This window comes from Bacillus sp. ISL-47 (assembly GCF_018613175.1).
Classification (GTDB): domain Bacteria; phylum Bacillota; class Bacilli; order Bacillales; family Cytobacillaceae; genus Cytobacillus.
In genome coordinates this window covers 1-50,716 of record NZ_JAGGQS010000046.1, presented here as the reverse complement: position 1 = coordinate 50,716, position 50,716 = coordinate 1, and the positions used below count along the sequence as shown (strand labels likewise).

Here is a 50,716-nt window from a genome sequence, read left to right as displayed (position 1 = left end):
CACCCCCTCCTACTCGATTGATTTTCCCGGCTGCAACTTACTTGTACCCTGCTCACATATTTAAAAATATACAAAAAGATTGCTCTAGACCCACCTGCATTCTAGTTGGTAATATAGTCAAGTGCTATATAGGGGGCAAGAGTATGGAAGAGGAAAAGTATAAGAATTTAAAACTGGGAGAACGGGCTGCCATCATTAGTATTGCTGCTTACATATGCCTTTCTGTCCTAAAGCTAGTAATTGGTTATATGAGTGGCTCTGCTGCATTGAAAGCAGATGGCCTTAACAATACAACCGATATCATAGCATCTGTTGCTGTCCTCATCGGCTTGAGAATATCACAGAGGCCGCCTGATAAAAATCACGGGTATGGCCACTGGAAAAGTGAAACAATAGCATCGATGGTTGCCTCCTTTATCATGGCAGCGGTGGGGCTGCAAGTGCTGATGAATGCTGTCTCCTCCATGTTTGAAGGGGTGCAGGAGTCTCCTGACATCATGGCCGCTTATACCGGCGTATTTTCCGGCCTGGCCATGTACTTTGTTTATCGTTACAACAAAAAATTAGCCCTTAAAATTAACAGCAAAGCTGTAATGGCAGCGGCAAAGGATAATATCTCTGATGCTTGGGTAAGTTTTGGGGCCGCCATTGGGATATTTGGATCACAACTGAATATGCCCTGGCTTGATCCCGTGACGGCCATTATTGTCGGGCTTTTAATATGCAAAACAGCCTGGGATATCTTTAGGCAGGCTTCGCATGATCTTTCAGATGGCTTTGATGAAAATAAAATCAAACACTATCATGAGGTCATTGTAAAAATAGATGGGGTTAAAGGGATCAAAGATATTAAAGGCAGAAGCTACGGAAACAATGAAGTCATAGATGTGGTCATTCTTGTTAATTCCGCGCTGGATATTAAGGAAGCCCATGATATTGCGACACATGTGGAGAGAGTGATGAAGAATGATTATGGGGTGTATGATGTTCATGTTCATGTGGAGCCGAATTAGGGAAAGCAAGAAATAAAATGCCTGTTGCCGGTTTGGACAGGCTTCCCTTGTGATAGACAAAAGGATTTACACTAGTATAAAGGCCCTGGATAACGGGATTTGCGACTGCTCCTGCTGGAACGGGAAAGCATGGAATTTTTGTGTATATTGGAGGAGTTTTAAAAAAAACCTTTTATTTATTTCCTGCTTTATGTATACTGAAGTTGAATTTTAATAGCAATAACTAGGGGTGCCCAATAGTTTGGGCTGAGAAAGAAACACGTTAAGTTTCTTGACTCTTTGGACCTGATCTGGATCATACCAGCGTGGGGAAGTTAGTGAGTGCAAAGTTTTTTTGTACAAAACATCTACGGTTAAGCCGGTCCATATTCATGTGGACCGGCTTTTTTACATATCTGGCACTTCCTTGGCTCTAGATCTCGTCCTTACATTTTTATAAGGGAGAGATTCGAATGACTGCAAGTTCATTAAATCAAGAACATATTTCCATTATGTCGGGCTTTACAGGCAGCAAAAAAATCTATGTGGGAGGATCCAGACCTGATATGAAGGTTCCTATGCGTGAGATTGAACTAAGTCCCACGAGCGGAACTTTTGGAGAAGAAATCAATCATCCGGTTCGCGTATATGATACGAGCGGCCCTTATACGGATCCTAAATATTTGGCAGATCTTAAAAAAGGGCTTCCTGCCCTGCGAAATGGTTGGATTCATGAGCGCGGGGATGTTGAAGAGTATGATGGGCGGAAAATTAAGCCTGAGGATAATGGGTATCAAAAAGAGAACGATCCGCGTGCCAATCATAAAGTTTTTACAGGATTAGCCCGCAAGCCATTGCGTGCGAAAAAAGGAGAAAATGTCACCCAGCTTCACTATGCCAAAAACGGAATCATCACTCCTGAGATGGAGTTTATAGCCATTAGAGAAAACATGGACCCGGAATTTGTCCGTTCTGAAGTAGCCAGGGGCCGGGCAATCATTCCTGCTAATATCAATCACCCAGAAACAGAGCCAATGATTATAGGGAGAAATTTCCACGTTAAAATTAATGCGAACATTGGAAACTCTGCCGTTTCATCCTCTATTGAAGAAGAGGTAGAAAAAATGACCTGGGCTACACGCTGGGGAGCAGATACGATCATGGATCTATCCACAGGTAAAAATATTCATACCACACGTGAATGGATAATCAGAAACTCTGCAGTCCCAGTCGGCACCGTTCCAATCTATCAAGCCCTCGAAAAGGTTAACGGCATCGCCGAGGATCTTACGTGGGAGGTTTATCGTGACACCTTAATTGAACAAGCGGAGCAAGGGGTTGACTACTTTACCATTCATGCAGGTGTTCTTCTTCGGTATGTTCCGTTAACAGCAAAACGGTTAACCGGAATTGTATCGAGGGGCGGATCCATTATGGCCCAGTGGTGTTTGCATCATCATAAAGAAAACTTTTTATATACTCATTTTGAAGAAATCTGCGAAATTATGAAATCCTATGATGTGGCCTTCTCCCTGGGGGATGGATTGCGGCCGGGATCGATTGCAGATGCCAACGACGAGGCTCAATTTGCAGAGCTCGAGACACTTGGGGAACTGACCCAAATTGCCTGGGAACACGATGTGCAGGTTATGGTAGAGGGACCAGGCCATGTTCCCATGCACTTAATTAAAGAGAATATGGATAAACAATTGGAAATCTGCAAGGAAGCGCCATTCTACACACTCGGCCCCCTTACGACTGATATCGCTCCCGGATATGATCATATTACCTCTGCAATCGGGGCTGCCATGATAGGCTGGTTTGGAACCGCAATGCTTTGCTATGTTACCCCTAAAGAACATTTGGGTTTGCCAAATCGGGATGATGTCCGCGAGGGTGTCATTACTTATAAAATAGCTGCACATGCCGCGGATTTGGCAAAGGGCCACCCAGGCGCACAAAAAAGAGATGATGCCCTGTCAAAAGCCCGGTTTGAATTCCGATGGAGGGATCAATTCAATCTATCACTGGATCCTGAACGTGCTTTGGAATACCATGATGAGACGTTGCCGGCTGAAGGGGCAAAAACAGCACACTTTTGTTCCATGTGCGGGCCCAAATTTTGCAGCATGAGAATTTCTCAGGATATTCGCAATTATGCTAAGGAGCAAAGGCTTGGCACGGAGGAAGCGATAAAGAAAGGCTTGGAAGAAAAAGCGGATGAATTCCAGCAAGCCGGGGGTCGTATTTATCAGTAGTCTTATTATAGTTTAATAGAAATTATGTCCGCTGGGGTGCTGCTTCAAGGGTGAGATTAAAGCAAAAGCTTTTAGACCCTTAGAACCTGATCGGGATAATTCAAGCGTAGGGAAGTGGAGTATCGGGAAATTTATAGCCCCATACAGCCGCTTCCTATTTGGAGGCGGTTTTAAGTTTTATAATCTGGCTCTGTTAAAGTCCATTTTTAATATTAGCACGTGTTGATTGGAACGGAAGGCGCGAGACTCCTGCGGGAGTGCGGATCAAAGGGAGACCCCACAGGCGCAAAGCGCCGAGGAGGCTCCCGGACCGCCCGCGGAAAGCGAGTGCCTGTAGTGGAAATCAACACCAAAGGTTAACAGAGCCTAAAATTTAATAAAGGTAGGGAGTTGGCCATGAGGAAACAGCTTCATGTTATATCGGATGGAAAGCTATCTCTAGAGGCTTTTGCTGAAATAGCAAGTGACCTGGAACCCTTTACCGATAGATTCCACTTGCGGGAAAAACATCGAACTTCAAGGGAGCTATTTACAGGAGTAAAGCTGCTTCTTAAAGAGGGAATCCCTATTCATAAAATCGTTATAAATGATCGGGTGGATGTTGCCTGGGCGTTTAAAACGGGTGTGCAGCTTGCTTTTCACAGTCTGCCAGTCCACGTTGTAAGAAGGCATTTTCCTGATATGCCAATCGGCTGTTCCGTACATTCTCTTGAAGAAGCCGAAGAGGCAACAAAACAAGGAGCAGATTATGTTCTGTTTGGCCACATTTTTGAAACAGATTCTAAGAAGGGAGTTCCGCCAAGAGGAATTGGGGCATTGGAGGCTGTTAAAAGGAGAAATGATATCCCAGTATTGGCTATTGGCGGCATTAAACATGAGAACGTTCCTGAAGTTTTGGAGGCGGGAGCAGATGGCATTGCTGTAATGTCGGGGATTTTACAGGCAAAGGATCCTGTTGAGGCAGCAAAGCTATTTTCAAAGAAATTAAACGAGGAGGGGCAGTGAATGAGAAAAGTGTATGACGCTGTAATTGTGGGGGGAGGCATTAACGGAAGCTCCATTGCTTTTCAGCTAGCTAAAAGAGGATATAAAGTGGCAATTTTGGAAAGGGGAAAAATCGCCGGCAAGGCTTCCGGAGCTGCAGCAGGAATTTTAGGTGCACAAACCGAGCTGACAGAAGATGGCCCGCTGTTTCAATTGGCATGTAAAAGCCGAGGCATGTTTCCGAGACTTGTCCCTGAACTGGAAGAGCTATCACATGTACATATTGGCTATGAAAATAAGGGCATGTATAAAGTGGCGGCTGATGAAGATCAAGAGCTGGAATTAAAAAGACTAATAGAAAGCCAGCGAAAAGCGGGTGAGCAGGCTGATTGGCTTTCGATTGATGAACTGATCAAACGGGAGCCATCCGTGTCTGACAAATTGCGGGGTGCCATATATATACCAAATGATGGCCAGGTTCAAGCCTATGAATTGTCACTTGCCTTTGCAAAAGCTTCAACGGTCCTCGGCGCTGAAATCTATGAGTATACAAGTGTATCAGAGTTTATTTTAAAAGATGAAAAAGTCCATGGGGTCATAACCGACCTGGGAGAATTCCTGGCAGAATCCGTTATAGTCGCCACCGGAGCCTGGAGCAGGATGCTTCTTGAAAAAACAGGCTTGTCACTGCCGATTATTCCGGTTAAAGGAGAATGCTTCTCGGTCGCTGCCCAGAGACCGCTTATAAAAGGGACTATTTTTTCACATGGATGCTATATCGTTCCTAAGCAATCAGGGAGATTAGTAGTAGGAGCGACCGTTAAGGTAAATTCATTTGATGAGAAGGTGACTCTTGAAGGGATATCTTCGCTGATGGAAAAGGCGAAAAACCTCGTTCCGGATATAGCAAATGCGGAATGGGAGCGCGCCTGGACAGGAATCCGCCCGCAATCGGCTGATGGCCAGCCTTTTTTAGGAGAACATCCTGCCTACAGGGGATTATATATTGCGGCTGGTCATTTCAGGAATGGGATCCTCCTTGCTCCGGCAACAGGAGAGCTCATGGCAGACATCCTCGAAGGAAAAACGGAGACATCAAACCCATTCGAGCTGTCCCGCCTTGAATCTTTAGTCCATATGTAAAAAAGGGGTGCTTACATGAAAGTTATCATTAATGGGGAGAGTATTCATCTTCCGGATACAGTTAAACGTGTTTCTCTTTTGCTCAACCATTTCGAGCTGGAGCAAAAGGTAGTCATTGTTGAATTAAATCAAACTATTTTAGATAAATCGATGCATGCTGAAACCGTTTTAACGGATGGAGATCGAATTGAAATCGTACACTTTGTAGGAGGCGGATAATATGCTGAAAATTGGACCCTATGAATTTAACTCAAGGCTGCTGCTGGGAACAGGGAAATTTCCAAACTTTGATATTCAAAAGGAAGCGGTAGAAGCTTCTGATACAGAGGTGCTTACGTTTGCTGTACGCCGCATGAACATTTTCGAAGCGAACCAGCCCAACTTTTTGGAAAAGCTGGATTTAAAGAAATATAAATTGCTGCCCAATACTGCGGGAGCAAGTACAGCCGAGGAAGCTGTCCGGATTGCCAGGCTATCCAAGGCTTCAGGGCTTTGCGATATGATCAAGGTTGAGGTAATCGGCTGCACCAAGACACTTCTCCCTGATCCGGTTGAAACACTTAAAGCAGCAGAAATCCTATTAAACGAAGGCTTTATCGTCCTTCCGTATACCTCTGATGATGTAGTCCTTGCAAGGAAGCTGGAAGAACTGGGCTGCCACGCGGTCATGCCATGTGCTTCGCCAATTGGTTCAGGTCAGGGAATTATCAATCCTGTTAATCTACAATTTATTATTGAACAGGCTACAGTACCGATTCTTGTGGACGCCGGGATTGGGAGCCCGGCAGATGCGGCATTGGCCATGGAGCTGGGTGCGGATGGAGTCCTATTAAATACAGCTGTTTCCTCTGCCAAAGATCCGGTCAAAATGGCAAAAGCAATGAAACTGGCCATTGAAGCAGGGCGGTTAGGCTACGAGGCCGGCAGGATGCCAAAAAAACGTTACGCAACAGCAAGCAGCCCGGCGGAAGGAATGGTTTTTAGTTGAATGTGCGATACTCCCGCCAGATCTTATTCCCTCCAATCGGCAAAGAAGGCCAGAAAAAGCTTGGAGAAAAACATGTTTTAATTGTGGGCGCTGGTGCATTAGGTGCTGCAAACGCAGAAACGCTCGCAAGGGCAGGCGTCGGCAAGCTAACAATCGCCGATCGCGATTATGTGGAATGGAGCAATCTGCAGCGCCAGCAGCTTTATTGTGAAGAAGATGCTGAGCAAAAAACACCAAAAGTCATCGCCGCTGCTAACCGATTGAAAGCCATTAATTCAGAGGTGCAAATCATCCCCCGCATTATGGATGTTGGGGTACAGGAATTAGAAGAGCTGGTTGTGGGTGCAGATTTAATCATTGACTCAACAGACAATTTTGATATTCGCTTTTTAATCAATGATATAGCTCAAAAGCACAGGATTCCATGGATCTATGGAGGCTGTGTCGGAAGCTACGGATTGAGCTATACTATTTTGCCGGGGGGTTCACCTTGTCTGCAATGCTTGATGGACAAACTGCCATTAGGGGGAATCACCTGCGATACGGTGGGTGTTATTCAGCCTGCCATTCAAATGGTTGTCTCTCACCAGTCTGCAGAAGCATTAAAAATATTAACGGAAGACTTCGAATCATTACGGGGGACACTTGTCTCTTTTGATATTTGGAAAAATCATTATAGCTCTATTAACGTATCTTCTCTAAAAAATCCTGAGTGTTCATCGTGTGGGAGCAGCAGAGCATACCCCTTTCTATCTTATGAAAATCAGACAAAGGCAGCGCTGTTATGTGGCAGGGATACCGTGCAAATAAGGCCTTCAGCCCTTCAGAATATTGATTTTGCCTATCTGGAAAAAGTCCTGGTGTCTCATGGAATCAAAGTAGAGAGCAATCCTTATTTGCTTTCGTTTTCGATCGGCGAGAAGAGGTTGGTCGTCTTTAAAGATGGAAGAGTGCTGGTTCATGGGGTAAATGACGTTCTCCAGGCTAAAAACCTGTATCATCGCTATTTCGGTTAACGTAAACAGAAAAATGCGCCTCCGAATGATATATCGGGGGGCGCATTTTTATTTGGCCTTAGCGGCTTTTTAACAGAAGTTTATCCAATTCACGTACTTGATCATATGCGTTTACTAGATGTTCAGGTACCAATGTCCGTCCATATTCCCACGAGTTTCTTTCAATTACAGACATCAGCTGCTCTATTTCCTCATCTTCTCCGTACATTAAAGTCTTGATATCATGTTTGTTTTTCTTGAAATCCAGATAATAGCCGATTTCATGATAAAGAAGCAATTTGACAATATTTTCTTCAGTCTCTCTGATTTTGAAATTAATTTTGGCTATGTATCCGTTCACTTGCAGGTAGTTAAATTTTATTGTATTGGTTGAAACGTTATAGTTCATAGGTGCATTAAGTTTATTGTTGAATTCATAGTTTATGTTCAAGCGATGTTCGGCTAAGGTGTTTTTAATAATCTTCTCGATATCCCAAATATAAAGCACTTTGTTTATCACAATCCTTTCCTAATAATTTGTGCCGTTGACTTGATTATACAAGCATGCTGGAAAGGGGAATAGGCTTTTCAGGTGAAATAGGTCTAATTGGTTAGAAACTGGCAGAATCTGAATAAAGATACGGTGTACCGTTAATGTTAAACGGGGGATTTGGATCATGTACAGTATAGTGAGTTAAGGAAATAACAGGTAATTTAAATTCTATTTAGGTTAGAATGGGTGATAAAGGAAGCAGTTTGATAGGAGCTGGGACGATGAATAATAAAATCCAAAAAATCACCCCCAATTTGTGGTTCAATACGGAAGCAGAAGAAGCAGTGAGGTTTTATACGTCTATTTTTAAGAACTCCCATATTAACAGGGTTACTCGCTATGGAAAAGAAAGACATGAAATTGGCGGTATTTCAGAGGGAGCCGTCATGACAGTAGGATTTCAGCTGGAAGGGCAAGAATTTGTTGCGTTAAACGGAGGACCCCAATTCAAATTTACAGAAGCCATATCCTTTATTGTCCATTGTGAGAATCAAGAAGAGATAGACTATTATTGGGAGAGGCTAGTGGAAGGCGGAGACGAAACGGCACAGGTTTGCGGCTGGCTGAAAGATAAATTCGGTGTATCTTGGCAAATTGTACCCGCCCAATTAAGTGAAATGATCAGCGGCCCAGATCCTGAAAAATCGGAAAGGGTGATGAAGGCGTTGCTTCAAATGAAGACAAAATTGGATTACAATCTTTTGAAGAGAGTGTATGAGGGGAAAGGGTAAACCTAGTTTAAAGTAACATTTCATGTAAAGAAGACCTGTCACAGCTGCATGCTGCAGATCGTAGACAGGTCTTTTTTTGTTTTATTTATCTTCCCTTAACAGATATTCATTTCCATCCTGGTCTTTAAATGTAAACATGGTTCCAAATGGCATTCTTATCATGTCCTCAACTTCTACCCCATTTTGCTTCATTTTTTCATAAGCGGCTTCGATATCGGTGGTGCTGAAAAGAATGGATGGATGGGCAACGGCAGCAGGTTTTTGCTGCTCCATTAATGTCTTGGAGTAAAGAACTAAAGTTGTAAACTCGTCATCGCTTGGTCCGACTTCTATCCAGGTGGCATTTGGACCCATTGGCTGTTCAAGCTTTAAAGCAAACCCCATTTTATTGAGCCAGAAATCCTTTGCCTGTTCTTGGTCCTGGACATATATAGTTATTTTTCCAATTTTATTGATCATCGTGAACGCTCCTTAGCTTCATTTGCTTATATAAAAGGAGTTTATCAATTTAAAATGGCAAAAGCAATTTCAGTTATGGTGAACGCTGTTTCATTTTATATCCCAAGTTTAATGATTTTGCCGAAAATTAAATCTGTGAAACTTTGCCATTTCTAATCCGTAAATATAAGAGGGACCGAATGGCGCGGGGGGGGGGAAGATTTGGATAAAAAGAAAGAAACAGTTGTATCTATTTCAATGGTAAAATTGCAAATATATTTAACGATTGCGACCGTTGTGTTGATATTCGGGGTACTCTTTTTACATGCCTTGCTTTATCGTGAAGGGGCGATCAACTTTCACTTTACCGGCTTTCTTTTATTTATAGCCGGTATGATGGTGATGATTATTTTACATGAAGCGATTCATTTAGCAGGTTTTCGATATATAGGCGGTGTGCCATGGAATGAGATGACCTGGGGGGTCAATCTGAAGTTAGGTGTGGCGTATGCTCATGCGAAACAGCCTATTACGGTTCAGCAAATGAAAAGGGTTTTATTATTGCCCTTTATTCCGACTGGTGTATTGCCGCTTGTTCTGGGAATCGTGCTAAACATGCCTGCTTTATCCATTCTGGGGGCATTATTGACAACAGGCTGTTTGGGCGATTTAGTTTTATATCAAAAGCTTTTAAGGTTTTCAAATGATGCCCTGGTCATGGACCATCCGACTAAACCGCAATTTACCGTTTATGAATCATGTTGAGAGCGTAAGCAAAGGGATGAATCAATGTGGCAGACAGTCTGAAGAAACTTGTAGAAGGAGTTGTCCGTTTTGAAAATAACAACATCATTATTGCTAATTATCCTGTTCATGCAGTTCTCAACCCTTATAAATGTGACCGTTTTTAATGGTGAATGGAACGGAATTAATTTAGCGTTGCATACTGTATTTTTTATTCTTGCACTTGGAATGACTGCTCAAGTGAAAAAAACGAACGAGAGCTGATTAGTCAGGAATTCTTATATTTGTTGTCCCAACTTATAAATACATTTGTGAAAAAGAATGAAAATAGAGCTGCAAGAGCAGAGATTAGCAGGTTTCTCATTGAGTCTAAACCATAAAGCTGGAATCCGATAAGCAGGGAATAGTTTGAACATAGTCGCAGGTTATCCATTACAAATGGCTGTCTTCTGAAAGACAGGAAAGAATAAGCAAAAAAGCATCATGAAATAAATATATTTTTTCATGCGATCACTCTCTCGTTAACTATTTTATAGAAAAGAATATGCTGCCAGTCCGATTTTTATTAGAGAAATTAAGAAGGGCGAATCCTCATGTGTTTCAGTCACGAGGATTCGCCCTTCTTTCGTTATCTATTTTTCGAATCCGCCCCTCAATCTCCGTACTAAACGGCTGCGGCAGCTGTTGAATATAATCGACTAACGCCTCAATATCCGTTGGCCCAGTTTCTCTGTTTGTTCCTTTACGGAAGACGGTGAAATTGTCTCCGCCTTCAGCCAGATAGGTGTTTACGGCGACTGAATAGCTCTGGCCGGGATCGAGCTTTGTTCCATCCTCCGCGGTGATATCGATTACTTTTTTACCGCGGGGCTGGCTGTCATCCCATGTGTAAGTGAAACCAGATATCTGCAGGATTCTAGTTGCATTTGGCTGCCATTGCTGATTCAGGACGTCGCGGATTTGCCTGCCCGTTAGATTCATTTTGACGAGCTGATTATTAAAAGGAAGGACAGTGTACAGGCTGCCCCAAGTGACGCTGCCTGCATCAATGTCAGCCCGTATTCCGCCGGGATTGATGAAAGCGAAATCGGTGTTCATGGCAGCACGCTGGGAGTCGGCAATGAGATTGCCAAGAGCGGATTCACCGCTTTGATTCCGTTCGGCCGTCATTCGATTCGCAGCAGTTCCTACATCTCTGTTTACAATCGGTTCCACTCTTTTTTCATACTTCTCGATCATCCGGGTAATGTCACTAGCCGGTTGGATATTCTCTTGATAAACGGTCATGATTTCCGCCTTCTTGCTGACAATATCCTTTGTGTTCCGGTCGATTTCAATATCTACATCTGAAAAGGCCGTTCCATATGAATAGGATTGGATCAGCAGTTTCCCATCTACCATGCTATTTAAATAAGCATGATTATGGCCGCCGTAAAGAATGTCCACTTCATCGTCCACATTTTTAGCTAATTCGATTAACGGGCCGGTGGGCTGTTCCCCGCTTGCTTTTGACTTTCCGGGGATATGGGCCAGCACAACAATTGCTCTGACTCCTTTTTTCTTTAGCTCGCTGACATACTTGTTAATGGCTTCTGCTTCATCTGTAAACGTTAATCCTTTTACCCCGCTTGGTGCCACAAGGTTCGGAGTTTCCTTCATGACGACTCCAATAAACCCAATCGGTATCCCGCTTCTTTTTAAAATTTTATAGGGAGGAAGGAGGGGCTTGCCTGTATGATTGCTGATCACATTAGCGGCTACCCATGGAAATCGGGATCCGGTAAAGCCTGCAGTGGCCGTAGGTTTGACGCCATACAGAAGCCGAATCAGTTCAGCAGCTCCTTCATCAAATTCATGATTTCCGACTGTTCCAATATCAAATCCCATCCGATTGAGGAAATGGATGGTGGGTTCATCCTGTAAAAGAGCCGATACCGGAGGACTTGCTCCGATCATATCACCGACATGAAGCAGTATCGTATTTTCACTTTCAGCTGCAAACTGGCGAAGGTAGGCAGCCAGGTAATCAGCGCGGCCGGCGGGCTGGCCATTGACCTGCCGGGTTACATTCAGCTGGCCATGGAAGTCGTTTATGCCCAGGAGCTTAATTTTGGGATTTAGAGACTCTGAACGTTCGTCAATATGGCCGTGATAATCTTCTGAAAGGCCCTGTTTATCCCAGGCTGCGAGTCCTGATACAGTCTGCCAAGGAAACAGCCATTGTACGCTCACCAGTAAAATAATCATAAATGTATTCATTTTAACCACCTAACTGCGGTCCAGCCGGACAATATCTGCAGCCGGATGGTAGTTATATTTTATTAAATCCCGAATGATCATGGCGCCGATCATGCTGCAGACAGTTCCATTTCCTCCGAATCCAAGAAGCAAGTAAACATTCTTATGTTTCGGATGTTCCCCGATTAAAGGGAGACCGTCAAATGTATTGGCATAAACCGAATTGTATTCATACTCCACTTTCGCTTCCAAATTAGAGAATAGCTCTTTGACAGAGTCCAACAGCTTTTCTGTTTTCCTTTTAAAATCTTTTCTGCTATATCCGCCAACAGGTTCGGTTTCATCAAGACCCCCGGCAATGAGCCGTTTTTCATCACTGAGGCTGATATATAAATAGGGCCGTTTCGTTTCCCAGATCAGGCAATCTTCGTACCATCGCTCACGGTCGCTGAGAGGATCGGTAACAATCGCATGTGTCCGGGAAAGGGTGATTTTTTTCGTGTTCATAAAATCCAGCGTATCATAGCCGGTTGCAAATATAACTTTTTTGGCGGAAATTGAGCCGCCATTTGTTTTAAAAGTATGTTTCTTAACACCAAGTTCGTAATCCTTCATCGCCGTGTTTTCGTAAATCTTCACACCTTTGCCGGCTGCACTCTCTGTCACTGCCTGGCAAAATTTCAGGGGATTTACCCGGGCATCACCAAGGGTATAAATCGCACCAGGTTTGGTGAATGGGAACTTGGACCTGATTTCCTTTTCATCCATGAAGGCAACCGGAAAATCCAGTTTGGATAAGAGCATATACTCAGCCTTCAGCTTTGCCAGGTCGCTCTTGCTGCTTGAAAAATACAAGCTGCTTTTCTTTTCAAAGCCTGATTCGGTGCCGGAAGCAGCTGCAATACGTGCAAGCTCATCTATTGCTTTTTGGCTGAGCTTATAATAAGTGACTGCTTTCTCTTCGCCTATTTGAATGATCAGGTCAGTTAGCAGCTGATCGGACATGTAATGGAGGACACCGGTGTTTGCAGATGAAACCCTGGCACCGATTTTATTTTTATCGATCAGGACGGTATTCACTCCATACTCTCCAAGCAAAAAGGCACACAAAGCTCCGGAAAGACCTCCGCCTATAATTAACACATCGCATTCCAAATCATTGTCCAGCTTTTCGTACTCTTTGGAATTCCTGCTTGTCTCCGGCCAATATAATTTGCCCTGAAAAAGATCCATTTGGAGATCGTCCTTTCTGTGAAAAATAACAGTTTATTTTTCCACGAAAGGTTCCGTATTATGTGTAAAGCCATACATACGAAAAAGACCAAGATGACAAAGGGAAGAAATATTATTAGAATATTAATAGATTTATAAATTTTATGTTCAATCCGAGGTGACTATGAAAACCAAAAAACTTCCGATGTCTCTGCAAACAAAGATTATTGGTTCAAACATATTGAATACCATTTTTATCATTTTAATATTTCTCGTGATTTCTTTAGTGGTTGAATATAAGCATGTTGAAAAGCAAATGGGCAACCAGGCTCTTCAGCTGGCCATCGCTGTATCGGCCATGCCTACGGTTGTATCTTCCTTTGAGCAGGATAAGCCTTCAAAAATTCTGCAGCCGCTGGTTAACAAAATCAGAAGAGAAACGGGAGCTGAATTCATTGTCATCGGAAATGCAGAAGGAGTCCGCTATGCCCATCCGGATGAGAAGAAGCTTGGCCTGCCAATGGTTGGGGGAGATAACAGCCAGGCGCTAAAGGGCGAGTTTTATATATCCAAGGCTAAAGGCTCGCTTGGAAGGTCTATTAGAGGAAAGGGTCCAATTAAAAATGAGGAAGGACAGATTATCGGTGTTGTATCCGTTGGGTATTTAATGGAAGACCTGCAAGAGAAAGCAATTCAGCGTGGAAAAGAGATCGGCTTTATTTCTTTATTCGTTATCCTAATTGGGATGATCGCAAGCTATCTGCTGGCAAGGAATATCCGTAGAACCACTTTGGGGATGGAACCCTATGAGATGACCTCCTTGTATTTGGAAAGGAATGCGATCCTTTATTCCATAAAAGAAGGAATTATCTCTGTAGATAAACACGGTTTTATTAGAATGATCAACCAATCAGCCAAAAACTTATTGGGTGTGAAGGACGATATCTTGAATCAAAAAGTGGAAACGATTCTTCCAAACACAGGCGTCTATAAAGTGCTCCAAACAGGAGAACCTGACCGGGATCATGAGGTAACATTGCGAAATAAAAATGTTATCATCAATCGCACTCCCATCATTGAAAATGATCAAGTCATTGGTGTTGTCTCAACGTTCAGAGATAAGACAGAAATAAATAATATGGTCCAAACTTTAACAGAAGTAAAAAAATATTCAGAGGATCTGAGGGCGCAAACCCATGAATTTTCCAATAAACTTTATGTGTTATCAGGCCTGCTGCAATTGGAGAAGTATGATGAAGCCATTAAAATGATCCAGGCTGAATCCTCTGCGATCCAAAGCCAGAATAAGATCATTTTTGAACAAATTCATGACCCTAAAATTCAAGCCTTGCTTTTGGGTAAATTAGGAAAAGCTTCGGAGAAGAAGATTCAATTTATGATTGATGACAACAGCAGCATGGAAGCATTGCCGGCACATTTGTCTTATGCAGAAGTCATTTCCATTATCGGAAACCTGGTTGACAATGCATTTGAGGCGGTGGAGGGAAAGAAAGACGGTGAAGTGACGTTCTTTGCCATCGACGTAGGGAAAGACTTAGTTGTTGAGATTTATGATAACGGACAAGGCATTCCAGAAGATGAATCCGATAAAGTTTTTGAAAGGGGTTATTCCACCAAGGGAGAGCAGAACCGCGGCTATGGTTTGGCCATTGTCAAACAAGCTGTGGAAAGCCTGAACGGAACGATTGAGGTTCAATCCAAGCCTGGGGCTGGAACGGTTATTTCCATCTATCTGCCTAAAAATATCCCGAATCCAACAAAGAGAGGTGAATAGTCCATGAAAATCGCCATTGCAGAGGATGACTTCCGTGTCGCTTCCATTCATGAGCAATTTTTAGAAAAAATAGATGGTGTGAAGGTAGTGGGCAAGGCCTTAAATGCATCAGAAGCCATCGATCTATTAGAAGAACAAGAGGTAGATGTTTTATTATTGGATAACTATCTGCCGGACAGAAGCGGGGTCTCTTTACTGCCGGAACTGAGAAGTAACTATCCAAAGCTGGATGTCATTCTCATCACAGCTTCCACAGAGAAAAACGTGGTAGAGCCTGCTATTCGCAATGGGGTCCTTGATTATATTGTTAAGCCGGCTGATTTTAACAGATTTAAGGCTGCCCTGGAAAAAGTGATGAACCGGAGAGATGTGCTGGATTCTGGTAAAGAATTTAATCAGTCTGTCATTGATCAGGTCATCTTGGGACGTCCTCCTGCAGCAAATCCCGTCTCTCTTCCAAAAGGAATCGATCCATTAACACTGACAAAGGTTCAGGAAACAATGGAGAGACTACAGTATGGGATTAACGCAGAAGAATTAAGCGAGCATTTAGGTGCTTCGAGAACAACCGCAAGAAGATATTTGGAGTATTTAATATCCGAAGGAAAAGCTAAGGCGGAGCTGGAATATGGCATTGTCGGCAGGCCGGAGCGGAAATATTATTTGATATAAGCGGCACCTTTCTTTATAGAGAGGTGTTTTTTTATTGGTTCTTTATAATAACGGCTTTCAATTTCTTTATTAAAGGCTCTTTTCGTATAGATTGTTGTTTTTGGACTCTAAAGCTTGCCCGTTGATTTCCGCTCCAGTCACTTGCTTTCCGCGGGGAGGAACGGGAGCCTCCTCGGCGTTTCACGCCTGCGGGGTCTCCCGCTCCCTCTCCTCCCGCAGGACATTGAATAAACTTCCTCGAATAAGCACCGCAATCAACTCAGTAATTAAAACTAGCTTGTAAGCAACAAACTTTGCGAAAACAGCCTTATTAAATGATTACATCTTTTAATGGCAATAATAGCAGTTATTAAAGGCTGTTTACGCAAACTTGTACCTTTTTAAACAAGTAGTGAGAAGAGGTTGATTTCCGCTTCAGGATGCTCAGCGAACCGCAGGGCGGGCATTGAGCCTCCACGGCGCGCAGCGCCTGTGGGGTCTCACCTGTCCAACTTCTCCCGCCGGACTTTGAATAAGCTTCCTTGAATAAACACCGCACGAAGGAAATGCGATAGCATTTTCGAGGAGCTCGCATCTTACGCTCCAATCAACCAACCTTATTTATCATTTATTAAAACATGAGAGGAGAGGGATAAATTGAACATTACTTCAATAAAGTTCACCGATCCTCCTGTCTATCATCAATTTCCTCCGATTTATGAAAATTTAGGACTTCCTGAAGTATCTTCCTTTATAGAGCAGCGATTTGAATTTGCTTATACATCAGGGAAAACGGATAGAACGGGACATGGCAGCATTCGCCTGTATAAACAGCAAGGGGATCTCCAAGTAATAATCCCGGAAAAATTGTCTGGAATCGGTCCGGTCAGGCTGGAGAAATTGAAGCGCTTGTTATTGGAAAAGGTAAATGCAGATTTTATTCAAAATTTGGAATCAGAGCCGCCGGAACGGAAAGTCTACTATACTGATTTCCGGCGCAAGGGTAAAGGGCTGGATTGAGTTCAAGTCATTTGGCTCTTATTGAATGTACAGAGAAATCCAACCTTTTGTCTGAATGAATAGGGACAGATGGACTGTCCCCATTCTCTATTACTTCCTATGTTCTCTTTGTGCTTTTAAAGCGATTCTTTCAAGGCCGTTTGCTCTGTCGTCCGCAAATTCAACATCTTTCGGAAGCGCATTGTTCTGATGTTCAGATTTGTTTTTCTTGTTTTTAGCCATTTTTTCACCACCCTTATTTGCTTTCATCTTTAAGGATGCCGCTGAAAGACACCCGCGACTTTAGTTTGCATTCTTTTTTTCATGCTATGCTATTGATTTCCTCCTTTAGGTAACTCCAATTCCCAAATACTCAACCCTGTGAACAAAATGAACAAAATAGCCACAAAGGTTTTTATGCAGGATATTTTGAAAACGATTACATTTTTATTTTTCTGACTTATTATAGCGTTTAAGGATGGAAGAATTAGCGAACAAAGGGGGAAATACAATGAAAAGATTATTGGGTACGGCAGCTGCTTTGATGATGCTTGTGACTGCCGGATGTTCAAGCCAATCATCTGGCGGAAATACAAGTGCTAATGGGGAGTGGACACCCTCACAGCCAATTGAAATTACGGCACCTGCAGGGCCGGGCGGCGGCTGGGATACGACCGCAAGGATGGCATCTCAAGTTTTTGAACAAGAAAAAATCATTGATAAACGCTTGCCTGTTGTCAATAAAGCCGGCGGAGGGGGAGCGATTGGCTGGGCCTATGTCGCCGGTAAGGATGGAAGCCCGCACCATATGTTTGTTGGGTCACCTCCATTAGTATTGGTTCCTTTAAACGGACAATCTGAATATGGCTATGAAGACTTTACACCCATTGCAAATGTCATTGCCGATTATGGTGCATTTGTAGTAAAAGCAGATGCCAAATGGGACAACCTGAATGATTTATTTGAAGATATGAAAAAGGATCCTGCAAGTGTAAGTGTAATCGGTACCTCGTCTCCGGGAAGTATGGATCATATGCAATTTGTCAAAATTGCGAAAGCCGCCGGTGTTGATGTGACAAAGATTAAGTATATTTCAGATCCTGATGCAGGCGGGTTAACGGCTGTTCTGAATGGAAGTGTCGATGTTTATACAACAGGTGTTGCTGAAACGATTGAACAAGTAAGAGCAGGAAAAATTAAAGTCCTTGGAATCACTTCTGAAGAGCGATTGGAAGGGGAGGTTTTATCAGATTTCCCAACTGCTAAAGAACAGGGAATCGATGAGACATTCATTAACTGGAGAGGCTTCTTCGGACCTCCGAACATGGATCCTGCCGCTGTAAAATACTATGAGGAAAAATTTAAAGAGCTAAACGATTCACCAGCTTGGGAGGAAATCCGCAAAAAGTATGGCTGGGGAGAGCTTTATATGGACAGTGAAGAGTACAGTGAGTTTTTAAAGACAGAAGCGGAAGATATGGAGACGCTGCTTGAAGAATTAGGGCTGGCCCGATAATCTTTTGCCCAAATAAAATGAAAGATTGATAGAAAGATAGAACAGCTTTAGATGTTCTATCTTTCATTCTATTAAAAGAGGTGATAGGAATGCTTACAAGAATCAATCAAAAAATGGCACTTATCCTCGCGGTTATTGCTGGAGTTTATTTAATCCTAAGCTACAATCTTCCAAAATACCCGAATGCCATTATTGATGCTGACGTTGTCCCTAAAGGGCTGGGGTTTCTCTTATTATTCTTTGCCATTCTGCTGTTTTTGGATAAGAAGGAAGAAACTGAAGCGGAGAAGCAAAAGAGGAGTTTAAGCAAGAGCAATTTGTTTGTGCTGCTGGCTGTACTGGCATTTATTTTAGTTTATATTTCTTTGCTTGAAGTTCTTGGATTTTTAATAATGACCACACTATTTATTTTCAGCTGTTCGTTATTCCTGGGCTATAAAAAACATCTTGCAAATGGGATTGTGTCGGTTGTTTTTTCCTTAGCTATTTACGGATTATTTAATTATTTGCTTCGAATTAATCTGCCAGCAGGCATTATTCCATTTTAAGAGGAGGGAAAAGCATGGATGCATTTCAAGGGTTAATGACAGGGTTTCAAGTCGCATTTAGTTTGCAGGGAATCCTGTTTGTTTTTATCGGTGTATTTGTAGGGACCTTCATTGGGATGATGCCCGGATTGGGTCCGATTAGTGCCATGGCCATTATGATCCCGATTACCTACAGTATGGATCCAACTGTTGCTTTAGTGATGATGGCTGGCGTTTATTACGGAGCGATATTCGGAGGGTCTAGTTCTTCGATTCTATTGAATGCGCCTGGGGTAGCCGGAACGGTGGCAACTGCTTTCGATGGTTATCCAATGGCGCAGCAGGGCAAAGCCGGCAAAGCGCTGGCGATCGCAGCGATTGCTTCTTTTACGGGCGGTACAGTAAGTGTTATTTTGTTAATGCTATTCACGCCGCTGCTGTCGGCTGTTGCTGTTTCGTTTGGTCCAGCTGAGTATTTTGCCTTAATGTTTATGGGACTGACAGCGATCTCAAGTTTGTCAGAGGGATCCACGATTAAAGCATTTATTTCAGCTACTTTAGGTTTTATTGTCGTGACAATCGGAATTGATAGCCAAACAGGTACAAGCCGCTTCACTTTTGGCAATCCCAACTTGCTCGAAGGAATAGACTTTTTAGTCATAGCACTGGGGTTATTTGCCCTAGCTGAGGTTTGCACACTTGTATTAAAACGTAAAGACGATACGATGAGCAATAATAAAGAGCTGGGAAGCCTGCGGATTTCCAAGCAGGATATGAAGGAAATGAGCGGGCCGATGACAAGGCAATCATTCTTGGGATTTATCATTGGTGTCCTGCCTGGAGCAGGAGCCACGATTGCTTCTTTTATTGCTTATATTACCGAGAAGAAAATGGCGAAAAACCCAGAGGAATTTGGAAAAGGTTCGATTAAAGGATTGGCAGCCCCGGAAACGGCTAATAATGCGGCCACTGGTGGAGCGTTCGTGCCATTGCTAAGTTTGGGAATCCCAGGTTCAGGGACGACTGCTGTTTTATTGGGAGCGTTCTTGGTTTTAGGCGTGCAGCCGGGTCCCTTGCTAATTCAGGACCGTCCAGAAGTGTTTTGGGGGATTATTGCCAGTATGTATGTCGGAAACATCTTTTTGCTGATCCTTAATCTGCCTTTGATTCCTTACATTGCAAAGGTGCTTAGAATTCCTAGGCCGTTATTAATATCGCTGGTTATTATTTTTAGTTTGATAGGAGTATACGCGATCAGCTTTAACACATTCGACCTGTATCTTCTCGTTGCATTCGGGATTATCGGCTTCCTGATGCGAATGTTTTCATTCCCGGCCGCTCCATTTATCCTCGCTTTTATCCTGGGGGGGATGATGGAACAAGCTTTAAGGCAAACTTTAACCATTTCAAATGGCAGCCTATCCATCTTCCTTGATAAGCCGATTGCTTTAACGCTTATTGGCATTAGCTTGCTGACGATTTTGGTTCCGTTGTTTACGAATAAAAGGAAGTTTACAGCGGCAAAGGCGGAAAAGGAGCAAAATATTAGCTAATCTAGTAAACTTCATCTCCTTGTACAGTTTTTTCCGAAAACTTGTTTATTTCAAGGTGAATCGGGAAAGGACGTAACGTAACCAATACTGCAAAAGGGAGATGACAGAATGAAATATACTAAATTAATGCTTTCCATCCCATTGAGTGCAGGATTATTGTTGGCAGGCTGTGGGACAGATGAACAGGAGCCGCCGCCGGAAACAGAAGACGTAGAACTGGAACAGAATGAAATGGAAGAAAATCATACGGAAAATAATGAAATGCAGGATCCTGGCACAACAGAAGATCCCGAAATGCAAGATCCTGGCACAACAGAAGATCCGGAAATGCAGGATCCAAACATGAATGAAGAGACACCATCCGGGGAAGACGGCACGGGTGGTGCGGATCAAGAAACCAATATGGATACCAATGAAGGTTCGGAAGAAGACTAGTATGGCTGTAAAGTAAACCAGTTTAATAGGGAAGGAAGCGTCTGCATATGGCAGGCGCTTTTCTTAAAGTGGAGCTTAATGTAAAGTTTCCTTAATGTAAAGGGAGCTTTACATTAAGCCGGAATTAGATGGGGTGAACACGTTGAAAAACAATTTAGTTGAATTTAGAAAAAAGCATGGCTATTCACAGAATCGTCTGCTGCTATGCTTGGGGTTTCGAGACAGACGATTATTTCAATCAAAAAGGAAAGTATGACCCATCTCTTCCACTTGCTTTTGAACTGGCCAAGACATTTCATACAACATTCGAAAAACGGATTATTTATGAAGGGAAGGAAGAAAAGGGGGAAAAATCAAAGAACAATCAAGGATCCCATTCTTTATTTTGGGGCTTTTCTTTTTGGCTATGAGCAATCTTTTATCCATTTTGCTGATTTGTACGGTGTTTTTATCTTTTGTGGTTTATTCGAGAGTTTATTGAGAGGTTGGAGGGATTCCAATCTTTTTTGCTTTGGTCAGAGAATCCTGCGGGGTATTCAATATTTTTCCAAAAGATGAAACTTTCAAGGTGGTTGGCCGTATAACGAATAAAGATTATTACTGGGGGTTTTCGATTTGGGCAAAGGATTATGGGCGATTGCCGTGCTTGTTCTCCTTTTGGCAGCGGGAGTCGCTTTTTTTCTGTCTATAAAGGGAAATAGCAAGCCTGATCCTGAATCAGTCATCGGGTTCGTGAAAGAACACAAGGGAACAGACATATGAAGAGTTTCGAAATAGATTAACAAAAGAGCTGCGATAGCAATGGGAGGGTTAAAGATGATTGCTGAGTTAAGAAAGAGCATTGGGGCTTTGTCTGAGGATGAGGCGAAATCATGGCTATTCCAGTTCCTGCTGCATATTTCTATGGCTGAAGAAGCCAAGTGCGAGGATGAGAGATTGGCAGAACAGGTAAAGAAAATCCATGAGGGCTTCCTGCAATCGCAGGCAATTCGTGATCGGCAGGAGCTGCAGTCTTTGCAAAAAGTTCATTTTGTTTTCGGGGATTCTGCATCTGGGAGTTTGAAGTGTATGCTGCGGGAAAAGCATCGCGATGTAGCGGAAAAAGTAATCTCTTTTTCCGATCAATTCTCTGTTGGCCCCATTAGGAACCTGCAGGAAACTGTGGGGCTCCTTGAAAGGCAGGAGTGGCTGGCAAATCATATTAATTTGGATGATGAGTATATCGACAGCTTTATGGACGACTATGAAAAAATAGGCCAGGCGATTGAAAAGCTCCCTGAGGCTATTCCCATTTGGATCTGGACAGGAAACAATGCACATGAACAAACAGGTTTGCGGTATCTTCTTTATCAATTAAAGGAGAAAGGGAACGAAATTACGGTAGTAAATACGGCTGATTTATACCAAGAGGTGACTCAAAGGACGAACCAGAAGTATGTTCCATTGCATACGGGGGAACTTTCTCCTGAACGGCTGAAAGCAATCTGCGAATACAGCAGCAGTTTAAGGCCGGTCTCTAAGTCAGAAAGGGCAGCACTTGAGAAAGATTGGGAAGTGCTCTCTGCCTCGAAGGATAAGGTAAGAGTTTGGAAGAATCATAAAATCCACAGTGTTGGCTTGGATTATTTTGATGAGTTCATCATTGGGACTGTCCGGAAGCTGAGCAAGAAGAATACCTTCATTAAATCAGCCCGTGTCATTGGTGAAGTAATCGGCCATCTCGAGCAATATATCGGTGATGGGTTCTTTGAATACAGGCTAAGGCAGCTGAGCCTTAATGGCCTTCTGGAGATAAAAGGAGTGCCGAAAGCCATGCGTTATTATAGTGTGCGGCTTCGATGACTTGAAAATTTACATAGGAATAGAATAGTAGGACTGATAAGGATGAATCAATTAAACGACAGTGGCTCTACCTGGAGTACAGGAAAAAGAGGTATCCTATCGCTCGGAGGATTTGCGCCTCCATCTATATGAGTTTTGACAAACTTGACGTGTGTAGCAGCACGTCGTTTTTTTGTATTGTGATAGGCTTCGAGTCAAGAGAAAGTTCCAAATTGTGTTAATATGAAGATGATGGAGCAGGGAATGACCAATAAAGATAAGGGTGGAGAAAATGGTTCGCATTTTATACATAGAAGACGAAAGCGAGATTGGCAGCTGGCTGAGGAAGGATTTGGAGGAGAGAGGATATGAGGTGACCTGGCTGAAGTCTGGAGAAGGGATGGGAAAATATCTGGGAGACTCAGATATTGCCATCTTGGATGTCATGCTGCCGGGGCTGGACGGTTTTTCAATCGGGAAGCGGATGAAGAAAGAGAGGGATGATTTCCCTGTTTTAATGCTATCAGCGCGGACAGCAGTAGAAGATAAGCTTGAAGGACTTAGCTTTGCGGACGATTACTTGACGAAGCCTTTCCAGCCGGATGAGCTGGCTGCGAGGATTGAGGTGCTGTTAAGGCGATTTCAGAAGAACGACCAGGTGCTTGAGCTTCATCATTTGAATGTACATACGAAAGACATGAGAATGGCCGATCGGGATACAGGGCAGGAAATTCAGCTTACAGGCAAACAGTATCAGCTGTTTCAGTTTTTCATCCGCCACCTGAATCAAATATTAACCAAAGAGCAGCTCTACGAAGGAGTCTGGGGCGAACAGTATATAGAAGGTGATAAAACCTTGATGGTACATATCCGCTATCTTCGTGAAAAGATCGAAAAAAACCCATCCCGGCCTGAAATTATTGAAACAATCCGCGGGATTGGCTACAGGGTGAGAGGATGAAAAAGTTCTCTCAATCATTGCAGGCGAAGTATATGCTGATTATCCTGACCGCGCTCTTTCTGTTTCAAGCGGCGTATTTGATTGTCGCCATGCTTGCCATGGGCCTTGAGGAAAGCATTCTTGGAAAAGAGGATGCGGATGAACAAAATGATCCCAAGCGAATTGAAGAACAATGGCATGCGGACGCAGAAGAGCTGGAAGGTGCCTCAGCGGAGAGTATCCGCCGGCTTTTTGCTCAATGGAAAAAGCAGTATCGGGATGCTTCGATGTTTTGGATCGATGAAAATGGACGGCTCATGGAGCAGCTGGATGTAAAAGGAGAGCTTCCCGCTGACTGGACTCCTGCCTATACAGCCAAGTTCATTAAAGAGCGTTACGGCGGTGAGCCTTTTACCGTCATTAGTTTTATTGGCGGTGACGAACGAAACGGCTTTATCGTTCTTGAAATTCCGCGGAATTTGTTCAATCCGCCCTTTGTTCAAATGACTGAGAAATATGGATGGTTCTTGGGATTAGGTTTGCTTTTGATTATTTCTTTGTTTATAGTCGTTTCTTTTTTATTTTTCCGGGGTATCCGCAAAAGGCTTATGCATTTGCAGGAGGCGATGGAAAGGCGTGACCTTGATAATCTCCCTATCGGAATCGATGTTCAAAAAAGCGATGAAATCGGCCAGCTGGAACAAACCTTTAATGATATGGTGGTGGAGCTAAAGGAAAGCAAGCGGCGTGAACAGGAAGAGGAGCAGTTGCGCAGGGAACTGATCGCCAATCTATCCCATGATTTGCGCACTCCTTTAACAAAAATCAATGCACAAACCTATTCGATAGCAAAAGAGGATCTTTCCCCCGAAGGAAAACAAGCCGTCAAAGCACTGGAGAACTCCATTGTAAATATTGACAGGCTAATTGAAAACCTAATGTCTTATACGCTATTGATGGCAAGCAAGCATAAGCTTGAACTGAAAGAAATGGACGCTGTCCGATTTGTGCGGGAAAGCTTGGCTTCCTGGTATCCTGTTTTTGAAAAAGAAGGGTTCGAAACGGTTATCGATTTACAGCCTTTTGAGGAAAAATGGCTGGCTGACCCGATTTGGCTGGGACGAATCATAGACAATCTCCTGCAAAATATACTCCGCCATGCAAGGGATGGCTCGTATCTTGAAGTGAAAACCGAATCTACTGAGGCGTATGACGCCATTGTATTCATTGACCAAGGGAAGGGCTTGAAAAATAGCTCTGCTGAAAAAGGTGCAGGCATCGGGTTATCGATTGTGGATATGATGGTGAAGGGCATGAAGCTTGATTGGGAGATGGAGTCAGGTGAGGAGGGGACAACTGTCAAGATTCTTGCCTTTAAAGAAAAGCCTCAATGAGCGAGCAGGAAGTTTTGCTATGTATGGGTACTCAGAAATACTAAGCGCATTTAGACGATACATAATAATAAAATCTTGGGGAGTATATTCATGTCTATCATTCTTGGTATGTTACTAGTCTTTGGTTTGCTTGTATTAGCGGTAATGGTGTGGAAAAAAAGTAAAATCCTGTCCCTGGTATTATCAATCCCTGTATTTTTGGTGCTATTCTTTATTGGAGACGTAGTTTTTAACTCCTGGTATCATACGACTCCTGACTCCCTTAAGGTCACTGTCCAAAATGAAAACCAGCACTATACCCTTTCAGGGGTCTGGGAGAAGCCGCTAGATTCCTATAGATTCGTCACGGATTATATAGTCCTATATGCACCGGATGATACAAAGGTCACCAATGTAAACAGAAACAGGTATAAAAACTATCATGAAATGGATAAGGAAGGATTGGAGTTGGCAGTTCGGAAATACCTAGAAGATGAAGTTTCTCCTGAATTGGATCCTCTCATATATGATATCGAGACTGCTAAAGAGTTTGCATTTTCTTTCGATCTTCCAGAAAACCTAGATTACAATGATCTAAAAGTTTATTATGTTCATATTCGAGAAGAACCAATGGATTCATTGGAGTTTTGGTTTAAAGAAATCAAAATAATAAATTAATGCCATTTTTATTGGGAATAACGAGTTATAGGGTTTAATGACTACTAATAATGAAGCGCTCAGGACACTCTGAGCGCTTTTCTGTATCCTATTTATTTATGTGGGTTTTATTTTTGAGCCTTTCCCGCCAATTTTGTATTTAAAAAGAAATGGCTGTTTCCGTTTGGCCGTTTTAAACCGTTTATTTTTAAACAAATATTAACCTTCCCTCTACCCTCGTTTTAACCTTAACTGTCTAATATGGATAGTGAGGTGAGAGGAAATGGAATATATCGTGAGGACGGAAAGTTTAACAAAGCAATTTGGACAAGAAAAGGCCGTGTCGGGCTTGGATATGAAAATCCCAAAAGGGGAGATTTACGGCTTTCTGGGACCGAATGGGGCAGGGAAGACGACAACGATTCGGATGCTTTTAGGGCTGATGAAGCCGACTTCAGGCAGAATCGAAATTTTTGGAAAAGATTTAAAGAAGGAAAGGTTAAATATTTTAGCGAGAGTGGGTTCGCTTGTGGAGACGCCCTCCTACTATCCGCATTTAACGGCAAATGAAAATCTTGAAGCGATGAGAATGATCTTGGGAGTGCCGAAGCAGCGGATTGCTGAAGTACTGGAGATTGTACGGCTTTCGGATGTGGCCGGCAAGAAAGTTAAAGGGTTTTCGCTCGGCATGAAGCAGAGGCTCGGCATTGCTGCATCATTGTTAAATAATCCAGAATTGCTCATTCTGGATGAACCGACCAATGGGCTGGATCCTTCCGGTATTATTGAAATCCGAAATTTAATCAAAAGCCTTCCAGATGAATATGGAATGACCGTTTTGATTTCAAGCCATTTATTGTCCGAGATTGACCAGATGGCGACAACCGTAGGCATCGTGACAAAGGGGAAGATGATTTTCCAGGATTCGATTAAAGCGATGCGGATGTATGCGCAGGATTCAGTCTTGTTAAAAGTCAGCGAGAGTGATCGGGCGTGGCGTTCGCTATTGGCAAAGGGGATTAAGGCTGGGCTGAATGATGGCGTTATATCTTTACAGCAGCATTCTGATGAGAAAGTGGCAGAAACAGTCCGGGGCCTTGTGGAAGATGGCTTTTCTATTTATCGGGTGGAAGAAGAAAAGCGTTCGCTTGAGGATATTTTTCTTCAGATGACGAGGGAGGAGCATGCTGGATGATGAGAAAACTGCTGGCTGCCGAGTTTATAAAGATCAGGCGGAAGGGGATCTGGTTATTAACTGTACTTGGGCCTATAGGCGTCGTTGCCATGCAAATGGTCAATTACGGTGTGCGGAAGGACTATTTGTTTCAGCAGAGTGAGGATCGGTGGGGGTATTATTTAGGGAACATCCATTCGTTTACACCATTGGCAATAGTGCTGGGCATTGTGATTTTAACATCTTTTATGGCGAGCATTGAAAATGAAACAAATGCATGGAAACAGATGATTGCCTTGCCTGTTTCGAAAATGAGTGTGTATTTAGCGAAGTTTACAGTTCTTTCTTTTTTATTGATTGTGTCTTCTGTGCTCCTGATGCTGTTCACGCTGGCTTTTGGGCTGTTCTTGGATTTGGGAAGCGGGTTTCCTTTTGGGGAGCTGTTGGAGTATAGCTTCTATCCATTCTTTGCTGCTTTGCCGATCTTGGCGCTGCAGCTTTGGATTGCCACCGTAAGCGTGAATCAGGGAGTGCCCATTGCCGCTGGGGTTTTAGGCGTGATTTTAACGTATGTTGCTTTTACACTGCCGGACTGGATGATTTGGAAGTGGCCGTTTCTCCTGAATGAGTGGGATGAGCCGCTGGTAAATGTCATGCTTGGGATTAGTACGGGCGCTCTGTTATATGCGGCCGGCATGATTGATTTTACAAGAAGGGACGTGAAATAAATGCTGTCCATTTTAAAATCGGAATGGTATAAGCTAAGGAAATCGAAGGTGTTCATCATTCTCCTTACCGGACCGCTTGTCGGGCTTGCTGCCGGGATAGGGGCAGATACATCGGAAACAGCCGGCATGGTGAATGAATGGTATATGCTTTTGATTTATATGAATCTCCCTTATGCAGTTCTTTTTTTGCCGCTGATGACAGGTGTTCTCGCAAGCCTTGTCTGCCGGTATGAGCATCAGGCCGGCGGATGGAAGCAGCTGCTTGCCCTGCCCGTCACAAGAGGCAAGGTGTTTGCTGCGAAGTATTTGCTGGTGCTTCTGCTGGTTATGATGATTCAGCTATTGTACCTGGCTGCCATTTATAGCGCAGGAATGTTTAAAGGGGTGGCAGATCCTTTTCCAATCGAAATTATCTGGAAAAGCATTTTAGGAGGCTGGGTGGCGACATTTCCACTGGTGGCTTTGCAGCTGTGGATGTCCGTGTGGTTCAAAAGCTTTGCCGCTCCGTTTGCGGTAAACGTTATTTTTACCCTGCCGGCCATTTTAGCTATGAATTCGGAAAAAGCAGGACCATACTATCCGTGGGCACAGCCTTTTGCCATGATGTATCCGGCTGCAAATACGGATGATTTATTCTTCATTCCATGGGAGCAGCTTTTGACGGTTATTGGCGGATTCTTTCTGCTGTTTTATTTGGGCGGATATTTGTATTTTCAGCGGAAGGCTGTATAGGTTTTTAGATTCTTCCTTGAAACTATTTGCAGTTTGCTCCGTATATAAGAGCAGGAGATCGGCAGCTAAGGAGGGGGAGATGGGAAAAGGCCTCTTGTATTGGAGAATCTTCTTTATCATTGGATTAGTTGCACTGACAGGAGCGAAAGTTATCGACCGGAGCACCTTTTACGCCATCATAGTAGGGGGTGTGCTTGCTGAGGGAACGAAGTGGTTAATAGGGAAAATGAAAGAGCGATAGAAAAATGGAGCAGTTACAGCTGCTCTTTTTATTTTGGTAAAAATTGAAACCTTCCTCAAATGTATTCCGTATAAAACAAATAAGGAAGTTTGGTCCGAAAAGTGCTTGGAGCGACCAGGGGCCAAATCATGGGGCAGTTTTTAATTGAATCCGTGACGCTGACACTAATTGGCGGCGTGCTGGGAATACTGCTGGGATGAGGATCAGCGTCCCTGATTTCATTCTTTGCAGGCTGGCCATCGCTGATTTCATGGCAGGTCGTGGCAGGAGCCCTGTTCTTCTCCATGGCGATTGGGATCATCTTCGGTCTATTGCCGGCTAATAAAGTGTCAAGGCCGAGTCCGATTGAATCGCTGTGTTATGAGTAATTGTACTGAAAGGCTATCTAATCCCATTTTGGGAGTTCGAGATAGCCTTTTTAAATCTTTTCCAGCACAGGCTGGCCGAATGAGGAGATTGAATGAGGTGAGAGGATGTATGGGGAGACTCTGCCCAGCTGGTTTTGGATCATTTATTATCTATTTTTGATCCTAACCTTCGGAACGTCGATTCACAGTGTAATGAGGAAGAGAATGATCAGACTGTCTATTATCGCTGTTATTTCTACACTAACCGTTCCTGTCGTTGGTCTGATCAATAGTATAGGGAGAGATAAGGATCTGAACGAGATGGAATATATGGCTGCTCAGCTGCAGCAGGGTTCAATCTGGGCCATTTATATGTTAATTGGTTTTTTCTATTTGCTTGTGTGGTGGGGAATTTATCTGTTAAACATCAGGAGCAGAGAGCAGAAATAGCAAAAGGGGGGAAGCGCTTGAAGAAAAAACGGCATTCTTTATTAACGATCTTCGGCATTATTTTTTGTTTTGTCTTATTTGCAGCTGGGATCTTATTTTCAGACTCACTTCCCTTTCTTACCTTACTAGGAATTGCAGGGCTGAGTGGTGTGTATTATTTTGTTTTTCGTCTTGTTAAAGGATCAGAGAATCGGCAAAAATAACGTGTTCAATTGGGAGGGGAGGCCTGATGAATGCCATTGCGGAAAACAACGAGGTCTGCCTGGATTGAACAAATCAATCGCAAGAGCAGCGAAGTAAAGGATGCCCAGGATTTTTCCTGTATGGATCCATATATCAAAGACAAAAGGATTGTTTTGCTGGGGGATAGCAGCCATGGCATTGATGTGATGGGGCAATTGCCATTCGCCATCTATCCGCAAAAGCATTATGATGCAATCCTATTCTGCAGAAAAGTCAGCCGCCGGTTTATTTTGAGGGAAGGCGGGAGTGATAGGGACACTGAACGATTGTCCTTTTTTTATTTTATGTGGGGGATCCCAGCAGCGGCTGTGGCTGCTGGCTTTTTGAGAATGAAGCCAGAGGACAGAAAATCAGCCATGAAGGATTTTTGAACACCGCGTTTTATCTTTACACTTGGATTTATGCTGCTGGGCGGGCTTCTCCTTCATTTGGGGTTATTATTTTCTGCTGGCTTTATAAAAACATTTTTATCCTTCTTTTAACTGCAGCTGCCTTACTTTTCATTGTGCAGGGGTTTGAACTCTGGCGAATTGGAGGTAAAGGATAAGAGAGGTGGTAACGTGAAGCATGCAGACTCTCTATCTGAAGTAACTGATTTTGCAAGAGAAATCGGCGGGGCGCAGGTGTATATTTCGGAATCAGAATCGAATCCAGCGGGCATGTCGCTTGGGGACGAAGACAGCGTTGCGGGATCGGCCTTAAAGATGAAGGTCCAGGTTCTGGTGAAAGCAGCGGGTAACTGTCTGTTTTTCCAGGAGGAATATGAGGATGAAAAGCTGTATAAACTGGCTGTCAGTCAGCTGGATGAGCTTAAAGAAAGTGTCCCTTGTGAAATGCTTGGACTGGATGAGATGGATGAAAAATTGAATTAAGATCATGGATTTATCCCGCTCTTCGCATTTTTTGCATATGAGGGCGGGATTTTCTTAGAAATCAGGAAGGTTCTACTTGCATGCCGGATGAAAGGGTTTATGTGCATAATATTTTTCTGTGCGGATAGCCCCCATTTTCTGTGCGGATAAAAAAATTTATGTGCGTTCAGTTTTTTTAAAGGAATTACATGCTAAGTTAACGAAAAATTAGCTTATAAATGTTGATAGGGGTAGAAGAGCAAAATGGATCTAAAAACAGAGAGATTGAAAATACGAAAATTCCAATCAGAAGACTGGCAGGCCGTTTATGAATATACGTCAAATGCCGCAGTAATGAAATATATTCCAGAAGGCACTTTCTCAGAGGAAGCTGCAAAAGAGTTTGTGGATAAGAATAGTGGAGACGGGGCTAAGCATTTCGCTGTCCGGTTAAAGGATGGAAACGACCTGATTGGCCATATTTCTTTTCATAAATATTTTGGCGATCATACATACGAAATTGGATGGGTGTTTAATCCGAAGTTTTATCATAAAGGCTATGCCACCGAGGCTGCTTATGCTGTGTTGAAGTATGGATTTCAGGAGTTGTGCCTTCATCGTGTTATCGCTACCTGCCAGCCGGAGAACCCGCCTTCCTATCGTGTTATGGAGAAAATTGGCATGAGACGTGAAGGTTTTTTCAGAAAGTGCATTCCTAATGGCGATGAGTGGTGGGATGAATATTATTATGCCATTTTGAAGGAAGAGTGGAAATAGAAAAATGAAGGTGATAGACATTCTTTGTGAAGTAAATAACTGCACATATTGGGAAAAGGGAAATAAGTGCAGTGCAGATGCTATTTACGTTGTCAGCCATACAGGCAAACAGGCGTCCGACAGAAGGAAGCGGATTGCAAAACCTTTGAATTTTTAAGAATCAATATATTATATATGGCCTTTCCAATAAAAAATAACTCAAATCCCTGGTGCGCAGTAAATGGAATATTATAGTATAATAACTGGGGCTTGTTATTTCTGATAATTTAGTAAAAGGGGGCGTTCAATATGCTAAATAAAACTTTAGGTATTGTGGATAAAAAGAAGGGGAGAACGCCTAACTAAATCACTGCGTTTCCCTAAAAATTGAAAAGGGGAAATAGGTATGAATACAGATAAAGTGAGAATAGAAGAAGTAACAGCAGACAATTGGTATGACTGCTGCCTGCTGGAGCTTGCAGAGGAACAAAAAGCCTATGTGGAGCCAAATGCAGTTTCCATTGCACAGAGTAAATTTGAAACCACTTTAAAACCATACGCAATCTATTTTGAAGATATAGCAGTCGGCTTCCTGATGTATAATACCGTTCAGGAAGAATTGGATGGCTACTGGATTTATAGAATCATGGTAGATAAAGAATATCAAGGCAAGGGCATCGGCAAAAAGGCAACAGAGCTTATGATTGCCGAAATGGCTAAACTGCCTGAAGTAAAGAACATTGTGGTAGGCTACAATCCGGAGAATCTGGGGGCGCACCATCTATATGCAAGTTTGGGTTTTAAGGATCATGGCGATCGTTTTGGGAAGGAAATGGCGGTTATTAAAAAGATCGGCTAGAGGTCTCGAAGGGATGATGGGAAGCGTTTCTTATTTTCTGGTGAAACGAGATGGAAAGCAGGTTAGGCTATGATGGAGTTAATGATTTTCTTGTTTGTTTTCTTTATTTTTCTTGCGATTAGCTCGGTCATGAATGTGTTGTTTAAGATGACCGATAAGAAGCATTGGGGCATGTCCTTGCTGCTGAGCCTGGTGCTGGCTGTAATAAGCATTGCCATTTGGGGGATCTAAAAGGTAGGGGGTCCGCAGCTATTTTGAGGACCTTTTCTAAATATTAGTACCAAAATGACGGTAATTTATTTTGCAAAAAACTCGCCACAGTGTGATGGCGAGTTTTTTGTTTAAGTACATCATTTCATCTCTTCGTTAGCAGATAAACAAAAATGCGGCATGTTGACCGTATGTAAGTAAAAGTATTAAGATGTCCCGGATGGTAATACTGCATAATTAGAATGTTTAACGACGGTTTTGGTTGTATCATAATGTAGCCTTTGGCTTGATTCCATTGAAATTTCAACAATGACACTATTGTCCCTTACAGCGCCAACAACGCCTTCAATGGTTATTTCTTTTCTTTGAAAAGAAATGCGATCCCCTATGCTCGCTGTTTTCTTCGTCATCGTTCGTCCTCCGCTTCAATAAAAACTTTAAAAACTATACTAAAAGATGATCTAAAGTTAATACCCGATGCAGCAGGGAATGATTGGAGTCTAAAACGCCAATAATAATTTGGTTATCTTCTGTTAAGGTTACATATCTAAAATATTCGTTTGTATAAATGGTAAATTGACTTTCTTTTTTGCTCTCTAACTTTGCAAACACGTCTTCCGTGTACTGAAGGGGGAGTATGTCCGTTCGTTTTCCCTCTGGATCGTTGAGCCATCTCTTAACCGTGTCTTCTAGTGACCTTTGTTCAATCATAGATAACCTTTTCTTAAAGTTTAATTGTGATGCAGCTACTGTTTTCATTTTTTTCACTCCTCAGAATCAGTCTATACTGAGAAGATCATGACAAACAACACGCATACAGTGACATTCTAGTTACATTTTGTTTACTTGGCAGCTTTGCGAAACATCGCTTTTTTGTATAAAAATGCTTAGAAAACACATACTTTATGTATCCTGAAAACTTTTTGAAAAGGTGATGAAAATGGATAAGCAATATCAATTTGCACATTTATCGGATGGAGATTTGAAGCAGGTGTATAACCTGGAAAAACAGTTAAGCGAGGAAAAGGGAGAAGAGGTCATTCTGATTGCGTATGATCATAAAGAAAACAAAAAGTAAAATAGGATTAGAAATCCCTTTATTCATTTAATATTGCAATCAGTGTGTAGAGATTATTGGTGCAGTTTTTTTAATAGCCAAGAATATAGACGCTTGGGGTTTTTAAATCCCAAGCGTCTTTTTGTGGAATAATGGCTGATTGCTCTTTGGGCGAAAAGTGTTTGAAAACAGCCTTTTCAGGAAAAATACCTAACAGAATAGAAGCAGAGGAGGAATCTTCATGCCATATGATCAACTGAGCGAGCTGCCGGAATCTGTTAAAGACAATCTGCCGCATCACGCACAGGAAATTTTTAAGGAGGCCTTTAACTCGGCAAGCGAGGAGTATGAGGAGGAGGAAACGGCCTTTAAGGTTGCCTGGAGTGCCGTGAAGAAAAAGTATGAGAAAAATGAAGAGGATGAATGGGTGAAGAAGGAAGACTAGCAGGAAGTAAGTCAAGGAAAGGCCGAGTTTGCCTTTGCTGTTGAAAATAAAATAAAGTAAAAACACAAAAACGCTTGGAATCCAAGCGTTTTTGTTATAATAGATCCTTATTTTACTGCATCCGCATTATATAGCTTTACCTGCGGAGGAGCAGCCATAAACTGCTGAGCCTTCCCGGTGAATCCGGTAAAGTGTTCCGTTTGATTATGGAATTTCACAGCATTCATGTCCTTCCACAATTCTACCATCGTGTAGGATCCGGCTTTTTCTGCATCTTTTAAAAGGTCATAAGAAATATTGCCTTCCTCTGCCCTTGAAGCTTCAATTAACGGGCGGATTTCAGCCAGGAAGTCGTTTTCCTGTTCGGGCTGAATTTGAAAATCTGCATGAATAATAATCATTTTTCAAGTCCTCCTCTAGATTTATTTCCATTCAGTGATCGTCTCAACAGGCAAGCGGACGGATTTGTATCCCTGGTCAGCGGCTTTGCCGATTGAAATGAGCATAACAGGGTAGTAGCGTTCTTTATCCAGGTCGAAGGCTTCCGCAATGCGGTCTTTTTCATAGCCGCCGATTGGATTTGTGTCAAAGCCATGCGCACGGGCCGCAAGCATCAGCTGCATGGAAACGAGGCCGGCATCGATCAGGTTCATTTCCTTCTTTTGTTCAAATGTCATGGCTTCTACCAGACCCTTGATGGCTGGAACTTGCTGATCTCTTACCTCCGCAGGCATGTAGCCTTTATCCACGGCTGTATTATAAATCGTTTCGATAAATGCTTCGCTTTTCATATCCACAAAAACGGCAATAACCGCTGCAGAAGTCTGGACTTGTCTTTGATTAAATTTTGCCAGCGGAGCTAATGTTTCTTTGCCTTCTTTTGAATCAATAACCACAAAGCGCCATGGCTGCAGATTAACGGAGGAAGGAGCTAAAGCGGCTTCCTCCAGGATTTCGGCCATTTCTTCTCTGCTGATTTTTACGTTAGGATCGTAATTGCGGATGGAACGGCGTCCTGTCACAATTTCTTTAAAGTCGTTTATGGCTGTTTTAATCATGATGAACTCTCCCTTTTCGTGGTGTCATTAAATGTTCTCTATATTCTCCTGAATGCGTGTAAGCATATCTAAAAGCGTTGTACGCTCTTCATTTGAAAATCCCTTTAGGACATTGCCAATAAAACGCTGCTTTTCTTCGCAGTATGCAGCGATTTTCATCTTGCCCTCTTCGGTCAGGCGGACATAAGTAAAGCGGTTATCCTCAGGGTTTTTTCGGCGGATGACCATTCCTTTTTCTTCAAGCTGCTTAAGATGCCTGGTAACAGCTGCATGGTCAATATTTACCTTCTTTTGAAGCGCGCGCTGGGTGATTTCCTCTGCTTCGAAAAGCTCGCGCAGAATCTCAAGCCGTGACTGGCTGATCCCTGTGCAGCGTTCAAACTTCGGCAAGGTCTGTTTATTAAGCTCAAACAGCCGCTGGGCAATGAGCTCTTCTTCCTTGGAAAAATTATTCAAAGCATCCTCCACCTTTTTAATGATTGATAGGTCAATTATTGATGCATCAATTAATATACTCCTTTCGTTATTGGAAGTCAAACAGATAAGCTTAAGGATAAAAGGATGCTCCAGGGTCAGGGTATAGTTTCAAAGGTTTTAATAGGTATGCAATCAGTCATATTTTGGAAAAGGAAACATCTCTTAGATAAGAGGTGTTTTAATTTATGTATAAAAAACTAATTGGATTATTAATCGTATTCCTTCTGTTGTTTTCATTCTATGAGTTGATGGTTAAAACCAAAACGGTTAGGTATATGGGGGAAGACGAAAATTGGTACGTAGAGATTAACTCTAAATTGGCTGGACTTAATGTCAGCTATACCATTGAGGTTAGGTATAAAGGAAAAGAAAAAATTCAAAGTGCAGAAGCTGCTTTTCATCCACACTATAATAATATGAGTTTTCCCTCGATCGATAAGGGCGGTTACATTTATTGGGAGTGCCGTGATGACTGCGGATACTATGATAAGGAATCTGAACTTCTCTTTTTTATCGTTTGGAAGGAAGATGGAGATTTGGAGGAGAAAATGAGTTTATTTAAATTACGGAAAATGTCTAGCAGATAGGTGCCTGACCTCAGTTGCCTTATAAGCGGACAGGCACCTTATTTTTGCTGCTTACGAATTTTCTGAAGAGCTCATAACACTTATAAAATCTTCAAGAAATTCCTGATAATTAAAATCCAGAAAAATGTTTATATTCTTATCAGAAGGCTTGGAACTGACTCTTAAATCCGCAATGGACGTACCTTTTCCATCATTCGATGTTAATATATTCACCTCTCTTCTAATCGTACGGCCCATGTCCGGATTGACCATAAGGAAGAGTGTTAAAACATCATGTAGGGGGGCGCCATTAATGCCGGGGATGAGTTTTTTATATGCCTCTATATAGAACTCCATGACCTCATCCATAATCTCAATAACTGGGTTGTCAGTTATCTCCTGAATCATTTTAATATGCTCCATTGTGATGATCGCCCTGTTCGTGACGTTGAGCGGAACAACATATACATGATCTAAATTTGTCAGTACCAGCTGAGAGGCGATAGGGTCACCATAGAAATTGGCTTCTGCTGAGGGGGTTACATTTCCAGGAACCATGAAAGCTCCTCCCATTATAAAAAATTCCTTGATGCTATCTGATATATTTTCCCCTAATTGAAAAAGGGAAGCTAAAGAGGTATTTCTCCCCACATCGACTACTGTTATATCTTGGTTCTCTCTTATGATGTTGTAGAGCTCCGAGAAATTGGTTAATTCTCCCTTTACTTCTTCCGGGGGACGTATTGGACCTAATCCCTCTTCGCCATGAATTTCAGGATAGAACCTGGGAGTCTCCCCGGATGAAGGAATATTAGCTCCTCCAATAATAGGGATATCCGTTCTGCCGGCCAGTTTGAGTAAATAGGCAATGTTGTCTGTTGCTTGTTCTTTTGTAACGTTCCCATAGCTGGACACGATCGCTAATATATTTATTTTTGGATTAAGAAGGGCATATATGATGGCAATGGAATCATCAATTCCAGGGTCTGCAAACAAAATGATGTTTTTCATTTTCTCCCCCCAATAAAAACGTTAATTTCTATAAATATATCTTATGAAGCAGGAGGTTATGCCATTAAGGCGGAGAACCTAATAGAACATCCTAAAATACGATGATAAAGAAGCTGTCTCTTTAATATAACCGGACTGGTCAGCATCTTTTATTGTGATAACGAGGAAGTCCAAGTAATCTCTTTTTATTTGTATCGAGTCAGTTTGTGGAGGAGTGGGTTTACTCAATTACATACTGTATTGTAAACTGAATTCACATAGCTATTTGCATGAAAAAATATCTACATATAGAGAAAGCCATTATGATTAAGGAGGAAACTAACATGACAAAGAGCAATAAAAAGGAGTTGTCACTAGACGAACGTGAAGAATTACTCCAAACATTGAAAGCCCGTTTTGGAAAAAATAGGCACCGCCATGAAGAGCTTGAATGGGCTAAAGTACAAGCTAAGCTTGAAGCTCATACGGAAAAATTGTGGTCACTCAATGAAATGGAAAAAACAGGCGGTGAGCCGGATGTTGTGGGCTATGATCAAGAGAAGGATGAATACATTTTTTATGATTGTTCAGCGGAAAGTCCTAAAGGCCGCAGAAGTGTTTGCTTCGACCGTGAAGCACTGGAGGCAAGGAAAAAGCATAAACCAGAAAACAATGCGATCGATATGGCCGCTGCCATGGGCATTGAGCTTTTAACAGAGGGACAATACCGGGAGCTGCAGAAGTTAGATGATTTCGATAAGAAAACGTCGAGCTGGGTGCAAACACCTGCTCATATTCGAAAACTGGGCGGGGCTATCTTTTGTGACCGTCGCTACGACACTGTCTTTATGTACCACAACGGAGCAGATTCCTACTATGGTGCAAGGGGTTTCCGTGGCTCACTAAGGGTCTGAATTTTATACAGATAGCTAAATATTAACGGCTGGTCTAAAGAAAAATTTTTATGATTCATCTGCTATCAGGTGATTATGATAGGCTGTTTTCTAAAAGATTGTTGTTTTTGAATAGATTTATGAATAGAACAATTAGGTTGATTGGAGCGTAAGGTGCGAGCTCCTCGAAAATGCTATCGCATTTCCTTCGTGCGGTGTTTTTTCAAGGAAGCTTATTTAAAGTCCTGCGCGAGGAGTGGGACAGGTGAGACCCCACAGGTGCAGCGCGCCGAGGAGGCTCACCGCCCACCCCGCGGAAAGCGAGCAGCCTGGAGCGGAAATCAACCTCTCTACAATATTTGTTTAAAAAGCAACAAAGTTTGCGAAAACAGCCTTATGATAAGAAAGCTCGCCAAGCTTGTGCGAGTTTTTTCTATTGTTATGAAGCGGAAAAATAATACATAAAAGGAGGCGGAGCTTTGTCTATGGAGGGAAAGCAGAGAAGAATCATTTTAGATTTAGCAGTTACGTTAGATGGCTTTATTGAAGGGAAAAATGGAGAAGTTGATTGGTGCATAATGGACCCGGACATGGAGTTTGGTCATTTCTTAAATCAAATTGATGCCATTTTATATGGAAGAAAAAGCTATGAGCTATGGGGACAATTTACTCCAGAAACAGAAGATCCTGAAACTGAAAGAGAAATGTGGGAAGCAGTTCATAGCAAACAAAAATATGTGTTTTCCAGATCGCTTAAAGGAACGGATAATCAAGCGATATTTATAAATGATCAGATAGTGGAAGAAGTCAATAAGTTAAAGAATAAGCCTGGTAAAGACATCTGGCTATATGGTGGAGCCAGTCTTATTACCGGTTTTATAAATTTAGGGCTTGTTGATGAGTTTAGACTATCTGTTCATCCTGTTATTTTGGGAGAAGGAAAACCGTTGTTTCATGATATACAAACGAGATTAAATTTGAAATTGGTAAATACAAGGTCGTTCTCCTCAGGCGTTGTCCAGTTAATCTATCATTTGAATAGGGGGTGAGTATGGTCCTTTATTCCCCCTTATACTTTTTAGAAAAGATAAACATATAATAAAAGGGAAATAAGGCGGGCAATGGAAGCACGTCCCTTCCGCTCTAGTTTTTTATTTATGATTTTTGAGGAGGTATGATTATACAATCAATCATCAGTGTACGCCCTTAATAAGGGGGACGTACACTTCTTTTAGCCGCCATTCTTTGGGAGGCTATGATGAAACCAATCTATTATTTATATACGAAAGCGTTATCTGATTTTAGTTCACGCATGCAATTTATCGGCTTGACGGGCGCACTGTTAATGAGTAAGCAACCAGAACCTTTATAGGGTTTTGCTTTTTAAATAGATGAAAAAGTAGGACAGGGTTGCTGCATAAGAATAACGCATTCATGCAAAATGTACATAAACTAAAGGGCACTTTAATTCAAGTTCAGCTGCCAAACCAGGCAGCTTTTTCTTATTGTGCTAGAGGGAAGGTTAGTACAAAAAAGCGGCAAGGGTTATAATGACTTTATTGTAAAAAATGTTGATAAAGGATGCGTATCAGTCGATTAATTCTTTTGAAAATTATCCGATGGCCTGGAAGCCATCTTGATAAAATTGGGCCGGTATCTATCGAGCGAAGTAAGGTATTTTGTCTCATAGGGAAAACTCATTTAGAAAAGACGATTATAAAAAAGAAATAGCTTTATCACATGTGCATTCATACAGCATAAACACGTTTGGAAGGAGGAAAGAATGTGAACAATCCTGTAGTCATAGTTGGAGCTGGGTTAAGTGGCCTCCGGGCTGCGTCTTTACTTGCTGCACAGGGCATCCAATGTAAGGTTCTAGAAGCTAGAGATCGGATTGGCGGCAGGGTCTTGAGCGTTTCTGATCCAAACAGACCTGACCTGGGCAAATTTGACCTCGGGCCGACATGGTTCTGGCCTGAGTTTGAGAGCGCGATTACCAGCCTTGTGAAAGAACTGAATTTAGGAACTTTCGTTCAGTACACCAAAGGGGCAATGCTTTCCGAACGATTCCAAGACGAACCGCCAGAGCGTTATGTACTGCCGGAAAATGCTGGAGCGAGGTCGATTCGATTTACAGGAGGTGTGCAGTCCCTTATTAAGGCTGTAGCAGATACTATTCCCTCGGGGGTTGTCGAGTTAGAAACGCGCGTAACAGCCATTCGACAAGATGAAGCTGGTACTATAACCGTTGAAGCAGCCCTTGCTGATGGAGAGAGAAAAAAGGTAACTGCAGGTGCTGTTATCATAGGGCTGCCGCCCCGGATTGTGGCTCGTCATATTGAATTCTTTCCTTCTCTCCCTGCAAATCTAATGACTGACCTTGCTGGCAAACCGACATGGATGGCAGGGCAGGCTAAGGCGGTTGCCGTCTATGATCGCCCCTTTTGGAGAGAATCAGGGCTCTCTGGCTTCGCATCGAGCTGGGTTGGACCTCTGCAGGAAATCCATGATGCTTCTCCTGAAACAGGATCTGGCGCTTTATTTGGTTTCTTCGGAATGCCAGCAAAAACGCGCCGGGAACTGGGAAAGGAAAAGGTCTTGGAGTTGGTCATCGGCCAATTGGTTAGGCTATTTGGAACCTCCGCCCAAAACGTAAAGGCTATCCTTTATAAGGATTGGGCCGAAGATTCCGAAACTGCAGTTGAGGAAGACCTGGACCCGCTTAGGGATTTTCCGAGTTATGGTCAGCCGCCAAAAGCTGGGGTATGGGAAAAGAAAATTATTTTTGCTGGTACTGAGACGAATTCACAATATGGCGGCCATCTTGAAGGTGCCCTTCAGTCAGCTGAACAGGCAGCTTTTGAAATCATTAAATTAAAAAACAAGCCTTAATGTCATGAAAAGAAGCCAGAAATAATTTAAACCCGAAGATAAGCGGCTAGCCAGGAGAAATGGTCAACCAAAAATATTGGGTGACCTTATACAAACTGACAGGTTAACAGAATAAGAAAAAGAGCAGTGTTTACGCTGGAAACGTAAAACACTGCTCTTTTTTCTTATTAAAAGTCATTGAATAGATAGAGAATATGTGGTAAATTTATATAGGTGTGCATTACTTTTAAGTATTTATGTATATTATCCCTATTTTAATTATACAATGTCCACCGGTCTGTAGTCAACTCTTTTAATAAAAAATTTTTTCGAGGAGTGTTTGCATGAATTCAAAACTTCAGCAGGAGCAAAAACGATTGGACAGTGTAATGGAGAACATTACAGAGGAAATGAACAAATTAGAAGAAGAAACCTCCAGGCGAAAAAACGAAGTGGTTCAGATCCGCAAACACTTTTGGGATGAAATCAAAGTAAATACGGATACCTTTGATGATTACCTTGAGACCATCATCGGCTTAAGGCAGGAGGCTCAAGCTCTGTCCGTAAGCCAAACCACCCATAGGCATGCAACCAAGCGATTGTCCACGCTGCGCCGAATGCAGGAGATTCCCTACTTCGGCCGGATCGATTTTATGGAAGAAGGTACTTCAACTCAGGACCAAATCTATATTGGCATCTCCTCGCTTAGTGATTCTAGTGGCGATGATTTCCTTATTTACGACTGGAGGGCTCCGATTTCGAGTGTCTACTACGATTACCAGCCTGGTCCCGTTAAGTATGAAACACCTGGAGGCATAATCCAAGGCACATTGGAGAAAAAGTGGCAATATCTGATCCGCGGCGGCATTCTTGAATCCATGTTCGATACGAGTCTCACCATTGGAGACGAAATTTTACAGCAGGTTCTGGGAAAAGGCACTGACAAACAAATGCACAATATCGTAGCGACTATTCAACAGGAGCAAAACCGGATTATCCGTCATGACCGCGGGAGGCTGCTCATTGTTCATGGTGCAGCTGGCAGCGGCAAGACATCGGCTGCCCTGCAGCGGATTGCTTATTTGCTCTATAAATATCGAGATCATCTGAATGCTGATCAAATCATTCTTTTTTCGCCTAATTCCATGTTTAGCAGTTACGTGTCCAATGTGCTGCCAGAACTTGGTGAAGAGAATATGCAGCAGGTCACATTTCAGGAGTATTTGGATCATCGTCTGAGTAAAGAATTCCATGTTGAAAATCCTTACGAGCAATTGGAATATGTTTTAACTGCGGTGAATACGCCTTCTTACACGTCAAGGCTTGCGAGCATCCGTTTTAAAGCATCTGCCCGTTTTTTTGAGGCAATCCAATCCTATAGGCAATCACTGGAAACATCAGGAATGCTATTTAAAGACATTACCTTCAGAGGCAATCCAATCGTTCCTGCACAACAAATAGCAGAAAGGTTTTACAGTCATGACTCCTCACTCCGCTTCCATAATAGACTTGAAAAATTGAAGGATTGGCTAATTAAGCAAATAAATGAAGCCGAAAAGGTAGAACGGACTAAGCCATGGGTGCAGGAGGAAATCGAGCTGCTTAGCAATGAGGAATATCATAAGGCACATACCTACCTAGCAAAAAAACGCGGCTTTAAAGGAGAGTCGATTCATGATTATGATATCGAGCCTGAACTGTTAGCACGCTTGATTGTTCGAAAAAAGCTAAAGCCGCTGCGAAAACGAATTCGGGCGCTTCGTTTTATCGATTTTAAGGCGATATACAAGCAGCTTTTTGCTGATTCTAATCAGATCAATCATTGGATTGAAGGAGAGACGCCGGCGGAGTGGGAGGCTATATGTCAAACAACGCTTGAAATGCTGGATGAAGATAAACTTTTTTATGAGGATGCTACTTCGTATTTACTTTTGAAAGAGCTGATTCAAGGCTTTCAGACGAACAGCTCAATTAAACACATCGTTGTGGATGAGGCTCAGGATTATTCCCCCTTTCAATTTGAGTTTTTGAAGCGCTTGTTTCCTGCGGCAAGAATGACGGTGCTCGGTGACTTTAATCAGGCCATTTTCGCCCATGCCAGCGAAAATGTTGATTTCAACACACTTACCAGCCTTTACGGACCGGATGAAACGGAAGTTATTAATATAGCACGGAGCTACCGCTCTACCAAACCGATCATTGAATTTACACGGCGACTCGTTCCGAATGGAGATAAGATTATTCCTTTTGAACGGGGTGGTGAGCGGCCCGAGCTGAAACAAGTAACCGATCACGCAGAACTGCACAGCTGCATTGCCTCCAAAGTCGCTGATTTACGTAGTCAAAGCCTTAATAGTATTGCGATCATATGCAAATCCGCTGAAGAAAGTTTACGTGCATATGAAGCCCTGTCCCGCATCGTTGACATTAAACTCTTGAAGAGCAGCTCGACTGAATATGAACAAGGAGTCGTTGTCGTACCGTCGTATTTGTCAAAGGGCATCGAATTTGAAGCCGTCATTATTTATGATGCATCGGAGCATGTATACGGAGATGAGAGTCTGCGCCGACTCTTCTATACTGCCTGCACCAGAGCTATGCATGAATTGCAGCTCTACAGCGTCGGTGAACCGAGCCCGTTTTTGCGAAACGTATTGCGGGAAGGTTTCATTCAAGCCTGACTTAGTTTGATTTATACGATAAACCAACTTCGCATAGAAAGCAGAAGTGATTCTATATGTCGCAGGAAACCAATGCTGTACAAAAAAACCGCCATATGGCATGATCGCTATTCTATTTTATGAAAACTGCTTATTCTACCCTTGTTGTTCTGTATACTTTTCGTATGTTTGGAATGTCCATGGTCATGATGCCTGTAATGACAAATGGTTTGAATCAGCTGCCAGCAAGAAATAATCCGCACGGAACCGCTATGAACAATACACTGCAGCAGGTATCTGGTGCTATTGGTTCCGCCTTGCTGATTACCGTCATGAACAACCGAACGAAAGAGAAAGCAGAGGAGCTGGCTGCTGACGCAATGGCCAATATGAGTGCAAGTGCAGCACTGCCATCTGCACAGTCTGCTACTGATATGCAGCAGAAAATCATGAATGAAGCGATGCTGCATGGTATTAACTTTACCTTCTTCATTTCCGCATTCATTGCGGTTATCGCACTCATTCTAGCCTTCTTTATTAAAAGAGTAAAACCCAATCATGAAGATAGGGCGGTTGAAGAAGGTGTTGATAAACCTATAGACACTGTTAAAGATTGATAAGTATGCTAAAAACCGGGTGATGCCTAGTTCTGGCACCACCCGGTTTTTTATACGAAGAAGATTCACTATTGCTAATTGAAGGAAAGGGCAGAAGTGATGGAATGACTACAAGTGTTTAATCAACTAAGTAGTGATGGGGAAATAAACCAGCTAATAGTTTGTCAACATTTTTCGATGATATAGAATTTTATAATATGGTATGCTGGTTTTTATGAAGTAGCCAAAGTCTAATTTCTCAGTATTGTAAGCGAGAAATTACACGTTTTAATTAGGCTTTTCTTTACATAGTAAAAGTGGTTTCCTGACGCTGCCGCTATACGTGAGTTAAATAAAAAAGCCAGTGTAGTTCTATAAAAAATTATAGTCTAACCTTTATCTCAGTACCATCCTTAGCTTTGACATCTACCAGCAGGATCCCTTTTTGATTTTTCAGTTCCTTCACGATTGGCTTAAGTGTTTTTTTGTCTATCAGTGGAATAGTAAAGCCCAGTTTTTTTCTTTCGAAATGCTCTTTTGTCCATTTGTTTGCATATTGATGGAAAAGTTTTGATGACAAAATTGAAAAAGCGATGTTTAAAATGGCGTATGGAATTGGGATGGTGAACCGAACGTCTTTTGCTTTCACTTTTATATACAGCATAAGCAAATCACTATTCAATGATGACAGAAACGGTATCTCCGTTTGCCGACTTAACATCAACAATTTGGCCATCCAACTCATTTTCAATAGCTTCAATAATAAGGTTTATGTCAATATCCTTTACATATTTTTCTGATTGAGGAATACTCGACGCGATGCTGTGTCCAGTCATTAATACGACCTTGACAAGTTTTAAGGGCAAATTGACTGTGACGTTATCATTTTCAGTTGATACAACACGAATTTTTAATGTTTTATCTAAATACTTAGTCGGTTTTTCTAATAGCTTACTGCCTGTTTCGTCTTTCTCTTTTAATACTTGGATCAGTTCTGATCCCTTATCTGCATCAATTTTTCCTTCTTGCACCATTGTTAACACTCTTGTAATTTCGTCTTTCATGGTAAATTCCTCCTTATTCATTTTTTAATAGCTTAATGGCTTCTTCTGGAGTGATTTCGCCATTTTCCAGCATGGTGACAACCTTTTTCTCGTCTACTTCATTTTTTTTCTTCTGCACATATCCAAGAGATGAAATAATGTCTGTTAGCTTGCCTCGAACCGTCGGATACGATATCCCCAGTTCTTTTTCAACTTCTTTGATATTCCCTCTACAGGTTAAAAATACTTCCACAAAATGAAGCTGATCCTTTGATAATGAGGCCAGCTTAGATAATTCAAATTCATTTTCAATCGTAGTGTGACAATGAGAGCACTGCAGCTTTGTAATCTTTAATGTTTTGCTGCAGACAGGACAATTTGTTATTACTTTATAGGCCATTTTGAAATTCCTTCCTTTAATTTGAATTGATTATATATCGATAAAATGAAATTGTAAATAATTAAATTTAATTTTTATTTTATAAAAGTTAAAATAATTAATTTATAAATAAATATTATTGATTTTTCATTAAAATGATTCAAGTTACTTATTACTCCACGAAATAAGAAAAGCATCTTATTCCTGAAAAGGGCCAGATTATAGAATTCCACTTAATAAGGGAATTGGCTTTTCATAAAAAAGTATATAAAGAAGGTTGTGAAGAAATGCACTTAAGCTAACAGGAAAATAAGGATTTCTAGTTGAATTAGTATCAAAACCTGGAGGTGCTGTCGTGCAGAGTTTTGTATATCATATGGTTCCAAAAGAGATGAAGGGAGACAATCTAATTCCTCTGAATTCATTAAAAGAAGCTCATCCTAACTTGTATAACAGTTATACAAAAAAGTATTTTGACCATCCAGAGAGATCAAAATTACTGACAAGGCAGATTCCTAAACTTAACTGCTTATGGAATGATGTTCTTCATTTTTTACCCATGCATCCTTATTACGTATATGAAGCATTAACCAGTTTAGGTATAAAAACAAAAGAGGTTCAACCCTTCTTCAAGATTCCCATTGAAAAACTCAAAGATAATCAGAATGCTTATTACCTTTACACAAAGGAAAAATACAGAGGTCCTGCTGAAGATCTTGAGGAGGATGAAATTAAGCTATTGGATATTGAGGCTTATACAGAAATGAGAGGACTGCCCAGAGATACATTTGAATATTACAAAACTCAGAATGAAAAAGGTAACAGGTTTGGTTTGTTTCCTTACATTCCACATTTACTAAGTATTGGTGAAGTGGAAATAAAAGATGTAGAAACCATAACTTGGAACCAGCTTTAATGAGTTGAAGGCCGGAGCATCAATTTAGGCAGCTTTTTTTATTGTGCTAACGGGGAAGGTTAATTTACAAGAATGAATAGATATATGAGAATACATTCCGTTAATTGTACTATTTACAAAAATACGAACATTTAAAAGGGAGGCTTATTTAACCTCCCTTAGCCCCTTCCCTTCAAGAATCTCTTGAATACCTTCTTCACAAACCCCGTAGGAGCGCCAGGAACAACTTTCACATATGGTTTGAATATCAGAGGGCACGACATACTTTTGGATGCTAGACTCAATGTCCTTCCAATATAGGATTTGCCCGATATTAAGCCCCAATTTCTCTAGAATAGCAGCATCTCTTTCATAAATATTGTCGTGATGGCAGTGGTACTCACCTGAGTTAGGATACTTTTCACACAGCTGATCAGGTCCCTTTACAAGCTGAATCCATGTCTTGGGATTGGTCCTCAAGGTTTCATGTAAGCGTGTCATATTTTCCACATATTCCTGGGAATAGCCCATCCCCCGATAACCCAAAAGGCAAAAAAGATGATGACCGCGCAGCTTATACATAAAATTCCCCCAGTCGACAGGACGATTACGTTTAAAAGTTAACTAGAATAATAATAGGTTAACATATTATTATTCTATAGCATATTACTATTGATCAACTGAAAAATAGAAAAGTTTATGAAATACAGGTGGCTTTCTATTAATTATTAATCTCTATTTTATCTTTTTTATGAATATCTTCTGTTCCGGCATCCAATGCAGTCTTGTAGTAGAAGCATTTATGCTCGATCACTTCCATCGTTTTTTTTAGTTCCTCCATCTGTGCTTCAACATTTGCTTTTCGTTCCAGGAACATATCATATCTTTGCTTTAGCGTGGAATCCCCTTCAGAACACCAATCAATGAAATTCTTAATTTCCTTAATAGGCATCCCTGTGGCTTTCAGGCATTCAATTACTCTTAAAGCGCTGATATCGGATTCTTTAAACAATCGGTTTCCACTTGGTGTGCGTTCGACAAAAGGCATAAGTCCCTCCTTGTCGTAGTATCGAAGAGTATATACCGTAAGATTTAATTCCTTTGCAACTTCACTAATCGAATATGTCTTCATTATTAATCTCCTATTTTTATAGATATAGACTTCGAGTTAACTAGAGGTTATGAAGGGATGTTAGCATGGTATCTTCTGTATGTCAAAGTCACTTCATAGGGAAAAAATTTTTTATTTATCGCTTGCCCTAGAGTTAACTATAAGGATTAACATGGTTTTTGAAGAGAAGAAGCAGGCATATGGGATCTTCATTTATACCTGGTTCAAGCCATTCTCTTGAACATATAATTATTGGAGGTTTTAATTCATGATAACTGCTAAAGCACGAGCAGTTGACGGTCCGGACAAACCGTTTAGAGCGGCTGAAATTAAAAGGCGAGACCTGGATTTGCATGATGTTCTAATTGAAATTAAATATGCAGGAATATGCCATTCAGACATCCATACGGCACACGGAGAATGGGGTCCCGTGAGCTATCCGCTTGTACCCGGGCACGAGATTGCAGGAATTGTCACAGATATAGGAGCCGAGGTCACAAAGTACAAGGTTGGTGACCGGGTAGGGGTCGGATGTATGGTTGACTCCTGTGGCGAATGTGATAACTGCCGTAAAGGAGAAGAACAATATTGCCTCAAAGGAAATGTCCCTACCTACGCTGGTGTGGACAAATACGGCGAGCCAACACAAGGCGGCTATTCTACCCACATTGTCGTAACAGAGGACTTCGTCGTCAGAATTCCTGATAGCATTGAGCTTGACGCTGCAGCACCACTGCTTTGTGCAGGGATTACCACCTATTCGCCGCTAAATCATTGGGGGGCTGGTCCAGGAAAGAAAATAGCGGTTGTCGGTATGGGCGGTCTTGGCCACATGGCTGTAAAAATTGGCCATGCGATGGGTGCAGAAGTGACCGTTCTTTCACAAACATTGAATAAAAAGGAAGATGGTTTGCAATTCGGTGCAGACCACTACTATGCCACAAGTGATCCGGAAACATTCGGGAAACTTGCCGGATCCTTTGACTTAATTATTAACACGGTAAGTGCGAAGATCGACATCGATGCTTACTTCTCACTGCTCACTCTTGACGGAACATTGGTAAACGTAGGTGCCCCTGCAGAGCCATTGTCAGTAAATGTGTTCTCTCTTATTGGTCATCGCCGTTCATTTGCAGGTTCAATGATTGGAGGCATCCGTGAAACTCAGGAAATGCTGGATTTCTGTGCAAAGCATAACATCGTTCCTAAGATTGAAGTCATTACTGCCGACCAGATTGACGAAGCTTACGAACGAGTATTAGCTTCAGATGTGAAGTATCGATTCGTAATTGATATCAGCACAATGTGAGTTGTGTGAATGATAGTTTTTAATGATTATTATAAGGTGTCTTAAAAGCCTGGCTTTTTGGGAAACCTTTATATAACAGCAACAAAGGGTGCTGTTAGGGATATTATCTGAAATATATTGATTGGTTTACTTAATAAATCATATTTTAAAAAGCAAAGTCTTTGACCACAGGTCAGAGACTTTGTTTTTTCGGGATAAAGAAGGGATAACTTTGTACTAGCTCAGTGTGCGAAAGGACTGCTGCGGCAGTTTTTTTAAAATATTCGACTAGCCAGACAGGCAAGTGAAATGGGAAAATAAGAAAAACCTATAAAAAGATATACATTTAGGAAAGGGGTTATTTTCATGATTTTAGAAGCTGTAATGCTGCAAGTTAAGCAAGGGATGGAAGAAGAATATGAAGAAGCATTTCGTGAAGCCTCAAAAATTATTTCTTCAATGAAAGGGTACATATCTCTTGAGCTGCAGCGATGTATGGAAGTTAAGGGGAAATATTTATTGCTGGTAAAGTGGGAATCATTAGAAGACCATATAGTTGGATTTAGGCAATCGAAAGAGTATCAAGAATGGAAAAAACAGCTGCATCATTTTTATGACCCATTTCCAACAGTTGAACATTTTGAAGGCGTTTCTCTTTAATTTGTTATTGTAGTCACGGACGTAAATAGTGATGGCCCAGACTTTCAAAACAGCGGCGAATTTTATGTGATAACGGGCAGGTTTGTGATACACGAGGTCTATTATTGCGGTAAATCTAAAGTGTTTCGTAACAGATCGATTGTTGTATCGAACGTAAAAAAATAAGGGTTATTTTCATCATCGAATATTAGTAAATATGGCTTTTCATTTTCTGGAATAATAATGATCACTTCATCAACCATTGCATTCATCCATTTATTGTCTAATCGGTAAGATGGCTCAAGGGGTATTTTGATCATATAACCTTTGTCTGGGACAGGTTTTAACTTTTTAACAACATCATCAATTTCTTTAATAATTGTTTCAGCTTCTAATTGTATCTCCGGATTAGTTTGGGCTGTTTTTGTTATCTTATTTTTTTCAATATCAAGAAGTTCAATATTCTTACTGCTTTGTGCACTTACTATTGATAGATTAAGCAGGAAAAAAATATAAACTAATGAAAGCAATATTTTACGAACCACAATGACCACCTCGGTTGTATCATTTCCTATAGTCATTTTTTTATGCTTCGCTTGTTTGGTCCTTGGATTAAAGTTATGAGTTGTCATTTAGGCAGCTTTTCTTAATTATGATATTAAAAGTAGTTGATGGTGCAAATCACGGTTTAGAGCTTGATAAAGAACCAATATAATCTATTGAAATATTAAAAAGCGTAATTTTAAGAGCTTAGCGCTCTTTAAAAGAAGTCGTTATTTTTGCTAGTGTTTATTCGGTTGAAGTTGATTATGCTGAATTCATTGTTTATTAGAAACGATATATTTTATAAATCATACATTAATCATAGATGGAGAAAGGAATCGATCAAAAAAAATGAGGTGAAAATCAATATGGAAATAATTTTATTTTTAGCGATGTTTGGGCTAGGCTTGCTTGGTTTTAATTGGCTTATGGGATATCGAAAAGACCATATTACCATTGATTTCGATGAGAGGTATATGAATTTTAGCGAGTATGTTAAAGCGATAGAGCATGAACTTGCCAAACAAGGGAGAGAGGTCAGTTATAAAGGAAATCGAACATTTATCATTGATGGCCGTCCCTATATTTTCATTGAACGGAATATTTCTATGGGAGGCGTTCCTTTACAAAGAACCATTCTGAAGCCTGAAAAGTGACATTTGTTCTGAAGCTGCTCAGTTGTTCAATTTTAGGGTGGATTACTTAAGGATTTGGCTTCTAAAAAGCAGCCTTTTCTTATGTGTGCCAGCAATGCCGCTAATTGCTAATTCGTGAAAGTCCAATCTGAGTATGTGCCAAGACGTCATTAGCTGATAGGTAACTAGTGGAGTAATCCCACGGTTAAAGCCCTGTGATAAAGTAACACTTTTGGTGTGCAAGCAACCAACACCTCTTTATGAAAAAATCAAACAAAGAGGCTGGGACAAAACCCACCTCTGAAATGAAAAAGCCGGTGAAATTTTACGACGAGTAAAATTTCACCGGCTTTCAATATTTTAAATTAAAATAAGGACCACTTCTGATAAAATAAAGTTACCACACAAAATTTCATCGGGAAGAAGGGTCCTTATG

61 protein-coding genes, 4 pseudogenes and 1 riboswitch are annotated in these 50,716 nt (G+C 41.8%); of the genes and pseudogenes, 48 read left to right on the top strand and 17 right to left on the bottom strand.

Annotated features, from left to right (window positions below; all coding sequences use genetic code 11):
• Positions 1-143 precede the first annotated feature (143 nt).
• From J7I93_RS16030 to J7I93_RS16000, 7 genes are all read left to right on the top strand, one after another.
• Positions 144-1,013: a cation diffusion facilitator family transporter gene (locus tag J7I93_RS16030; protein ID WP_214726864.1), complete on the top strand. Its 870-nt coding sequence runs from the start codon at positions 144-146 to the stop codon at positions 1,011-1,013.
• Between the two features lie 215 nt (positions 1,014-1,228).
• Positions 1,229-1,342, top strand: a riboswitch (TPP riboswitch).
• Between the two features lie 123 nt (positions 1,343-1,465).
• Positions 1,466-3,250 (top strand): phosphomethylpyrimidine synthase ThiC, encoded by a 1,785-nt coding sequence (gene thiC / locus J7I93_RS16025; RefSeq protein ID WP_214726863.1) that lies wholly within the window; start codon positions 1,466-1,468, stop codon positions 3,248-3,250.
• A 396-nt stretch (positions 3,251-3,646) separates the two neighbouring features.
• Complete coding sequence (tenI, locus tag J7I93_RS16020; protein ID WP_214726862.1) at positions 3,647-4,255, top strand: thiazole tautomerase TenI; 609 nt, start codon at positions 3,647-3,649, stop codon at positions 4,253-4,255.
• Positions 4,256-5,377, top strand: a complete 1,122-nt coding sequence (gene thiO, locus J7I93_RS16015) for a glycine oxidase ThiO (protein ID WP_214726861.1) — start codon at positions 4,256-4,258, stop codon at positions 5,375-5,377.
• 15 nt (positions 5,378-5,392) lie between these two features.
• Positions 5,393-5,596 (top strand): sulfur carrier protein ThiS, encoded by a 204-nt coding sequence (gene thiS, locus J7I93_RS16010; RefSeq protein ID WP_214726860.1) that lies wholly within the window; start codon positions 5,393-5,395, stop codon positions 5,594-5,596.
• Between the two features lies 1 nt (position 5,597).
• The gene (locus J7I93_RS16005; protein WP_214726859.1) at positions 5,598-6,365 is read left to right on the top strand and encodes a thiazole synthase; all 768 of its coding nucleotides are present in this window, start codon (positions 5,598-5,600) and stop codon (positions 6,363-6,365) included.
• Positions 6,362-7,381, top strand: coding sequence for a MoeB/ThiF family adenylyltransferase (locus tag J7I93_RS16000; RefSeq protein WP_214726858.1), 1,020 nt, complete (start codon positions 6,362-6,364; stop codon positions 7,379-7,381). Before J7I93_RS16005 ends, J7I93_RS16000 begins: the two co-directional genes overlap by 4 nt.
• Before the next feature lie 58 nt (positions 7,382-7,439).
• On the opposite strand, the gene J7I93_RS15995 is transcribed toward J7I93_RS16000, so the two are convergent.
• Positions 7,440-7,880 carry a hypothetical protein gene (locus J7I93_RS15995; RefSeq protein ID WP_214988250.1) on the bottom strand — a complete coding sequence of 147 codons (441 nt, stop codon included), beginning with the start codon at positions 7,878-7,880 and terminating at the stop codon, positions 7,440-7,442.
• A gap of 254 nt (positions 7,881-8,134) precedes the next feature.
• Between J7I93_RS15995 and J7I93_RS15990 the strand changes: the two genes are divergently transcribed.
• Positions 8,135-8,644: a VOC family protein gene (locus J7I93_RS15990; protein ID WP_214726857.1), complete on the top strand. Its 510-nt coding sequence runs from the start codon at positions 8,135-8,137 to the stop codon at positions 8,642-8,644.
• A gap of 81 nt (positions 8,645-8,725) precedes the next feature.
• Here J7I93_RS15990 and J7I93_RS15985 read toward each other — a convergent pair whose 3' ends face one another.
• Positions 8,726-9,103 (bottom strand): VOC family protein, encoded by a 378-nt coding sequence (locus tag J7I93_RS15985; RefSeq protein WP_214726856.1) that lies wholly within the window; start codon positions 9,101-9,103, stop codon positions 8,726-8,728.
• A 201-nt stretch (positions 9,104-9,304) separates the two neighbouring features.
• Here J7I93_RS15985 and J7I93_RS15980 point away from each other — a divergent pair, with 201 nt between their 5' ends.
• Together J7I93_RS15980 and J7I93_RS15975 are read left to right on the top strand one after the other, a co-directional pair.
• A complete protein-coding gene (locus J7I93_RS15980; protein ID WP_214726855.1) occupies positions 9,305-9,847 on the top strand; it encodes a DUF3267 domain-containing protein in 543 nt (180 codons plus the stop codon).
• Positions 9,848-9,916: 69 nt separating this feature from the next.
• Complete coding sequence (locus tag J7I93_RS15975; protein ID WP_214726854.1) at positions 9,917-10,090, top strand: hypothetical protein; 174 nt, start codon at positions 9,917-9,919, stop codon at positions 10,088-10,090.
• Between the two features lie 336 nt (positions 10,091-10,426).
• Here the strand turns inward: J7I93_RS15975 and J7I93_RS15970 are convergent, their stop codons facing one another.
• Together J7I93_RS15970 and J7I93_RS15965 are read right to left on the bottom strand one after the other, a co-directional pair.
• A complete protein-coding gene (locus J7I93_RS15970; RefSeq protein WP_214988248.1) occupies positions 10,427-12,085 on the bottom strand; it encodes a bifunctional metallophosphatase/5'-nucleotidase in 1,659 nt (552 codons plus the stop codon).
• 9 nt (positions 12,086-12,094) lie between these two features.
• The gene (locus J7I93_RS15965) at positions 12,095-13,297 is read right to left on the bottom strand and encodes an NAD(P)/FAD-dependent oxidoreductase (protein ID WP_214726853.1); all 1,203 of its coding nucleotides are present in this window, start codon (positions 13,295-13,297) and stop codon (positions 12,095-12,097) included.
• Between the two features lie 163 nt (positions 13,298-13,460).
• Between J7I93_RS15965 and J7I93_RS15960 the strand changes: the two genes are divergently transcribed.
• The 3 genes from J7I93_RS15960 to J7I93_RS15950 all read left to right on the top strand — a co-directional run bounded on the left by J7I93_RS15960 (position 13,461) and on the right by J7I93_RS15950 (position 16,742).
• Complete coding sequence (locus tag J7I93_RS15960; RefSeq protein WP_214726852.1) at positions 13,461-15,071, top strand: ATP-binding protein; 1,611 nt, start codon at positions 13,461-13,463, stop codon at positions 15,069-15,071.
• A gap of 3 nt (positions 15,072-15,074) precedes the next feature.
• Complete coding sequence (locus J7I93_RS15955; RefSeq protein ID WP_214726851.1) at positions 15,075-15,743, top strand: response regulator; 669 nt, start codon at positions 15,075-15,077, stop codon at positions 15,741-15,743.
• Between the two features lie 636 nt (positions 15,744-16,379).
• Positions 16,380-16,742, top strand: coding sequence for a hypothetical protein (locus J7I93_RS15950; RefSeq protein ID WP_214726850.1), 363 nt, complete (start codon positions 16,380-16,382; stop codon positions 16,740-16,742).
• Positions 16,743-16,832: 90 nt separating this feature from the next.
• Here the strand turns inward: J7I93_RS15950 and J7I93_RS25430 are convergent, their stop codons facing one another.
• Entirely contained in the window at positions 16,833-16,964 is a 132-nt protein-coding gene (locus J7I93_RS25430) for a hypothetical protein (protein WP_285289083.1), read from the bottom strand.
• Between the two features lie 268 nt (positions 16,965-17,232).
• On the opposite strand from J7I93_RS25430, the gene J7I93_RS15945 reads away from it, so the two are divergent.
• The 23 genes and pseudogenes from J7I93_RS15945 to J7I93_RS15835 all read left to right on the top strand — a co-directional run bounded on the left by J7I93_RS15945 (position 17,233) and on the right by J7I93_RS15835 (position 32,155).
• Positions 17,233-18,237, top strand: coding sequence for a tripartite tricarboxylate transporter substrate binding protein (locus J7I93_RS15945; protein WP_214726849.1), 1,005 nt, complete (start codon positions 17,233-17,235; stop codon positions 18,235-18,237).
• A gap of 89 nt (positions 18,238-18,326) precedes the next feature.
• Positions 18,327-18,785, top strand: coding sequence for a tripartite tricarboxylate transporter TctB family protein (locus tag J7I93_RS15940; protein ID WP_214726848.1), 459 nt, complete (start codon positions 18,327-18,329; stop codon positions 18,783-18,785).
• 14 nt (positions 18,786-18,799) lie between these two features.
• Positions 18,800-20,317 carry a tripartite tricarboxylate transporter permease gene (locus J7I93_RS15935; RefSeq protein ID WP_214726847.1) on the top strand — a complete coding sequence of 506 codons (1,518 nt, stop codon included), beginning with the start codon at positions 18,800-18,802 and terminating at the stop codon, positions 20,315-20,317.
• Between the two features lie 108 nt (positions 20,318-20,425).
• Positions 20,426-20,752 carry a hypothetical protein gene (locus tag J7I93_RS15930; protein ID WP_214726846.1) on the top strand — a complete coding sequence of 109 codons (327 nt, stop codon included), beginning with the start codon at positions 20,426-20,428 and terminating at the stop codon, positions 20,750-20,752.
• 142 nt (positions 20,753-20,894) lie between these two features.
• Positions 20,895-21,108, top strand: a pseudogene (locus J7I93_RS15925) (helix-turn-helix transcriptional regulator); the annotation flags it as partial.
• 259 nt (positions 21,109-21,367) lie between these two features.
• Positions 21,368-21,514 (top strand): hypothetical protein, encoded by a 147-nt coding sequence (locus J7I93_RS15920; protein ID WP_214726845.1) that lies wholly within the window; start codon positions 21,368-21,370, stop codon positions 21,512-21,514.
• Positions 21,515-21,568: 54 nt separating this feature from the next.
• A complete protein-coding gene (locus J7I93_RS15915; protein WP_214726844.1) occupies positions 21,569-22,594 on the top strand; it encodes a DUF1835 domain-containing protein in 1,026 nt (341 codons plus the stop codon).
• A gap of 271 nt (positions 22,595-22,865) precedes the next feature.
• Positions 22,866-23,534, top strand: coding sequence for a response regulator transcription factor (locus tag J7I93_RS15910; protein WP_214726843.1), 669 nt, complete (start codon positions 22,866-22,868; stop codon positions 23,532-23,534).
• A complete protein-coding gene (locus J7I93_RS15905; protein WP_214726842.1) occupies positions 23,531-24,907 on the top strand; it encodes a sensor histidine kinase in 1,377 nt (458 codons plus the stop codon). The genes J7I93_RS15910 and J7I93_RS15905 overlap by 4 nt, the downstream gene beginning before the upstream one ends.
• A gap of 90 nt (positions 24,908-24,997) precedes the next feature.
• The gene (locus J7I93_RS15900; protein WP_214726841.1) at positions 24,998-25,564 is read left to right on the top strand and encodes a hypothetical protein; all 567 of its coding nucleotides are present in this window, start codon (positions 24,998-25,000) and stop codon (positions 25,562-25,564) included.
• A 262-nt stretch (positions 25,565-25,826) separates the two neighbouring features.
• Positions 25,827-26,738, top strand: a complete 912-nt coding sequence (locus J7I93_RS15895) for an ABC transporter ATP-binding protein (protein WP_214726840.1) — start codon at positions 25,827-25,829, stop codon at positions 26,736-26,738.
• Positions 26,735-27,445 (top strand): ABC transporter permease, encoded by a 711-nt coding sequence (locus J7I93_RS15890; protein WP_214726839.1) that lies wholly within the window; start codon positions 26,735-26,737, stop codon positions 27,443-27,445. Before J7I93_RS15895 ends, J7I93_RS15890 begins: the two co-directional genes overlap by 4 nt.
• A complete protein-coding gene (locus J7I93_RS15885) occupies positions 27,446-28,177 on the top strand; it encodes an ABC transporter permease (protein WP_214726838.1) in 732 nt (243 codons plus the stop codon). It begins immediately after the preceding gene.
• Positions 28,178-28,256: 79 nt separating this feature from the next.
• Complete coding sequence (locus J7I93_RS15880) at positions 28,257-28,418, top strand: hypothetical protein (protein ID WP_214726837.1); 162 nt, start codon at positions 28,257-28,259, stop codon at positions 28,416-28,418.
• A gap of 92 nt (positions 28,419-28,510) precedes the next feature.
• Positions 28,511-28,786, top strand: a pseudogene (locus J7I93_RS15875) (ABC transporter permease); the annotation flags it as partial.
• A 105-nt stretch (positions 28,787-28,891) separates the two neighbouring features.
• On the top strand, positions 28,892-29,215 hold the full coding sequence (locus tag J7I93_RS15870) for a hypothetical protein (RefSeq protein ID WP_214726836.1): 324 nt from the start codon (positions 28,892-28,894) through the stop codon (positions 29,213-29,215).
• A gap of 17 nt (positions 29,216-29,232) precedes the next feature.
• Positions 29,233-29,418, top strand: coding sequence for a hypothetical protein (locus J7I93_RS15865; RefSeq protein ID WP_214726835.1), 186 nt, complete (start codon positions 29,233-29,235; stop codon positions 29,416-29,418).
• A gap of 30 nt (positions 29,419-29,448) precedes the next feature.
• The gene (locus J7I93_RS15860) at positions 29,449-29,829 is read left to right on the top strand and encodes a hypothetical protein (protein ID WP_214726834.1); all 381 of its coding nucleotides are present in this window, start codon (positions 29,449-29,451) and stop codon (positions 29,827-29,829) included.
• Between the two features lie 189 nt (positions 29,830-30,018).
• Positions 30,019-30,330, top strand: coding sequence for a hypothetical protein (locus J7I93_RS15855; protein WP_214726833.1), 312 nt, complete (start codon positions 30,019-30,021; stop codon positions 30,328-30,330).
• A 243-nt stretch (positions 30,331-30,573) separates the two neighbouring features.
• On the top strand, positions 30,574-31,086 hold the full coding sequence (locus J7I93_RS15850) for a GNAT family N-acetyltransferase (protein WP_214726832.1): 513 nt from the start codon (positions 30,574-30,576) through the stop codon (positions 31,084-31,086).
• A 4-nt stretch (positions 31,087-31,090) separates the two neighbouring features.
• Positions 31,091-31,236: pseudogene (locus tag J7I93_RS25215) on the top strand (DUF1540 domain-containing protein); the annotation flags it as partial.
• 235 nt (positions 31,237-31,471) lie between these two features.
• Entirely contained in the window at positions 31,472-31,924 is a 453-nt protein-coding gene (locus J7I93_RS15840) for a GNAT family N-acetyltransferase (RefSeq protein ID WP_214726831.1), read from the top strand.
• 69 nt (positions 31,925-31,993) lie between these two features.
• Positions 31,994-32,155, top strand: a complete 162-nt coding sequence (locus tag J7I93_RS15835) for a hypothetical protein (protein ID WP_214726868.1) — start codon at positions 31,994-31,996, stop codon at positions 32,153-32,155.
• 185 nt (positions 32,156-32,340) lie between these two features.
• Here the strand turns inward: J7I93_RS15835 and J7I93_RS15830 are convergent, their stop codons facing one another.
• Together J7I93_RS15830 and J7I93_RS15825 are read right to left on the bottom strand one after the other, a co-directional pair.
• Positions 32,341-32,544 (bottom strand): DUF2187 family protein, encoded by a 204-nt coding sequence (locus J7I93_RS15830; protein WP_214726830.1) that lies wholly within the window; start codon positions 32,542-32,544, stop codon positions 32,341-32,343.
• 34 nt (positions 32,545-32,578) lie between these two features.
• Positions 32,579-32,893, bottom strand: coding sequence for a hypothetical protein (locus tag J7I93_RS15825; protein ID WP_214726829.1), 315 nt, complete (start codon positions 32,891-32,893; stop codon positions 32,579-32,581).
• Between the two features lie 181 nt (positions 32,894-33,074).
• On the opposite strand from J7I93_RS15825, the gene J7I93_RS15820 reads away from it, so the two are divergent.
• Complete coding sequence (locus J7I93_RS15820) at positions 33,075-33,212, top strand: hypothetical protein (RefSeq protein ID WP_214726828.1); 138 nt, start codon at positions 33,075-33,077, stop codon at positions 33,210-33,212.
• 220 nt (positions 33,213-33,432) lie between these two features.
• Complete coding sequence (locus J7I93_RS15815; protein WP_214726827.1) at positions 33,433-33,636, top strand: ChaB family protein; 204 nt, start codon at positions 33,433-33,435, stop codon at positions 33,634-33,636.
• A 107-nt stretch (positions 33,637-33,743) separates the two neighbouring features.
• Here J7I93_RS15815 and J7I93_RS15810 read toward each other — a convergent pair whose 3' ends face one another.
• The 3 genes from J7I93_RS15810 to J7I93_RS15800 are packed head-to-tail and all read right to left on the bottom strand — an operon-like array spanning position 33,744 to position 35,150.
• Positions 33,744-34,037, bottom strand: coding sequence for a putative quinol monooxygenase (locus tag J7I93_RS15810; RefSeq protein WP_214726826.1), 294 nt, complete (start codon positions 34,035-34,037; stop codon positions 33,744-33,746).
• Positions 34,038-34,058: 21 nt separating this feature from the next.
• Positions 34,059-34,694 carry a nitroreductase family protein gene (locus J7I93_RS15805; protein WP_214726825.1) on the bottom strand — a complete coding sequence of 212 codons (636 nt, stop codon included), beginning with the start codon at positions 34,692-34,694 and terminating at the stop codon, positions 34,059-34,061.
• A gap of 27 nt (positions 34,695-34,721) precedes the next feature.
• Positions 34,722-35,150 (bottom strand): MarR family winged helix-turn-helix transcriptional regulator, encoded by a 429-nt coding sequence (locus J7I93_RS15800; RefSeq protein ID WP_214726824.1) that lies wholly within the window; start codon positions 35,148-35,150, stop codon positions 34,722-34,724.
• Positions 35,151-35,356: 206 nt separating this feature from the next.
• Here J7I93_RS15800 and J7I93_RS15795 point away from each other — a divergent pair, with 206 nt between their 5' ends.
• Positions 35,357-35,758, top strand: coding sequence for a hypothetical protein (locus J7I93_RS15795; protein ID WP_214726823.1), 402 nt, complete (start codon positions 35,357-35,359; stop codon positions 35,756-35,758).
• Between the two features lie 51 nt (positions 35,759-35,809).
• Here the strand turns inward: J7I93_RS15795 and J7I93_RS15790 are convergent, their stop codons facing one another.
• Positions 35,810-36,748, bottom strand: coding sequence for a nucleoside hydrolase (locus J7I93_RS15790; protein ID WP_214726822.1), 939 nt, complete (start codon positions 36,746-36,748; stop codon positions 35,810-35,812).
• 323 nt (positions 36,749-37,071) lie between these two features.
• Between J7I93_RS15790 and J7I93_RS15785 the strand changes: the two genes are divergently transcribed.
• The 5 genes and pseudogenes from J7I93_RS15785 to J7I93_RS15765 all read left to right on the top strand — a co-directional run.
• Positions 37,072-37,641 carry a DUF4256 domain-containing protein gene (locus tag J7I93_RS15785; protein WP_214726821.1) on the top strand — a complete coding sequence of 190 codons (570 nt, stop codon included), beginning with the start codon at positions 37,072-37,074 and terminating at the stop codon, positions 37,639-37,641.
• A gap of 464 nt (positions 37,642-38,105) precedes the next feature.
• Positions 38,106-38,669: a dihydrofolate reductase family protein gene (locus tag J7I93_RS15780; RefSeq protein ID WP_483297141.1), complete on the top strand. Its 564-nt coding sequence runs from the start codon at positions 38,106-38,108 to the stop codon at positions 38,667-38,669.
• Positions 38,670-39,405: 736 nt separating this feature from the next.
• Positions 39,406-40,512: a flavin monoamine oxidase family protein gene (locus J7I93_RS15775; protein ID WP_214726819.1), complete on the top strand. Its 1,107-nt coding sequence runs from the start codon at positions 39,406-39,408 to the stop codon at positions 40,510-40,512.
• Between the two features lie 323 nt (positions 40,513-40,835).
• A complete protein-coding gene (gene helD, locus J7I93_RS15770) occupies positions 40,836-43,172 on the top strand; it encodes an RNA polymerase recycling motor HelD (protein ID WP_214726818.1) in 2,337 nt (778 codons plus the stop codon).
• 155 nt (positions 43,173-43,327) lie between these two features.
• Positions 43,328-43,768, top strand: a pseudogene (locus J7I93_RS15765) (MFS transporter); the annotation flags it as partial.
• Between the two features lie 361 nt (positions 43,769-44,129).
• On the opposite strand, the gene J7I93_RS15760 reads toward J7I93_RS15765, so the two are convergent.
• Genes J7I93_RS15760 through J7I93_RS15750 form a run of 3 tightly spaced genes read right to left on the bottom strand, consistent with a single transcriptional unit; the run spans position 44,130 to position 45,190 of the window.
• Positions 44,130-44,411: a hypothetical protein gene (locus J7I93_RS15760; protein WP_214726817.1), complete on the bottom strand. Its 282-nt coding sequence runs from the start codon at positions 44,409-44,411 to the stop codon at positions 44,130-44,132.
• A gap of 10 nt (positions 44,412-44,421) precedes the next feature.
• Positions 44,422-44,811, bottom strand: coding sequence for an SHOCT-like domain-containing protein (locus tag J7I93_RS15755; RefSeq protein WP_214726816.1), 390 nt, complete (start codon positions 44,809-44,811; stop codon positions 44,422-44,424).
• A 13-nt stretch (positions 44,812-44,824) separates the two neighbouring features.
• Positions 44,825-45,190, bottom strand: a complete 366-nt coding sequence (locus tag J7I93_RS15750; RefSeq protein WP_214726815.1) for a DUF2089 domain-containing protein — start codon at positions 45,188-45,190, stop codon at positions 44,825-44,827.
• Between the two features lie 334 nt (positions 45,191-45,524).
• On the opposite strand from J7I93_RS15750, the gene J7I93_RS15745 reads away from it, so the two are divergent.
• Complete coding sequence (locus J7I93_RS15745) at positions 45,525-46,085, top strand: hypothetical protein (RefSeq protein ID WP_214988242.1); 561 nt, start codon at positions 45,525-45,527, stop codon at positions 46,083-46,085.
• Between the two features lie 144 nt (positions 46,086-46,229).
• On the opposite strand, the gene J7I93_RS15740 is transcribed toward J7I93_RS15745, so the two are convergent.
• Complete coding sequence (locus J7I93_RS15740; RefSeq protein WP_214726814.1) at positions 46,230-46,646, bottom strand: DUF1284 domain-containing protein; 417 nt, start codon at positions 46,644-46,646, stop codon at positions 46,230-46,232.
• Positions 46,647-46,785: 139 nt separating this feature from the next.
• Entirely contained in the window at positions 46,786-47,196 is a 411-nt protein-coding gene (locus J7I93_RS15735) for a MerR family transcriptional regulator (protein WP_214726813.1), read from the bottom strand.
• Between the two features lie 247 nt (positions 47,197-47,443).
• On the opposite strand from J7I93_RS15735, the gene J7I93_RS15730 reads away from it, so the two are divergent.
• Positions 47,444-48,484 carry an NAD(P)-dependent alcohol dehydrogenase gene (locus tag J7I93_RS15730; protein WP_214726812.1) on the top strand — a complete coding sequence of 347 codons (1,041 nt, stop codon included), beginning with the start codon at positions 47,444-47,446 and terminating at the stop codon, positions 48,482-48,484.
• A gap of 345 nt (positions 48,485-48,829) precedes the next feature.
• On the top strand, positions 48,830-49,123 hold the full coding sequence (locus tag J7I93_RS15725) for an antibiotic biosynthesis monooxygenase family protein (protein WP_214726811.1): 294 nt from the start codon (positions 48,830-48,832) through the stop codon (positions 49,121-49,123).
• 101 nt (positions 49,124-49,224) lie between these two features.
• Here the strand turns inward: J7I93_RS15725 and J7I93_RS15720 are convergent, their stop codons facing one another.
• On the bottom strand, positions 49,225-49,647 hold the full coding sequence (locus J7I93_RS15720; RefSeq protein ID WP_214726810.1) for a hypothetical protein: 423 nt from the start codon (positions 49,645-49,647) through the stop codon (positions 49,225-49,227).
• 366 nt (positions 49,648-50,013) lie between these two features.
• Here J7I93_RS15720 and J7I93_RS15715 point away from each other — a divergent pair, with 366 nt between their 5' ends.
• Positions 50,014-50,301 carry a hypothetical protein gene (locus tag J7I93_RS15715; protein WP_214726809.1) on the top strand — a complete coding sequence of 96 codons (288 nt, stop codon included), beginning with the start codon at positions 50,014-50,016 and terminating at the stop codon, positions 50,299-50,301.
• Positions 50,302-50,716: the final 415 nt, after the last annotated feature.

Coding starts and splice junctions, on each gene's coding strand:
- J7I93_RS15850 (WP_214726832.1), top strand. CDS start 30,574: ATGGATCTAAAAACAGAGAGATTGAAAATACGAAAATTCCAATCAGAA.
- J7I93_RS15755 (WP_214726816.1), bottom strand. CDS start 44,811: ATGAAAGACGAAATTACAAGAGTGTTAACAATGGTGCAAGAAGGAAAA.
- J7I93_RS15955 (WP_214726851.1), top strand. CDS start 15,075: ATGAAAATCGCCATTGCAGAGGATGACTTCCGTGTCGCTTCCATTCAT.
- J7I93_RS15895 (WP_214726840.1), top strand. CDS start 25,827: ATGGAATATATCGTGAGGACGGAAAGTTTAACAAAGCAATTTGGACAA.
- J7I93_RS25430 (WP_285289083.1), bottom strand. CDS start 16,964: ATGGCTAAAAACAAGAAAAACAAATCTGAACATCAGAACAATGCGCTT.
- J7I93_RS15715 (WP_214726809.1), top strand. CDS start 50,014: ATGGAAATAATTTTATTTTTAGCGATGTTTGGGCTAGGCTTGCTTGGT.
- thiO (WP_214726861.1), top strand. CDS start 4,256: ATGAGAAAAGTGTATGACGCTGTAATTGTGGGGGGAGGCATTAACGGA.
- J7I93_RS15840 (WP_214726831.1), top strand. CDS start 31,472: ATGAATACAGATAAAGTGAGAATAGAAGAAGTAACAGCAGACAATTGG.
- J7I93_RS15985 (WP_214726856.1), bottom strand. CDS start 9,103: ATGATCAATAAAATTGGAAAAATAACTATATATGTCCAGGACCAAGAA.
- J7I93_RS15795 (WP_214726823.1), top strand. CDS start 35,357: ATGTATAAAAAACTAATTGGATTATTAATCGTATTCCTTCTGTTGTTT.
- thiC (WP_214726863.1), top strand. CDS start 1,466: ATGACTGCAAGTTCATTAAATCAAGAACATATTTCCATTATGTCGGGC.
- J7I93_RS15870 (WP_214726836.1), top strand. CDS start 28,892: ATGTATGGGGAGACTCTGCCCAGCTGGTTTTGGATCATTTATTATCTA.
- J7I93_RS15900 (WP_214726841.1), top strand. CDS start 24,998: ATGTCTATCATTCTTGGTATGTTACTAGTCTTTGGTTTGCTTGTATTA.
- J7I93_RS15790 (WP_214726822.1), bottom strand. CDS start 36,748: ATGAAAAACATCATTTTGTTTGCAGACCCTGGAATTGATGATTCCATT.
- J7I93_RS15785 (WP_214726821.1), top strand. CDS start 37,072: ATGACAAAGAGCAATAAAAAGGAGTTGTCACTAGACGAACGTGAAGAA.
- J7I93_RS16005 (WP_214726859.1), top strand. CDS start 5,598: ATGCTGAAAATTGGACCCTATGAATTTAACTCAAGGCTGCTGCTGGGA.
- J7I93_RS15825 (WP_214726829.1), bottom strand. CDS start 32,893: ATGAAAACAGTAGCTGCATCACAATTAAACTTTAAGAAAAGGTTATCT.
- J7I93_RS15890 (WP_214726839.1), top strand. CDS start 26,735: ATGATGAGAAAACTGCTGGCTGCCGAGTTTATAAAGATCAGGCGGAAG.
- J7I93_RS15810 (WP_214726826.1), bottom strand. CDS start 34,037: ATGATTATTATTCATGCAGATTTTCAAATTCAGCCCGAACAGGAAAAC.
- J7I93_RS15960 (WP_214726852.1), top strand. CDS start 13,461: ATGAAAACCAAAAAACTTCCGATGTCTCTGCAAACAAAGATTATTGGT.
- J7I93_RS15965 (WP_214726853.1), bottom strand. CDS start 13,297: ATGGATCTTTTTCAGGGCAAATTATATTGGCCGGAGACAAGCAGGAAT.
- J7I93_RS15815 (WP_214726827.1), top strand. CDS start 33,433: ATGCCATATGATCAACTGAGCGAGCTGCCGGAATCTGTTAAAGACAAT.
- J7I93_RS15780 (WP_483297141.1), top strand. CDS start 38,106: ATGGAGGGAAAGCAGAGAAGAATCATTTTAGATTTAGCAGTTACGTTA.
- J7I93_RS15930 (WP_214726846.1), top strand. CDS start 20,426: ATGAAATATACTAAATTAATGCTTTCCATCCCATTGAGTGCAGGATTA.
- J7I93_RS15940 (WP_214726848.1), top strand. CDS start 18,327: ATGCTTACAAGAATCAATCAAAAAATGGCACTTATCCTCGCGGTTATT.
- J7I93_RS15750 (WP_214726815.1), bottom strand. CDS start 45,190: ATGGCCTATAAAGTAATAACAAATTGTCCTGTCTGCAGCAAAACATTA.
- J7I93_RS15735 (WP_214726813.1), bottom strand. CDS start 47,196: ATGAAGACATATTCGATTAGTGAAGTTGCAAAGGAATTAAATCTTACG.
- J7I93_RS15905 (WP_214726842.1), top strand. CDS start 23,531: ATGAAAAAGTTCTCTCAATCATTGCAGGCGAAGTATATGCTGATTATC.
- J7I93_RS15730 (WP_214726812.1), top strand. CDS start 47,444: ATGATAACTGCTAAAGCACGAGCAGTTGACGGTCCGGACAAACCGTTT.
- J7I93_RS15915 (WP_214726844.1), top strand. CDS start 21,569: ATGATTGCTGAGTTAAGAAAGAGCATTGGGGCTTTGTCTGAGGATGAG.
- J7I93_RS15830 (WP_214726830.1), bottom strand. CDS start 32,544: ATGACGAAGAAAACAGCGAGCATAGGGGATCGCATTTCTTTTCAAAGA.
- J7I93_RS15970 (WP_214988248.1), bottom strand. CDS start 12,085: ATGAATACATTTATGATTATTTTACTGGTGAGCGTACAATGGCTGTTT.
- J7I93_RS15835 (WP_214726868.1), top strand. CDS start 31,994: ATGATGGAGTTAATGATTTTCTTGTTTGTTTTCTTTATTTTTCTTGCG.
- J7I93_RS15935 (WP_214726847.1), top strand. CDS start 18,800: ATGGATGCATTTCAAGGGTTAATGACAGGGTTTCAAGTCGCATTTAGT.
- J7I93_RS15945 (WP_214726849.1), top strand. CDS start 17,233: ATGAAAAGATTATTGGGTACGGCAGCTGCTTTGATGATGCTTGTGACT.
- J7I93_RS15740 (WP_214726814.1), bottom strand. CDS start 46,646: ATGTATAAGCTGCGCGGTCATCATCTTTTTTGCCTTTTGGGTTATCGG.
- J7I93_RS16030 (WP_214726864.1), top strand. CDS start 144: ATGGAAGAGGAAAAGTATAAGAATTTAAAACTGGGAGAACGGGCTGCC.
- J7I93_RS15990 (WP_214726857.1), top strand. CDS start 8,135: ATGAATAATAAAATCCAAAAAATCACCCCCAATTTGTGGTTCAATACG.
- J7I93_RS15760 (WP_214726817.1), bottom strand. CDS start 44,411: ATGCTGTATATAAAAGTGAAAGCAAAAGACGTTCGGTTCACCATCCCA.
- J7I93_RS15885 (WP_214726838.1), top strand. CDS start 27,446: ATGCTGTCCATTTTAAAATCGGAATGGTATAAGCTAAGGAAATCGAAG.
- J7I93_RS15820 (WP_214726828.1), top strand. CDS start 33,075: ATGGATAAGCAATATCAATTTGCACATTTATCGGATGGAGATTTGAAG.
- J7I93_RS15805 (WP_214726825.1), bottom strand. CDS start 34,694: ATGATTAAAACAGCCATAAACGACTTTAAAGAAATTGTGACAGGACGC.
- tenI (WP_214726862.1), top strand. CDS start 3,647: ATGAGGAAACAGCTTCATGTTATATCGGATGGAAAGCTATCTCTAGAG.
- thiS (WP_214726860.1), top strand. CDS start 5,393: ATGAAAGTTATCATTAATGGGGAGAGTATTCATCTTCCGGATACAGTT.
- J7I93_RS15910 (WP_214726843.1), top strand. CDS start 22,866: ATGGTTCGCATTTTATACATAGAAGACGAAAGCGAGATTGGCAGCTGG.
- helD (WP_214726818.1), top strand. CDS start 40,836: ATGAATTCAAAACTTCAGCAGGAGCAAAAACGATTGGACAGTGTAATG.
- J7I93_RS15860 (WP_214726834.1), top strand. CDS start 29,449: ATGCCATTGCGGAAAACAACGAGGTCTGCCTGGATTGAACAAATCAAT.
- J7I93_RS15880 (WP_214726837.1), top strand. CDS start 28,257: ATGGGAAAAGGCCTCTTGTATTGGAGAATCTTCTTTATCATTGGATTA.
- J7I93_RS15725 (WP_214726811.1), top strand. CDS start 48,830: ATGATTTTAGAAGCTGTAATGCTGCAAGTTAAGCAAGGGATGGAAGAA.